Here is a 57671-nt window from a genome sequence, read left to right on the forward strand (position 1 = left end):
TGGTGAGCGTGAGAACTTCCATCGAACCGCGCGGGCCCCACCCGCTACTTGCGAACCCCCAAACCCGCCTACCGGACCAGCGATCCCGCAGGTCACACCCTCATTTCACGACCTTGCCGGATCCCTGGGTCAGTGCGCCTCCGGCTGGTAGGCGGCGGTGTCGTCCGGAGTGACGCGGACGTCGATGAGGAACGGCCCGTCGTGGCCGAGGCCCTCGGCCATCGCGGCGTCCAGCTCCGCGGCCGTCGTGACGGTCCGGCCGGGGCAGCCGAGCCCGCCGGCCACCTCCACGAAGTCGATCCCCGGAAGGTCGGTGCCCGGGACGGTCTCCAGGTCGATCCGGCGGCCGAGGGCCTTGACCGCGCCGTAGCCCTGGTTGTTGAGGACGATCACGGTCATCGGGACCCGGTGCTGCGCGGCGGTCCACAGCCCCTGCACCGAGTACATGATCGAGCCGTCGCCGATGACGCAGACGACGCGCTCGCCCGATCCGGTGAGCGCCCGCCCGACCGCGACCGGCAGCCCCCAGCCGAGCGCCCCGCTCCCGGTGGTCAGGAACCCCCCGGAGCGCGTGATCGGCAGCCGCGCGTGGAACATCTCCCGGTAGCTCGGGACCTCCTCCACGACGACGGCGTCCTCCGGCATCCGCTCCTTCAACGTCTCGACGACGAAGGCCGGGTCGATCGGGTCGGCGGCCTGCGGCTTGGCGAGCGGGACCCGCGGCTCGGGGAGCGGCCGGTCGGCCTTGTCCACGAGGTCGAGCAGCCCGGACACGGCGGCGTCGATCGTGGTGAGGACGCTGGTGCCGACCGGCGCCCACGCGGCCTGCGCGGGGTCGCAGTCCAGGTGGAACAGGCGCGAGCCGTCCGGGATGAAGCGGCCCTCGGAGTGCACGTGGTAGGTGAAGATCGGCGTGCCCAGCGCGAGGATGACGTCGTGGTCCTCAAGCCGCCGGGAGAGCTGGTCGCGGACGGGCGGCAGGAACCCGCGGAACAGCGGGTGGTCCTCGGGGAAGCCGGACCGCCCAGACAGCGGGCTGATCCACACCGGCGCGCCGATCCGCTCGGCCAGGCTCACCACGCCGGGCAACGCCCCTTCGTCGTCCACGCCCGCGCCCACGATGAGGACCGGGTTCGCCGCCTCGTTGAGCGCGCCCGCCACCTCCTGGAGCACGGCCGGGGGCGCGGTGAAGCCGGTCCGCAGCTCGCGGTGCGGGACGGGCCGGGCCGGCCGGTCCCAGTCGTCCTCGGGGACGGACAGGAAGACCGGCCCGCGCGGCGGCGTCATCGCCACCCGGTACGCCTCGGCGAGCGCGGCGGGCACGTCCTCGGCGCGCTCGGGCTGCCGGCTCCACTTGACGTAGGGGCGCGGGAACTGCGCCGGCTCGTCGGCGCCGAGGAACGGGCGGTGCGGCAGCATGGCCCGGGACTGCTGGCCCGCGATCACGACGACCGGCACCCGGTCGCGGTAGGCGTTGAAGACCGCGCCGAGGGAGTGCCCGACGCCCCCGGCGGAGTGCAGGCTGACCAGGGTCGCGTTGCCGGTGCCGAGCGAGTGGCCCGCGGCCGCCGCGACCGCGACCGTCTCCTGCAGCGCCAGGACGTACTCGAAGTCCGCGGGGAAGTCGCGGAACATCCGCAGCTCGGTGGAGCCCGGGTTGCCGAACAGGGTGGTCATCCCCACGCTCCGGCAGAAGTCGAAGAAGGCTTCCCGGACGGTGAGCTCGGAGGTCATGCATCCGCCTTTCGTGCACCGCGGTGGCGGGCGAGCACCCGGCGTTCCACGGCGAGGAGAATCGAGTTGAACAGGTAGCCGAGGATCCCGAGCAGCACGATGACCGCCCAGATGGTCGGCAGGTCGGACTGGCTCTGCGCGTTGGTCAGCTCGAAGCCGAGGCCGTCGGAGGTGCCGGGGAGCAGCTCCGAGAACACCATCAGGATGAGCGACAGGGACAGTGCCAGCCGCACCCCCGCGAAGATCTTCGGCAGCGCGGACGGGAAGATGACGAACCGCATCCGGTCGACCGCGGAGAACCGGAACGACTCCGCCGTCTCCATCTGCACGCGGTCGACGCTGCGCGCCCCGTCCGCCGTGTTCAGCAGGACGGGCCAGATGGCGCTGAAGATGATGGAGGCCACCTGCATCTGGGTGCCGAGCTCGAACAGGACGATGAACACCGGCACCAGGGTGGGCGGCGGGATCACCCGGGCGAACTGGAGCAGCGGCTGCAGGTAGGCCAGCACCTTCTGCGAACGGCCGAGCGCCATGCCGATGACGACGCCGACCACGATCGACAGCGCCAGCGCGAGGAACATCCGGCTGAGGCTGGGCACGATGGAGGTGCCCGCCTTCGCGCTGAAGTACAGGTGGTCGGCCGGGCCGGACAGCCACATGTCCCGCATACGCCCGACGATCTCCGAGGGCGGCGGGAAGAACGGGCTGTCGGAGACCTGCGTCGCCGCCTCCCAGCCGGCGACGAGGATCACCAGCGGGAGCAGGCGGTGCAGCGCGCCCCCGGCCAGCCGCCCCGCCAGGCCGGCGCGCCGCCGGGCGGAGCCCGCGGTGGTCAGGGTCGCCGCGGTCACGAGGCACCACTCCCTTGCGCCCGGTGCCAGCGGAACAGGCGGTTCTCACCCTGTCCGAGCACCGTGTCGATGATCAGGCCGAGGCACCCGGCCCACACCGTACCGGCGAGGACGTCGACGGTGCCGTCGGGGACGTTGCCGGCCTGCGCGATGAACATGCCGAGCCCGTCGCCGAAGCCGGACAGGATCTCGGTGCCGACGGCCAGGATCAGCGCGATCGAGGCGGCCAGCCGCACGCCGGTCGCGATGAACGGGGCGGCGCTCGGCAGCGAGACGCGCAGCAGTACCTGCAGCCGGCCGAAGCCGAAGCTGCGCAGGGTCTCCTTCGCCGTCGGGTCGACGTCGTCCAGCCCGTAGATGGTGTTGAACAGGATGGGCCAGCTGCAGGCGTAGACGATGAGCGGCACCTCCATCTTGAGCCCGGAGCCGAGCAGCAGGGCGGCGAGCGGGATGAGCGCGACCGAGGGGATCGGGCGCAGGAACTCCACGATCGCCCTGACCGCGGTGTTGACCGCGGGGACGCTGCCGAACAGCAGCCCGAGCGGGACCGCGATCGCGACGGCGATCAGGAGCCCGAGGGCCCAGGCGGTGATGGTGACGCGGACGTTGAACAGGAAGTCCGGGTCTCCGGCGAGTTCGAAGGCGCGGGCGGTGATGGTGGACGCGGGGGGCAGATAGGAACGGTCCACAATCCCGGCCCTGCCGAGGAGTTCGCTCGCCAGGAACAGGACCGCCACCCCTGCGGCCCCCCGCACCCAGATGCCCGGGCGCGAGAGGCCGCGGGGCGGCGTCGACTCGTGTGCCATGAGGTGATCAGTGTCCCGCCGTCACGACGTCGGCTGGAAGAGGACGGCGTTCAGGTCCGGCTTCTCCTTGAGCAGGCCGGACGTCGTCATCAGCTCCGCGACCCGCTGCATGCGGGTCTTGCTCAGCGAGGTGGGGAAGCCCGGCAGCGTGATGACCGAGGCGACCTGCGGGTCGATCTTGGCGTAGCCCGGCAGGACCTCCTCGACCTTCTTGCGGTCCTGGGCGGCCATCTTCTGCGCCTTGATGATCGCGCGCTGGAACGCGGCGGCCGTCTTCGGGTTCTTCTTGGACCAGTCCTGCGTGGTCACGAAACCGCTGATCGGCAGGTCGGTCACCGGCTCGCTGCCGCCGTCGACGGCGACGCGGGCGCCGAGCTTCTTCTCGGTGTCGGAGAGGAACGGCTCGACCGTGTGGATGGAGTCGACCTGTCCCTTCTGCAGGGCGGTGGCCATCTGCGGGAAGGGCACCTGGACGTACTGGACCTTCTTGGGGTCGACGTTGTTCGCCTTGAGGATCGCGTCCAGCGTGAGCGACTGGATGTTGTTCAGGATGTTGACCGCGACCTTCTTGCCCTCAAGGTCCTTCGCCGTCTTGATCTTGGAGTCCGGCATGACCAGGACGTTCATCATGTTGGAGGTGAGCGTCGCCGCCTCGGCCAGGATGCTGAGCTTCAGCGTCCCCTTCTCGTTCGCCTGCAGGAACGAGACGTAGTTGGCGCCGGCGATGACGTTCACGTCGCCCTTGGTGAGGGCGGGCAGCGCCAGGATGCTCTGCTGGACCGGCACGATCTTGACGTTCAGGCCCTCGGCCTCGAAGAGCTTCGCCTTCTGGGCGACGTAGAGGGCCGCGCCGTCGACCAGGGGAAGCGACGCCACCTTGATCGTGTCGGTTTCGAGACCCTTGCCTCCGCCGGAGGAATCGGAGTCTCCGCAGCCGGCGATGACCGAGGCGACCAGGGCGAACGCGCTGACCAGCGCGGATAGACGTAGGGATTGCCGCATCTCGGCACTCCTTAACTCGATGGGGGAAGCTGCTTCGGCAGGGCTTGGGGGGCCCAAGGCATCCGAGCCAGGGGGTACGACTGTAGCCACGACACCCGCCGCGCCTGAAGATCACGTGCGTCGGGAGCGTATCGCGGGCTGCCTGGCTTGCACGGTTTCCAACCGAATTGTGTGACTCTCTTGTGTCCTATGCGTCCCGTGTGTCCGGTGGCACGCATGGTGACGACGGGGCGTTCTCCCCGGTGACGGGCCCGCCCCGTGCCTCGGGAGGCCCTGCCGCATAAGCGATATCGCGCCGTACGGGACGTTCCGTCCAATGGGATTTCGCCGTTGTTGCAATGGTGTTAAGCCCATTGGTGACGGTCGATCGCCGGACCAATTCGCAGCGTGAGGGGCCGGGGGCGACGGGGTGCCGGCGCGGAGCGGGGCTGCCGCCGAGCGATGAGGGCAAGCTGGCTCTGTTACCTGACGTATCCAAGAGATGACGTTATGTATCGGCACGGAGCGTGACCGACCGTACTCGTTGAATCGGACATATGGGCATAAAGTTATGATCCCGGCATTGGCTGATATCGACTCGCCTATGGTCCTTTGCGGCCTATCCGTGGATGTGCTGCAATGTCGTGCGCCGGAGGTGGAGACGATGTTGCATTGACCCTTCGCGGCAGCGAGGTCACGGAGAGTGCGGCATCGTGAGGGAGAGGGTGTAAACGGCGGATGCAACCAAGCGACGAAGGTCGCGACCATCCTCGGCCTGGTGACGTCGAGGTGGGGTCGGACCATTCGACACGGTCGGGCGGCAGACTGAGCCTGCGGAACTGGCGTGTGCCTCAGCGGCTCATCGTGTTGATCCTGGTTCCGACGGTCGCCGCGGTCGTGCTCTCAGGACTGCGCATCTCCGGTTCCGTCAGCGAGGCGGAGTCGTACGGGCGCGTCGAGCGGATGGCGGAGCTCGGGCAGGGGATCACCGGATTCGTCCAGGAGTTCACCGCCGAACGGGACCGGGCGGTGGAGTTCATCGCGGCCGGCCGGCCCGACGCCCTGCGCCCCGAGCTCGAGGCGCAGCAGCGGCAGACCGACTCCGTGGTCAGGCGGGTGCGGGCGGCGGCCTCCCGCATCAACGGTTCCTACGGCACCGAGGCCGTCCGCGACGCGGCGACGGTCACGAGCCGCATCGGCGGGCTCAGGGCGCTGCGCTCCCTCGTCGTCGGCACCAAGGTCCCGGCCTTCATCGTCCTGGAGAAGTACACCGAGCCCGCCCAGGAGCTCGTCGCCGTCCTCGACGGAATCTCGCAGAACGTGGCCGACGACACCCTGGCGGAGTCGAGCCGTGCGCTCGGCGCGCTCGCCCGCGCCAAGGAGGCGGTCTCCAGGCAGCGGGCCGTGCTCCTCATCGGCGCGCGGCTGCGGCAGCTGACCCCGCAGGAGCTGAACGAGCTGAGCGCCGCCCGCGCCCAGGAGGACGGCGAGCTCGCGGCCTTCCGCGGCTCGGCGTCCCTGGACCAGGCGCAGCGGTTCGAGGACACCGTCGTCGGCACCAAGGTCGACCAGGGCAAGGACCTGCGGCAGCGGGTGCTCCAGGCGGCGAGCACGAGCGGCGGCCTGCTGCCCCGCTCGCTCGGCACCGCCCGGTCCGCCAACGGGATCCGCGCGGCGATGACCGACATGATCGACAAGATGCGCGCGGTCGAGAAGGAGCTGGCCGACGCGATCAAGGAGCAGAGCGACGACAACGTCGCCGCGGCGCGCACCGACGCGATGATCGACGGCGCCATCGTGACGGCGCTGCTGCTGATCGTCCTGATGATCACGATCGTGATGGCCCGCTCGCTGGTGCGGCCGCTGCGCCGGCTGCAGTCCGGCGCGCTGGACGTGGCGAGCACCCGGCTGCCGGGCCTGGTGGACCGGCTGCGCGATCCCGAGGCCGCCGCGGGCGGCATCGAGGTCAAGCCGATCGAGATCGACTCCACCGACGAAATCGGCCAGGTCGCGCGGGCCTTCGACGAGGTCCACCGCGAGGCGGTCCGGCTCGCGGCCGACGAGGCGGTGCTGCGCGGCAACATCAACGCGATGTTCGTCAACCTCTCCCGCCGCAGCCAGTCGCTGATCGAGCGCCAGCTCCGCCTCATCGAGGAGCTGGAGCAGAGCGAGCGCGACGAGGAGCAGCTCGGGAACCTCTTCCGGCTGGACCACCTCGCCACCCGCATGCGTCGCAACTGCGAGAACCTCCTCGTCCTCGGCGGCCAGGAGCAGGTGCGCCGGTGGAACCAGGCGGTCCCGCTGATCGACGTCGTCCGCGCCTCGCTGTCCGAGGTTGAGCAGTACGAGCGGGTGGCCCTGCGGGTTCAAGGCGAGATGACCGTCGCCGGCCCCGTCGTCAACGACCTCGTCCACCTGCTCGCCGAGCTGGTGGAGAACGCGACGGTGTTCTCGTCCGAGCACACCAAGGTGACGGTCTCGGGGCAGATGCTGAGCGGCGGCGGCGCGATGCTGCAGATCACCGACAACGGTGTGGGCATGTCCGCCGAGGATCTGGAGCAGGCCAACTGGCGGCTCGCGAACCCGCCCGTCATCGACTTCTCCGCGGCCCGCCGCATGGGCCTGTTCGTGGTCGGCCGCCTGGCGGTCCGGCACGGCATCCGCGTCGAGCTGCGGGCCGCCCAGGGCGGCGGGCTCACCGCGTTCGTGGTGCTGCCCGACGCGGTCATCACGCCCGGCGAGTCCGGCGGCATCGGCACCCGCCCCGGCCTCGCCCCGCGCGAGGCGGGGGCGCACGGCCAGCTCGCCGCGCTGACCACCGCCGCCGAGCCCCCCGCGGGCGGGTTCCGGCAGGACGAGTACGGCTCCGCCGCCCCCCTGCCGGGCGGCACCGGCGGCCACCCGATGGTCGGCGGCACCGGCCCGCTCCGCCCGGTCCGCGGCGGCACCGGCCCGCAGCCGGGCCTCGGCGAGACCGGCCCGATCCCGGCCGGCGCCCCGGGCGGGCAGGACCCCTACGGCACCGGCTCGCACCCGGTGGTGCCGCCGCCCATCGAGCGGCGCCCGCCCCGGGAACGGCGGCAGCCGGTGGACGACCCGTACGAGACGGGGGAGCGGCAGCAGCCGCGCCGGCCGGGCGAGCTGCCCGTCCGCGAGCCGGGCACGCACCTGCAGGGCCGCCCGTCCGACGGCGGCTCCTCCAACGGCCTCTTCCAGCCGCGCAACGAGCGCGGGCAGGACGCCGAGGCCGGCAACGGCTCCTACCGCCCCGGCGGGCGGACCGGGCCGCAGCCGGTCGTCCCGGAGGCGCAGCCGATGGTGCCCGAGCCCGGCGCCCGGCAGATCCCGTGGGAGACCGGGCCGCTGGAGCAGGTCGGCGACCCGTCGCCGCCGTCCGCCATGTCCGTTCCCCACCAGCCGGAGGGCTCCATTCAGGAACCACCACCCGTCCCCGAACCGGCCGTGCGGGCCGCGGCGCCGGCCGCGCGGGCGGAGCCGGCGGCGCCGCCGCGGCTGCCCGAGCGCTCGCCCATCTTCGACGCGATGCAGTCGGAGTGGTTCCAGCGCAGATCGGGAGGCTCCTCCGGGGAGGACCCGGTCAAGGGCTGGGAGTCGCCGGCGGACGCGGGCTTCCGCGCCGCCGAGGCCGCCCGCGAGCCGGTGGCGGCGACGCGCACCAGCGTCGGGCTGCCGAAGCGGGTGCCCGGCAAGAACCGCATCCCCGGCGCGGTCGGCCGGGCCGCGCAGGACGCGCCGCAGGCCCCGGCGGGACCGCCGCCGGGCCCGCCGGGCGGGGGCGCCCCCGGGCAGGCCGCGCCGCCGCGGCCGCCGCACGACCAGCAGGTGCAGGGCCAGCAGGGTCAGGGTTTCGGCCAGTCGGCCGACGTCGTACGCAACCGCTTCGCGAGCCTGCAGCGCGGTGTCCACCGTGGACGCAACGAGGCACGCGGCGCAGGCACGTCAGGTGAAGCGCCGTCACAGGGTGACGGCGAGACAGGAGGCACCCGGTGAGCGGGCAGGATCTCAACTGGTTGGTGACGAACTTCGCGGACCGTGTCGCGAAGGTCGCACACGCCGTCGTGGTCTCCTCGGACGGACTGCCGATGGCGTACTCGTCGGGTTTCCCGCCCGAGCGGGCGGACCAGCTCTCGGCGATCGCCTCGGGACTGATGAGCCTCACCCAGGGGGCGGCGAAGATCTTCGACGCCGGCGGGGTGAACCAGACCGTCGTGGAGATGGACCGCGGCCTGCTGTTCGTCATGTCGATCACGAACGGGTCGGTGTTCGCGGTGCTGGCGGCGCCCGACTGCGATCTCGGGCTGGTCGCCTACGAGATGACGCTGCTGGTGGAGCGGGTGGGACGGGTGCTGACCCCTGCGCTGCGCGCCCAGGAGCAGCAACAGCAGCCCCCGTACTCGGGGCCTCCCGTGACCGAGATGGGCGCCGGGCCCGCCCGCTATTGACCGTGACTGACTCTGACGGAGGTCGGCGACATGGATCGAGGCAGTCCCTTCGGAGGCGGTCCCGGAGGACCCGGCGTCCCGGGGGGACCCGGGCGCTGGCCGGGTGACCAGGGACGGGTCCCGCCGCCGGGACGCCCCGCGCGCGAGGAGAGCGACACCAGCTCGCTGGTGCGCCCCTACGCGGTGACCGGTGGGCGGACCAAGCCGCGCTACGACCTGGCCATCGAGGCCCTGGTCACCGCGGCGCCGTATCCGCCGCGGGACGTCGCCGTGCTGACGCCGGAGTACCGGGCGATCATGGACCTGTGCCGGTCCGCCCGCTCGGTGGCCGAGGTCTCCGCGCTGCTGCGCCTGCCGCTCGGCGTGGCGCGCGTGCTGGTCGCCGACATGGCCGTCGAGGGCCTGCTGCGGCTCCACCAGTCGCAGCCCGCAACCACCGCCGGCGGACAGCCGGACCTCCGCTTGCTAGAAAGGGTGCTCAGTGGCCTTCGGAAGCTCTGACCAGGTCCCGGGGCCGCACGGCGGGGAGGCCGAGCTGACCTCGGTCAAGATCGTCGTCGGCGGTGGCTTCGGTGTCGGCAAGACCACGTTCGTCGGCTCGGTCTCGGAGATCATGCCGCTCACCACCGAGGCGGTGATGACCGCGGCCAGCGCCGACGTGGACGACCTGTCGGCCGTCCCGGACAAGACGACCACCACGGTCGCGATGGACTTCGGGCGCGTGTCGCTCGACAGCGAGCTGATCCTCTACCTGTTCGGCACGCCCGGGCAGCACCGCTTCTGGTTCATGTGGGACGACCTGGTCCGCGGCGCGATCGGCGCCGTCGTGCTGGTCGACACCCGCCGGCTGGAGGACTGCTTCGCCGCGGTCGACTACTTCGAGGAACTCGGCCTGCCGTTCGTGGTGGGCGTCAACGGGTTCCACGGCGAGTTCCAGTACGCCGTCGAGGACATCCGCGACGCCCTGTCGATCAGCTCGCACGTGCCGATCGTGCAGTGCGACGCGCGCAGCCGCGAGTCGACCAAGCAGGTGCTGATCACGCTCGTCAAGCACGCGATGACGGTGCACTCGGGCGGGCAGCACGCCGCCGCGCCCGCGCAGCCGCCCGGTGCCCCCGGCGGCCAGATCGGCACCACGTCGCCGAGCTGGACGTAGCCGGGCCGGGGCCCCGCCCGCGGCCGCCGGGCTACGGTCGCGTAGCTTGTGTGCACGATGCATGATTGATTCGCGTGTTCGACCATGAATCGTGCAAGGGGTAGCGATGCGGGAAATGGAGCAGATCCGGACGTACGTGGCCATCGGCGACAGCTTCACCGAGGGCCTCAACGACCCCTACCCCGGTGAGGACGACGTCTTCCGCGGCTGGGCGGACCGGCTCGCCGAGCACATCGCCGAGGTCAACCCGGGCCTGAGCTACGCCAACCTCGCCGTCCGGGGCAAGCTCGTCCGGCAGATCGTGGCCGACCAGGTGCCGCATGCCCTCGAACTCGATCCCGACCTGGTGACGCTCTGCGCGGGCGGCAACGACATGATCCGTCCCGGCGCCGACCCCGACGCCGCCGCGGTGGTCTTCGATGACGCGGTCCGGCGGCTGCGCGGCACCGGCGCCCGCGTCGTGATCTTCACCGGGTTCGACCCGCGCGGGCTGCGCAGCGGTGGCCGGATCCGGGGGAAGGCCGCGACCTACAACATGCACCTGCGCGCGATCGCCGACCGGCGCGGCTGCACCGTCGTGGACCTGTGGCCGATGCGGATCTTCAACGACCCGCGCGCCTGGTTCGAGGACCGCCTGCACCTGTCGCCCGAGGGGCACCGGCGCATGGCCCTCTTCGTCGCCGAGGCCATCGGCCTCCCGGTCGAGGACGACTGGCGCGAGCCCTGGCCGCCGCTGGACCGCGCCGACTGGATCACCCTGCGGCGCGAGGATGTCCACTGGGCGCGGACGTACCTGCTCCCGTGGATCGGCCGCCGGGCCACCGGCCGCTCGTCGGGCGACGGCCGGGGCCCCAAGCGGCCCACCCCGCTGCCGCTCTAGGCGGGGTCCGGCTGGGCCAGGGCGTCCTCCAGGGTCTGGGTGACGGGGATGCGGCGGTGCAGGCCGGTGATCTCCAGGGCGCGGCGGACGATGGGCCGCGGTGCCGCGAGGACGAGGCTCCCGCCCGCCGCGGTCACCGCCTTGTAGCAGGCCACGATCACCGAGAGCCCGCCGGAGTCCATGAACTCCAGGGCGGCCAGGTCCAGGACGAGGTGGTCGCCGTGCTCGCGGCGGGCCTCGTTCAGGTGCCCGCGCAGGTCGTCCGCGCAGGCGATATCGAGTTTTCCGCGCACCCGGACGACGGCGCGCCCGCCGTCCGGCCGTGTGGTGACTTCCAAAGGCGACACGGGGGGTTCCCCTCTTGTGAGTGAAGGCATCGGCGGACGGCCGTCCGCCGGACACTTTCCGCCCGACAACTATCGCCGACGGCGGGCCACCTGCCAACCCGGGGCCTAACAGGGGTGTGCGTGATCGTGGCGGGTCGTAGGGTGCTTGTCGGATGTGATTGCCTCGATCCGCTGTGTAGGAGACGACCCCAGGTGAGTTCCCCCCGGCTGCCGGACCATCTCGAAGTGCTGCTCACCGAGGAGCCCGTGCTCGACGTGTACGCGTACGGCCCCTGGCGCGTGCCCGACGGCCTGTACGAGGAGATGCGCGAACGGGCGGTGGCCTACAACACCGACCAGCGCGCCGTCGTGCTGACGAGGCAGCTCAGCGACTTCTACGGGAGCGACACCAGCGCCGCCGGGGCGGAGCAGTGGTCGCTGCTCACCTTCCTGCTGGGCGCCTCCGCGGTCCGGGGCGGCTCGCGGGGCGACGTGGACTACGAGCTGCTGTCGGACTTCCTGGCGACGCCCGAGTCCGCGGTCCGGGACCCGGTGGCGTGGTTCACCCAGGGCGGCCGGTGGCGCCCGCCGGGCCTGTGGCTCCCCGAGCCCGCCGGAGACGACCGCGAGCGGCGCGCCGTGATGTTCGAGCTGGCGCGGGACGGCCTGGACGTCTTCGAGGGCCTGGAGCCGATCGAGCGCCGCCGCCGCGCGCTGATGGACCTGTTCGACCGGCGCGCCGCCGACCCGGAGCTGCGCGAGATCGACATGACCGTCCCCAACCGCCGGCTGGAGGACGCCTGGGTCTCCGGCCTGACCGACGAGGAGCTGGCCGTCCTGCCCGAGCTCTCCGGCCCGGTGGGCTACCTGGGCTGGGCGGTCGGCGGCCTGGACACCGCGCACGAGCGCCTGGCCGGGACGGTCGCCGACGGCGACGAGCCGGACACGGCGCTCGCCCGGCTGCTGCTCGCGGCCGAGGCGCCGGTCGTCCCGGCCGAGCTCGCGGTGGTGCTCGGCACGGCGCGCTACGAGACCGTGGAGGAGCGGTTCCGCGCGGCGCGCGAGGGCTTCTCGGCCGAGGCGTGGCAGTACGAGGTGCGGGCCTGGCTCGCCCGGGGCCTGGTCGCGGGCGAGGCGGACGCCGCCCGCGCCTGGCTCGACATGGCGGTGCGCGTCACCGGCGCGGTGCAGGGCCTGCCGGACGCGCCGGTCAGCCCGCGCTGCCGCGTGCCGGTGCGCCCGTTCCAGGCCGACCTGCGGCGCCTGTTCACCGTCCGCCGGGTCTTCAACACGCTGGCGTTCGGGTCCGGCGGGGCCGCCGGCGGTGGCGCGAAGGAACGTCCCACGCGGCCCGAGGCGGACGGGACGCCGCTGGTCGGGCAGCCGGAGCTGTCCCGCGTGCTGATGGACGCGGTGTCCGCCCGGCTGGACGGCGTCCGGCCCGTCCGGCTGCTGGTCGCCGGCCCGGAGGGCACCGGGAAGGGCACCGCCGCCGAGATCGCCGAGAGCCTGCTGGCCAAGGGCGGCGCCGTCCGCGAGTCGCTGTGGATCTCCGACCAGGTCTTCGCGTCGCTGGGCGTGAGCGACGCCGTGCTCTGGCTCCAGGCCCGCGTCCGCGACTGCCTGGAGGGGCGGATGCTCCTGGTCGTGGACGACCTGGAGAAGCTCGCCGCCCACGAGCGCTGCGGCGTCGCCGCCGCCGAGGAGCTGCGGCGGCTCATGGCGCGGTCGCCGTCCCTGAACGTCATCGCGCTGTGCCGCCCCGGCGGCGACCGGCGGCTGTTCGAGGCCAACCCGGCGCTCGTCCGGGCGTTCGACGTCGCCCGCACCCGCGACTTCGCCGAGGACGACCTCGCCGAGCTGTTCACGCTGGCCGTCGAGCGGCGCGGCGGGAAGGCCGCGCCCGAGGTCGCGGCGACCGCCGCGGGCATCCTGCGCCGCACCCCGCCGCTGCTCAACCTGCGCGGGGCCAGGCTGGTGGAGCACATGGCGGGCCAGGCCCTCGCCGCGGCCGAGCACCGGACGGCGGCCCCCGAGGCCGGCGAGGTCCTCGAAGCCGGCGAGGCTTCGGACGAGGCGCCCGAGCCGCACCCGCAGCGCGGCCCGGTGGAGGTCACCGCCGCCGACCTCCCGCAGCGGCTCATCGCGGGGCGGCCCGCCGAGGCCGACCCGCTCGCCGAGCTGGCCGCCTGCGTCGGCATCGAGCCCGTCAAGCGCGAGGTCGAGGCGCTGGTCGCCGAGGCCAAGGCGGTGCGGCTGCGCCGCGAGGCGGGCATGCCGGCCACCTGGCGGCCCCGCCACCTGGTGTTCGCCGGCAGTCCCGGGACGGGCAAGAGCACCGTCGCCGGCATCATCGGGCGGATCTACGCCGACCTCGGCGTGCTGGCGACCGGCCACCTGGTCGAGGTGGAGCGGGCGGACCTGCTCGGCGACTACGCCGGCGAGAGCGTCCAGCGGGTCCGCCGGACGGTGGAGCAGGCGCACGGCGGGGTCCTCGTCGTCCGGGACGCGCACACGCTGGTGTCGGCGGCGCCCGACCTGGTGCGCGGGCGCGAGGCGCTCGACGTGCTGCTCAGCACCGTCCAGGCGCACCCCGAGGACCTCGTGGTGGTGCTGACCGGCCCGGAGGCGGAGCTCAACGGGCTGCTGAAGTCGCATCCCGACCTGGCCGCGTACTTCCCGCGCACGGTCCGGTTCCCCGACCTCACGCCCGACGAGATGGCGGAGGTGTTCGCGGCCAAGGCCGAGGACGCCGGGTTCGCGCTCGCCCCCGGGGTGCTGGACAAGGTCCGCTCTCTCGCCCAGTCGGCGCCGCGCGAGCACGGCGCCGGCAACGCCCGCGCGATGATCGCCCTGCTCGACCGCGCGGTCGCGCTGCAGGGCCGCCGCGTCCTGGCCGACGGGATCGTCGACGAGACCGAGTCGCTGGACGAGATCCTGCTGGCGGACGTCCCGGACACGCTCACCCGCGGCGCCGGCGACGTGCCGGGCGACCCGCTCGCCGAGATCGAGCGGCTGGTCGGCCTCACGGAGATCAAGCAGGAGGTGGCGCGGCTGGCCGCCGAGGCCCGCGCCGACCGGCTGCGCCGCGACGCCGACATCGCGCCCGCCGCCCCGGCGCGGCACATGGTGTTCATGGGCAACCCCGGCACGGCCAAGACGACGATCGCCCGGCTGATCGCCGCCGTGTACGCGCGGCTGGGGCTGCTGTCGTCCGGGCACCTGGTCGAGGTCACCCGCGCCGACCTCGTGGCCGAGTTCGTCGGCCAGACCGCGCCCCGGGTCCGGGCCGTCGTGGAGCGGGCGCTCGGCGGCGTGCTGTTCCTGGACGAGGCGTACGCGCTGACCTCCGCGGGCGGGGACCGGCGCGATTTCGGCCACGAGGCCATCTCCGAGCTCCTGCGGCTGATGGAGGAGCACCGCGGCGACCTGGTCGTCATCGTCGCCGGCTACGACGCCGAGATGGAGGACTTCCTCAAGGCGAACCCGGGCCTGCGCGGCCGCTTCCCGAAGGTGCTGCGCTTCCCCGACTACTCCGACGACGAGCTCGTCACCATCTTCGAGGTGATGGCCGCGGACGCCGGGTTCACGCTGGCCGAGGGCGTCGTGGAGGCGCTGCGCGGGCTGGTGGCCTCGCACCGGCGGGACGCCTCGTTCGGCAACGCCCGGCTCGTCCGCAACCTGCTGGAGGCGGCGATCTCCCGGCAGGCGCTGCGGATCACCTCCGGCGGCGACGTCGACGCCGCCGAGGTGCGGATCCTGCGCCCCGCCGACATGCCGGACGCCCCGCCCCGCGAGCCCTCGATCGGCTTCGGCGCCTACATCTAGCCTGCGTCTAGCCGGAGGCGCCGGCCCCGTACGCCGCCGCCTGGAGCGAGTACAGGTCGGCGTAGAGGCCGCCGCGGGCCATCAGCGAGACGTGGTCGCCCTCCTCGGTCACCTCGCCGCGCTCCAGCACGTAGATGCGGTCGGCGTGGCGGACGCTGGCGAGCCGGTGCGTGATCAGCAGGACGGTCCGGCCGTCGGCGTGCGTGCGGATCCGCTCGAACAGCTGGTGCTCGGCGCGGGCGTCGAGCGCCGCCGTGGGCTCGTCGCAGATGAGCAGCGGCGCGTCCCGGTAGAAGCCGCGGGCGACGGCGAGCCGCTGCCACTGCCCGCCCGACAGCTCGGCGCCGCCCTTGAAGCGGCGGTCCAGCAGCGTGCCGTACCTGTCGGCGAGCTCCCCGACGACCTCGTCGGCCCCGGCGGCGCGGGCGGCGGCGAGCATCGCGGGGTCCTCGGCGTCGCCCGGGAGGTGCTCGCGCCCGCGGCCCATGGTGATGTTCTGCCGCGCGGTCATCGGCCAGTGCGTGTACTCCTGCGCGATGACCGCGATGTTCTCCCACACCTCCTGCGGCGGCACCGCCGACAGCGGGACCCCGTCCCACCGGACCTCGCCCCCGTCGGGGTCGTAGAGGCCCGCCATGATCTTGGCGAGGGTCGTCTTGCCGGACCCGTTCTCGCCGACGAGCGCGACCACCTCACCCTTGCGCAGGTCCAGGGAGACGCCTCTGAGGGACGGTGTGTCCGAGCCCGGGTAGGTGAAGCTCACGTCCCGGACGCGGATGCACGCGAAGTCGTCCGGGAGCCGCTCGCGCTTCTCCAGGGGCGCGGGCGGCAGGGCACGGCGCGGGACCCGCTTCTCGGCCGCGGCGCAGAACTCGATGTAGTCGTTGAAGTAGAGGCCCTCCTCGTAGCACCGGTTGACGGCGAAGACGAGGTTGACGAGGGAGGTCTGCCCCGACCGGATCGCCAGCACCGCCGTGCCCGCTACCGCCAGCGGCACGGCGCCCTTCCACAGCATGACCCCGAGCGCGATGTAGACGAGCGCGGTCGCGACGCCCTTCATCGCGTCCCCGGTGATCTTCACGAGGGTCTGCCGGCGGGCCACGTCCAGCTCCACCCTCCGCTGGTAGGAGGCGGACCGGTCGTACTGGTCCAGCAGGAACCGCCGCATGGTGAACGAGCGCACCTCGGCGGCGTGCCGCCGCTCGACCATCAGGTCGGAGAGGATCCACTTGCGCCGGGTCACCCCGACCAGCGACAGCACCATGCGGTACCGCATCCGCGCGGCGCGGACGGACGCCCACCCTTCGGGCAGGGCGGTGAGCAGGAGCAGCGGCAGCAGGATCGGGTGCAGCACGCCGAGGGTCCCGGCGGCGGCGATCATGCCGATGGCCCCGGTGAGGACGTCCACGGCGTGCTGGACGACCATGGGCGCCGCCATCATGCCGCGTCCCTGGGCGCGCTTCAGGTCGTCCAGGAAGTCGGAGTCGTCGAGCGCGGTCAGGTCCACCGCGGTCGTCGTCTCGTAGAGTTTCAGCTCGACCAGCCGCTCGACCTGCGGGTCCAGCCGCGCCTGAGCCCAGCCCGCCGCGGCCTGCAGCCCGGCGCGCAGGGTGACCGCCGCCGCGACGAGCGCCAGCGACGGCAGCGCCTCGCGGACCCGGGAGGGCGTCGGCGCGGAGCCGAACAGCGCGGTCAGCACGCCGGTCGTCGCCAGCAGCCAGAACGCGGTGAAGAACCCGGCGGCGAGGTTGAGGGAGATGGTCGCGGCCGTGTCGGCCCGGCTCGCCCGCCAGGCCAGCCCCGCCGCCTGCGCGATCGTGGCCGGCAGCCGCCGCGCCATGGTGGCCATGCCCGTCTCGGTGAGCTCCTCGTTCCTGGCGTGCCAGGTGAGAATCACCTCGGGCAACCCCGGGTCGGGCGGTGCCTGCTCCCTGCCGCGGTGGCGGCGATCCGTCCTGCGTTGTGCGTGTCGCCTGGCGAAACGCCGTCCTGCTCCCATGCGCCGCCCTCCGCGCGTCCTGTCCGGCCAGGGGCAGTGTGCGCCTTAAGAGGGAGAGTGTCCGCTTCATGTGTCACATAGCGCGGTGATTTGTGACTGTGGACAATCATGCGCCGGGCGGACGCGGCGGACCCCGTGACTTGTCTAAGGTCTACGCATGACCGACGGCCGGCCGGAGGGCTGGACACGCAAGGAGGGCGAACGCGTGGGGCGCAGCAGGGACCACTCCGTACGGGCGGAGCACCACCAGGCCGCCTACGGGCGGGACACGCACGGGGATCCCTATGACCCCTACGACGACCCGTACGCGGGTGACCAGCTGGCCGGGGGAGGGATGGACCGGGGCGGCCCCGGCGAGCGGGCCCCCTACCGGAGGCGCCGCCGGCGGCGCTGGCCTCGGGTGCTCGCCGTCCTCGTGGTCGTGCTCCTGATCGTCCCCATCGCGGGCTACTTCTACCTCGACTCGCGGCTGAAGCGGGAGTCGGTCCTGGTGGACTACCCCGGCCGGGTCGCCGACACCCCGGGGACGAACTGGCTGATCGTCGGGTCCGACAGCCGCGAGGGCCTGTCCAAGGCCGACCAGAAGCGGCTCGCCACCGGGTTCGCCGGGGGCCGCCGGACCGACTCGATGATGCTGCTGCACTACGGCTCGGGCGGGACGTCCCTCATCAGCCTGCCGCGCGACTCCTACGTCCCGATCCCGGGGCGCGGGTCGAACAAGCTGAACGCTGCGTTCGCCTTCGGCGGGCCCAAGCTGCTCGTCCAGACCGTGGAGAAGGCCACCGGCCTGCGCATCGACCACTACGCCGAGATCGGGTTCGGCGGGTTCGTGGGCGTGGTGGACGCGGTCGGCGGCGTCGACATCTGCGTCAAGGACGACATCAAGGACCCCAAGGCGGGCCTCGACCTGAAGGCGGGCTGCCAGACGCTCAGCGGCGGCCAGGCGCTCGGCTACGTCCGGACCCGCAAGTACGCCCGCGCCGACCTCGAACGCGTCGAGCACCAGCGGCAGTTCTTCGGCGCGCTGATGAAGAAGGCGACGAGCCCGGGGACGATGTTCAACCCGTTCCGCAGCGTCCCGCTGGCGATGAACGCGACCAGCAACTTCCTCGTGGACGACAACGACCACCTGTACGACCTCATCCGCATGATGTGGGCGATGAAGGGCGTGAGCGGCGGCAGCGGCGTCACGACCACCGTCCCGATCGGCGGCAGCGGGAGCTCGGCGGCAGCGGGCGCGTACATCACGTGGGACAAGTCGAAGTCGTCCAAGCTCTTCGGCGCGCTGAAGGCCGACCAGCCGATCCCGAAGGACGTCGTCACGAAGTGACCATGGACCGCGTCACGAAGTGACCACGGGCTTCGTGACGGAGTGACGGGCCGGGGGCTCGAATACAGTCGGACCATGTCCGATGTGACGCCCGAGGGCGCGGAGCTGGACCAGCTGTCGTCCAAGGAGCTGCACGACCGTGCGATGAGCCTCGCCAGGGAGCGGCGCGACGTCGGCTTCCTGTGGGACCTGCTGCGCGCGATCCCGGCCGCCGCCGCTGCCAGGGGGGAGGTCGACCGCGCCCAGTTCGACCTCCTCCACGGCCTGTCGCTGCTGGAGGAGTTCACGCACGCGGGGGAGGGCGACCTCGCCGACGCTCTGCGGCCCTTCTACATCGAGTACCTCTCCGAGCACGCCAAGGGGACCTGACCCGCTCTTTCCCTCCCCTTGCTCTCCCTTCCACCGTCCAGGGGAACTACACTGCGTAGGCAACCGACTTCAGAGGGTGGTGGAAGTGAACAAGAAGCATATGAAGATCGCAGGCATCGCCTTCGTGGCGTGGTACGTCATCAGCAGGCCCCAGGGGGCGGCGACCCTCGTCAACAACGCGCTGAGCGGGCTCGGCAACGCCGCCGAGTCGTTGTCGCAGTTCATGAGCGCGATCCCGAACTGACGGCCGGCTCCCTGGCCCCGTACCCCCGACGGTACGGGGCTTCATGGTGCCCGAGAGTGATCGGGGCCACCAAGCGGTTGCCGCCGCGTCACAGTAAAATCGCGCTTTGCGGACAGACGCGGCTGGGCACAATTGGATCGGGTCAATTGTGTCGCGGCTACAACCGAGGGACGGGCGCAGGATGAACAAGAAGAACCTCCGCTACGTGGCGATCGCCTTCGTCATCTTCTACTTGCTGAGCTCTCCGACGGCCGCGGCGGGCGTGGTCAACAACGCCATCACCGAGCTGGGCAACGCGGGCAACCAGCTCGCCGCCTTCGTGAACGCCCTGGGCACGTGAACCGCCGCCGGCGGCGGTGCCTCCCGTCCGGCGCCGGCCGAGCAGGAACGAGGGCAGAGGCGGGGCCCGGCCGGTCTTCGGGGGTGATCTCCTAGGATCGGCCTCATGTCTGTCTTCGACGTAGAGATCGACGGTCTGCGGGGCGGATCCGCGGACCTCGGGCAGTACCAGGGCAAGGCCGTACTCGTCGTCAACGTCGCCTCCAAGTGCGGCCTCACCCCCCAGTACGCCGGCCTGGAGCGGCTGCAGGAGAGGTTCGGCGGACGCGGCTTCACCGTGCTCGGCGTCCCCTGCAACCAGTTCATGGGCCAGGAGCCCGGCACCGCGGACGAGATCGCCGAGTTCTGCTCGGCGACGTACGGCGTCACGTTCCCGATGACCGAGAAGGTCGAGGTCAACGGGGACGGCCGGCACCCGCTGTACCGGGGGCTCGCCGGCACCCCGGACGCCGAGGGCCACACCGGCGACATCCGGTGGAACTTCGAGAAGTTCCTGGTCGCGCCGGACGGCGCGGTCGCGGCCCGGTTCGCGCCCCAGACCGAGCCGGAGGCGGCCGAGGTCGTCGCCGCCATCGAGAAGCACCTCCCCGCCTGAGCGCAGCGGCGCGCCCCCTCCGCCGAGGCGGGCGCGCCCGCGACATGCCCGCCGGGCGCGCTCCCGCTGTGAATCGCGCCACATCGCGAATCCGTTGCCGCTATTCGAGGACGCGTCTAACTTGTGAAACTCGCGATATGACGTGGAGGTGCCCCATGGGCGGATGGACGGCCGGCGACATCCCCGATCTGCGCGGCCGGCGGGCGATCGTCACCGGGGCCAACAGCGGCATCGGCTACCACACGGCCCTCCAGCTCGCGAAGCACGGCGCGTCCGTCGTGCTGGCGTGCCGGAGCGCCGAACGCGGCCAGGCCGCCTTCGACCGGATGAAGGTCGCCGCCCCGGGCGCCGACATCGCGCTCGGCTCCCTGGACCTCGCCGACCTGGCGTCGGTCCGGACGTTCGCGGCCCGGCACGGCGACGCGCCCCTCGACATCCTGGTCAACAACGCGGGCGTGATGGCCATCCCGCGCCGCTCCACCGCCGACGGGTTCGAGATGCAGTTCGGCACCAACCACCTCGGCCACTTCGCGCTCACCGGCCTGCTGCTCTCCTCGCTGCGCGCCGCGCCGTCCGCGCGGGTCGTCACGGTGACCTCGGCCTTCGCGTGGTCGGGGCGGATCCGCTTCGACGACCTGCAGTACGAGCGCGGCTACCGCAAGTGGTCCGCCTACGGCCAGGCCAAGCTCGCCAACCTCGTCTTCGCCAGGGAGCTGGACCGCCGGGCGCCGGAGGTGACCAGCGTCGCGGCCCACCCCGGCTACGCCGCGACCAACCTCCAGCAGACCGGCCCGAGGATGCAGGGCAACTCCTTCATGGAGAAGGTCACCGGCGTGGGCAACGCGCTGATGGCGCAGTCCGCGGCCGCCGGTGCCCTCCCGTCGCTGTATGCCGCGACGGCGCCGGAGGTCAAGGGCGGCGGCTGCTACGGCCCGCGCCTGCTCCAGTACCGCGGCTCCCCGACCGAGGTGGTCACGCCCCCGCAGGCGGACCGGCCGGGCCTGGGAGACCGCCTCTGGGAGATCTCCGAGACCCTCACCGGCGTCTCGTACGCGCAGGCGCCCGCCTAGCCCAGCCCCCTGGTCGCCTGGGCGAGCGTTACGGCGACGACGCTCTCGACGGCGGCCGGGTCTCGCTGCGCGACGCGGGCGGCGGCGTCGACCAGCCCCTGGATCAGCTCGGCGCGCAGGGCGGGCTCGGGCACGCCGCCCGCCGCCAAGGCGGTGGCGAGCGGGCTCAGCAACTGCGCGTGCCCGACCCGGATGCGTTCGAGCGCCGGCTCGGCGAGGGCGTGCTCGACGAGCGCGACCGCGGCGGCGTGCCGTCCGTCGGTCATGACCTCCAGCTGTGCCCTGATGTAGGCCTCGACCTTGCCCTCCAGGCTCTCCGCCCCGGCCAGCGCCCGCTCGACGTGCGCCGCCCAGCGCGGCAGCTCCTGCTCCAGGACGGCCGCGACCAGGTCGTCCTTCGAGCGGAAGTACTCGTACAGGCTCGGCCGCGACAGCCCCACCCGGCGGGCCAGCGCCGCGAGCGAGAGCGCCTCGATGCCCTCCTCGGCGACCAGCGCCCGCGCGGCGTCCAGCAGGGTGCGCAGCTGCCGCGCCCGGTGCTCGGCGACGGTCGCCTCACTGATCTTCGGCACCCGCCCATTCTAGGTTTTCCGACTTCCCGTCGGTAAACGTCACGGTGCGCGGGTGATGTCCCAGTCGAGGGTGGCGGGGAGGGCGCCCTCCAGGGTGAGGAGCCAGCGCTTGACCTCGACGCCGGAGCCGCCGCTGTAGCCGCCGAGGCCGTTCGAGGCGACGACCCGGTGGCAGGGGACGATCAGCGGGATCGGGTTGCTCCCCATCACCTGGCCGATGACCTGCGCGTGCACGCCGGTGCCGCTGCGGTCGCCCAGCGCTCCGTAGGTGATGACCTTCCCGTAGGGGACGGACGCGTAGAGCGTCGAGAGCACCTGCCGCTGGACGTCCGAGGTGAGCCTCCAATCGATCGGGGTCTCGAAGTGCTTCAGATCGCCCGCGAAGTAGTCGCGCAGCGCGGACAGGACGGGTTCCGTCCGGCCGGGAGCCTCCACCACCGGCAGCCCGGAGGCCTTGGCGACGCGGGCGCGATGGGCAGGGGTGTCGCGGAAGTTCAGCGAGACCACCCCCGTCTCCGTCTCGCCGACGAGCAGGCGGCCGAGCACGGTGTCGACCGTGCCGAACGCGAGTGTCTCGGTCATCGTCCAGCGCTCCCTTCCCGGCGTTCCCAGCGTCCCATACGGGGCGGACACTTCTGGAAACCCCGGGACGCCCGCTCAGGTTGCGAGGGCACGGTCGAGCCGCCCGGCCTCCTTCACGAGCCGGCTGGACCCGCCGCGGCCCGCCACCGCCCGGACCTCGGGAATCGGGCCCCTTGCCCCGGTGCTCTCGGCCATGCGGGTGCCGAGGGCGATGAGGTCGGGCATCCCGGTGGCGGCGCGTGCACCCGGGGCGGGGAGCGCGTCCGGGAGGGCGGCCTTGATGATCGTCCAGACATCGGTGTGGGCGCCCGCGTCGGCGGCGGCCGTGAGCGCCTTCACGGCGCGCGAAGGGGTGATGCGGTCCAGCGCGGTCAGCCGCCCGAGGGCCGCGCCCGTCTCGGCCGCCGGGAGGGCGCCCTGCGCGCTGAAGGCGAGGAGCGCCTCGACGACGCTCGTCCGCTCGTCCGGGCTCGGGCCGGCGAGCGCGAAGGCCAGCAGCGTCGCGGTGGCCGCACCGGTGGGCCCGTGCGCCTCGGCCAGGTCGAGCAGGAGGGCGCCCTGGCCCCACGACCCGTCGCTTGCGTGGGGGGCGAGATGCGCGGCCGCCACCTCGCGGTGGGACGGCAGGACGGACGGCCAGAAGGCCGTGGACAGGCCGAAGGTGCTCGTCCCGAAGTCCGTCCAGCCCTCCTCGGGGAAGGAGCACAGGTGGGCGATGTCGGAGTCGCCGGGCATCTCCACCGTGGACAGGATCCGGGACGGCAGGCGCCGCTTCCGGCCCTTGATGGTCGCGATCGGCGCGTCGAGCACTTCGCACGTGACGGCGGGGTCGGCGAGGCCGCCCTCGGCGAGCCAGGCCGCGACGGCCTGCCCGGCCTTGGACGCCAGCCCCTTCGCGCGTGCCACGGCGGCCGGGTCGATCTCGCGGGGGACGCGGAGCATCGCCTGCGCGAGATCGGCCCGGCCGGGCTCGGCGCCCGCCTCCTCCAGCCGTTCCAGGCGTCCGACCAGGACGCCGGGGTCGACGTGGCCGCTGCCCTCCGTCGGCGTCGCGAGCAGGACGGGCACCGTCCCGACCGCCGACGCGATCTCGCACCTCCGCAGGGTGAGGAAACGTTGCAGCTGCGGGGCGAAGATCGTCTCCGCCGACCGGGACCGGCCCTTGATGAGGGCGGCGAGGGCGCGGTAGACGCGGGGCGGCGTCGCCGGGCGGAGCAGTGTCTGCACGGGGTACTGGGCCCAGCTCTCCCGGGTGGTCTCGTGCATGTACGTGTAGGTGTCGGGCTGGGTGATCCATGGTGCGTTCTCGTCGGCCGGCGCCCTGAGCGCCTCGCGCGTCGCCTCCGGGTCGCTGCGGGCGAAGCCGATGAGGGCGGCCAGGAACCGCTCGGCCGCGCGCCAGTCCTCCTCCATGCCGCGCAGAAGGCCGACGAACTCCTCCGCCAGTTCCGTGAGCGACCCGATGGGCGCGGGTGCCTCGCGCGGGACGAACGGCGGCGGCGCCATGGGCGGCTCTGGCTCGTCCGCCGCGTCGACCTCGCCGAACGCCCGTGCGATCTGCTCGCGCGGGACGGGCGGGAGGCAGGCCGCGGCGCCGCGGATCTCCTCCCGGACGGCCTCGCCCGCGTGGTCGGCGTGCCGGACCGCGATCGTGACGGCGCGCTCCCGGAGGTCGAGCACGTCGGAGGTGAAGACGGCGGCGACGGCCCGGAGCGTCGCCTCGACCCGGCCGCGCTCGCGCGCCGACCTGTCGAGCCAGGTCAGCGCGTTCCGGACGAGCTTCTTCTCCGGGCGGAACAGCACCGCGTCCGCCGCCTCCTCGACCAGGGCGCCGTCGAGGCGTCCGAGCTCGTCGGCCCGCCGTACCTGGCGCAGGGCGAGGTCGGCGACGGTCGAGGGCGCGGCCGGCAGCAGCCGGACGTAGTCGCGCACGCGCTCGACCACCTCGTCCCCGGTGGGCTCCAGGGCGTCGTGCAGCCGGACGAACCAGCGCAGGTTATGGAGAGTGCCGCCGCGCAGGAAGCGCCCCATGCAGCCGTCGAGGAGGAGTGCGCGGTCGAGCCGCCCGGTGTGCGCGAGAGCGGCGATGGTCGCGGCCCAGGTGCTCATGAGGGTCTTGTCCCACTGGAGCCTGGCCTCGTCGTCGGCGAGAGCGGCTCCCACGCCCTCCGCCTCGAACAGCCTCGGGACGAGCGCGTCCAGGAACGGGTCGTCGGCGAGCCGCCGCGGGACGGTGTCGGTCACCCACCCGACGACGAAGCCGTCCGACGCCGGGGGAGCGGCATCCGCCGACCGGGTGAACGCCGCCGCGATGTGCCACAGCGCCCACTCGCCGTCCGAGACGCGGATGCGGTCGGCGACGCGCCGGGCGACCTCCGCGCGCCACTCGGCGGGACGGTGCGACGTGACGGCGTCGAGGGCCGCGCAGAGCGGCGCGTAGCGGTCCGCGCTCCACCACAGCCGCAGGTCCCTGCGGCACAGCCACGTGGCCACTCCCGCCGGGCCGCCGATCGTTCCCGCGCCCGCGACCATCAGCGGCTCCAGAACCCCGCGGTCGAGGGACCCGAACTCCGACGCCGCGCGCATCGCCTTCAGCCGCCCGGGCAGCTCCCTGGCGATCTCGCGGCGCCCTGCCTCGTCGAGCCCGGCCACCAGGCGGGCGGTCCGGTCGACGTCGTGGTCGTCGATGGCCTTCTGGACGTCGTCCCAGGTGCTCATCGCGCCGCCTCCACGGCGACCTCGCGGCGGACCATCCGGGCGGCGAGGACGTGCTTGCACGGCCCGCGTCGGCCCCGATGGTCGAACCACCACGGGCACGTGCACGTGACACGGTCGCCCTCGAAACGGACCTGGCGCTCCGTGCCGTTGCTCAGCACGACGGCGGCGTCCTCGCCCGTGAACCGGACCGCGCCGTCCTCGACGAGCGTGCGCGCGGACCGCAGCCGCGGGTTGAGGTCGGCCACCCGCGCCGGATCGTAGGGCAGCTCCCGGTGGAAGAACGCGGCCTCGGCCGCGTCGAACCCGACGCGTCCGGACGTCCCTAGCTGGACCAGCGCCGCCTTCGTCCGCTCCAGCGAGAGCCCGGACCGCTCCGCCAGAAGGTCCGGCTCCACCCGCGGCTCGAAGGACAGCAGGGCGCCCACCAGATCGGCGTCTCCCGCGGCCTCGTCGGTCGAGAGGGCGTCCAGCACCGCCCCCTCACCGGAGAAGCCGCGCGAATGCTGGGGGGACAGCGTCAGCACGTACCGCATGCCGGGCAGCTCCAGCTCCCACACGCTCGACACGGGACCGCCGCCATCGCCGGCGGACGGCCCGTAGACGCGCATGGCCCGCGCGAAGCGGAGCAGCGGCAGCATCGTCCGCAGCCGGTCCGGCCCGGCCAGGCACACCGCCCCGGCGGCCGGACGGGACGTGGCCCGGAGCGTCCGCCCGGCGGGCACCGCCCACAGCGGCCCGCGCGAGCCGCGCGGCAGGGACCGCAGGAAGCGCACCGCGTCGGGCCCCTTCAGCTCGCCCCGCAGATCGAACCCCGCCGTGATGACCTGGACCTCGGCGAACCCCCGGAGCCACCGGTCGGGCAGCGGCACCTTCTTCTCCACCACGGCGCCGTCCACCGTGGTCACCGCCAGTTCTTCGGCGCCGACCGCCAGATGCAGCGGGTCCGAGCCGCCCACGCGGGCGAGCGCCTCCCGCAACGGCCCGTTGACGTCCACGTTCGTCGTGCCGCGCTCGTGCACCTCGCCGTCCAGAGCGGGCTCCAGGACGTCCAGCCGCGCGTAGACGCCGCCGCACGCCGAGAACGACTCCATCCGGATCCGGTCGCCGTTGCACGTGACGACCGGATCCCGGAACGACGTCGGCCGCGGCTGGAAGTACCGCGTCTGGGCTACGTCGGCCAGGGCGAGCAGGGCCGCCGCGGCCGGCGCCGCCTGCGTCAGCACGCCGCTGAAGAAGTACGGGTGCGCCTGCGGCCCGCTGCCCGTCGTCCCACCGGACGTGGAGAGGCCCAGGAGGCCCTCGTCCAGCCCGGACGGCCGTGTGTACGTGTACGCCTGTGCGGCCGTCGCCGCCACGCTGCTCGCCATGCCTGGCAACGTAAGGGCAACCCGTGACAGTTTCTGGTGATCTCGTAGTTGCCGTGGTCCTTCAGCGCGCCGTCCGCATGGATGCCGGACTCGTGTGCGAACGCGTTCCGTCCGACGCCGGCCTGGCTGTAGGGGAGGGGCTGGCCGAACGCGTAGCTCGCCCACAGCGCTGTACGCGTACGTGAGCCGGGGCCTCCTGCGGCGCCGCCGGGCCCCGGACGGCCGCCGCATCCTCTTCGACGCCGCGCAGGTGGAGGAGCCGGCCACCGCGGCGGGCGGGGTCGCGGTCGCGGTCCGGGGGACCGCGGGTAGGCTCGGGGACGTGCGACGGTTCCTCACCCCAGGCTGGCTCGGGCTGCACGCTCTGGCGATCGTGCTGTGCGGCGCGTTCCTCGGTTTCGGCTGGTGGCAGTTCGACCGCGCCCAGTCCGGCAACGACCGCAGCTGGGCCTACACGTTCGAGTGGCCGATCTTCGCGATCTTCGTCGTGGTGATGTGGGTCAAGATGATCCGCGACGAGCGGGCCGGCGTGCAGCCGGCCCCGAAGGAGATCGAGGAGCCCGCGGAGGCCGAGGTCAAGCGGGAGATCATCCGGCAGCAGGAGGAAGAGGACCCCGCACTCGCGGCCTACAACCGCTACCTCGCGCGGCTCAACGCGCAGAGCCGCGGGCGCGGCTGACCCCGCCCTCGCCGCTTCGCCCGGACGAAAGGTGTGACTTCTGTGGAAGGCGCGGTGACCAGGTACCGCATCCTGGCGCTCGTGGTCGGCACGCTGCTGGTGCTGCTGACGATCGGCATGATCCTCAAGTACGGCCCCACCGACATGCCGGCGCTCGCGGGCATCGTCGCGCCCGTCCACGGGTTCCTTTACATGGTCTACCTGGTGGCCGCCTACGACCTGTGGCGGCGGACGGGCTGGCCGCTCGGCCGGATGGTGATGATCGTGCTCGGCGGCATCGTCCCGCTGATGACGTTCTTCGTCGAGCGCAGGATCGTGCACGACGCGCGGGCGCTGTCCCCCGCCAAGGCGGAGGCCAAGGTCTGAACCTTCCCGGGACTGGTGTCCTGCCGCGCCGATCCCCTAATGTTTGACTGAGTCAAACATTAGGGGGCGGTCATGACGGTGACCCCGGAGGACGTCGGCACGGTCCGCGCGTTCAACCGCTTCTACACCGGCGTCATCGGCGTGCTCGGCGAGGGCCTCGTCCGGTCGCCGTACTCGCTCACCGAGGCGCGGGTGATCTTCGAGCTGGCGCAGCGGGAGGACACCGAGGTCCTCGCCCTGCGCCGCGCCCTCGACCTCGACGCGGGCTACCTCAGCCGGATGCTGGCCCGCTTCGAGGCCGACGGCCTGGTCGTCCGCGAGCGCGCGGCGGGTGACGCGCGCCGCCAGATCGTCCGGCTGACCCCGCAGGGCCGCGAGGTCTTCGCGATGCTGGACGGGCGCTCCGTCGCCGAGATCCGCGGTCTGCTGGACGGGCTGGACCCCGCCGACCGCCGGCGGCTCGTCTCGGCGATGCGCACCATCCAGGGCATCCTCGGGGACCGCCCGCGCGGCGGCGGGTTCACGCTGCGCGCGCTGCGTCCCGGCGACCTCGGCTGGGTGGTGGAGCGCAACGGCGCCCTCTACGACGAGGAGTGCGGCTGGGACCGCACGTACGAGGCGCTCGTCGCCTCCGTCGTCGCCGACTACGTGCGCGGCCACGACCCGGAGCGGGAGAACGCGTGGATCGCCGAGTCGGACGGCGTCCGGCTGGGCGCGGTGTTCTGCGTGCGGCGCGAGGACGACGTGGCGCAGCTCCGGCTGCTGCACGTGGAGCCCGACGCCCGCGGGACGGGGGTCGGGGCCGTGCTGGTCGCCGAGTGCGTCCGGTTCGCGGCCGAGGCGGGCTACGCCGAGATCATGCTGTGGACCACGGCGCTCCAGCATGCCGCGCACCGCCTCTACGAGCGGGCCGGGTTCGTCCTCACCGAGGAGGAGCCGCCGGTGCAGCGGTTCGGGGACGTCGTGCACGGGCAGGTCTGGCGGCTGAAGCTGTGAACCGCGGCCCGTGGAGGGTGTCGCTCCTCCACGGGCCGGTTCCGCAGCGATCCCTTACTGCGTGGGCGGCCGGGACGGGGGTCGGACGAAAGTTCCGGCCGCCTGTGTTCACCGGCGCGGCGCCGGATCGTCTCGGGGCTGACTCCCACCTCCCTCCCGTCGCGTGCCGGGCGCGGGCGATCGCCCGGCGATCGGGGGAGGGCGCCACGACGGCGCCCGGATGCCCGGGGCCGGACCGGCGGCGCGGTCCGGTGCCGCCGGCCGCCGGTCCGGCCGTGGGGACGCCGGTGCCGCGGGGGCGGGCGGCACCGGGCCCTGGGGAGGACGTCGGCGCGGGGCCGGTCCGGTACGGCCGAGGGCCCGAGGTGTGTCGCCGGGCGCCGGGCCCGCGGCACCCGCTGGGGGGCGGTGCCGGCCGCGGTGCGGCGCGCGGCGAACGCCCTCGGCCGCACGGACCGGCCCGCGCGGGGGAGAGGACGGGGAGGCGGACCGGATCTCACGCTCCGTGCGGATCATCCGCTGCCTCCCGTCTCGCGACCTGGGGCTTTGCCGCCCCCAGGTTCCTACGTTCACTGTGTGTCACGTTCTCGTTGCGTTACGTACCCGCGCGTCATGCGCACGTAAACCGGCCCCCGCGCAAAGAATCAAGATCGCGAAGCGTCCTTTACCTGGGCATTGCCGGAGCGGCGGGCCGGGGCCGGCCCGGGCCGCCCGGGCAGCGCGGCGGTGCCGGCCAGGATCACCGCGGCGGCGGTGGCGCCGAACCAGGCCACGCCGTGGTATCCGGCGGCGGGCGGGCCGCCGGCGGCGTGCTGGACGATCAGCGCGACGACCGCGATGCCGGCCGAGGCGCCGAGCTGGTTCAGCATGTAGAGCACCGAGCTGCCCTGCGGGACGAGCTCGGGGGGCAGTGTCCGGTACAGCGCGCCCATCGTCGGCGCCCCGACGCAGCCGAGCCCGAGGCCGACGGCGAGCGCGGCGAGGGACGTCCAGACCTCGCCGGTGCCGGCGGTCACCCGTGTGAAGGCCAGCATGCCGAGCAGTGCCAGCGCCGCGCCGCCCTGGGCGAGCGCCCGGGACCCGGCGCGGTCGGACAGCCGTCCCGCCACCGGCATGGCGAGGGCGCCGCCGATCCCGACGGGCGTGACCAGCAGGCCGGCCGCGAGCGCGCCGTGCCCGTGGGCCTGCTGGTAGTACAGCGGCAGCATGAACAGGGCGGCGAAGGTGCCGAGCCCGGTCAGCGTCATGACGGTGACGCTGGCGGTGAAGGACCCGCGGGCGAACAGCCGGACGTCGATGAGCGGCGGTGTCCGGCGGGCCCGCAGCGCGTGCACGGCGTAGGCGGCGAGCAGGACGACGGCGGCCACCAGGGGGACGAGCGGCTGCCAGGCGGGCTGCCCCACGGCCCGGGAGAGGGCGAGAATCCCGGCGGCGAACCCCGGTCCCAGCAGCGCGAGCCCGGTGATGTCGAGGCGGGTGCGCGGCGCGTCCGGACCAGGGGCCTCGGCCGCCAGGACGCGCCGTGCCAGGAGCAGGGCCACCGCGCCGACCGGCAGGTTGATGAGGAACATCCACCGCCAGCCGAGCGCGTCGAGCACGACCCCGCCCACGACGGGGCCGGCGACGGGACCGAGGGACAGGATGAGGCCCATCAGCCCCATGACGCGACCCGCGCGGGCGGGTCCGGCGGCGCGGGCCAGCAGGACCAGCACCAGCGGATCGATGATCCCGGCGCCGAGCCCCTGCACGACGCGGAAGGCGATCAGGCTTCCCACGTCCCACGCCAGCGCCGAGGCGAGCGAGCCGGCGAGGAAGACCGCCAGCCCGCCGAGCCACAGCCGCCGCGCGCCGACCCGGTCCACCGCCCAGGACGTCACCGGGATCGCGGTGGTCAGTGCCAGCAGGTAGGCGGTGGAGACCCAGCCGACCGCGCCCAGCGAGGTGCCGAACCCGGCGACGAGGGTGTCCGCCGCGACGGCGACCATCGTCCCGTCCAGGATCCCCATGATCCCGCCGAGCAGGACCGCCCCGATCAGCCACCGCAGCGCGGGGTCGAACCGGCCGGTATCGGTTCCGTCCATGCGTCATCTCCAAGATTGGACTCGTCAGTCTAGAAAAGAAGACTAGACATACTTGTCTGAACCAGTCCACTTGACCAGACTCGCGAGTCCAATCCGGGGCTAGACTCGTGACCATGAGCGCAGCGGATCTCACCGGGTCGCGGGGGCGCATCGACAAGAGGCAGGCCATCCTCGACGCGGCGTTCGCCGTCTTCGCCCGGGAGGGGTACGCCCAGGCCGGGGTGGACGCGATCGCCGCCGAGGCGGGCGTCGCCAAGGCCACCGTGTACAACCACTTCGGCGACAAGGAGACCGTGCTCCGCCAGACGGTCGCGCTCCTGGCCGAGCAGGCGCTCGCGCAGAACCTGGCCGCCGTCGAGCGCCTGACCGACACCGGCGGCGACCTGCGCGCGCTCCTGGAGGACGTCGGCCTCAGCCTCGCCCACTGCTACTGCGACGAACGCTCCTGGACGCTGCGCCGCCTGCTGCTCGCCGAGTTCAGCCGCTTCCCCGACCTGATCGGCGTCGTCTGGGGGCAGGTGAACGACCGGGTGATCGAGGCCCTGGCCGACCGCCTGGCGCGGCTGGCCCTCGCCGGCCGCCTGCGCGTCACCGACCCGGTCGCCGCCGCCGAGCAGTTCACGGCCCTGCTGGGGGCGCCCCTCGACAAGCGCACCCAGCTGGGCACCAGGGACGTCCCCGACGAGGAGATCCGCGCCGTGACCCTGGGGGCCGTCGACACGTTCCTCAAGGCCTTCGCGGCGTCCTGAGCAGCCGGTCGCCGGCCTGCCCGCCGGTCCGTACCGCCGCCGTGGTGCGGCGGTGGAGGAGGTGGCGGGCCAGGGCCAGGACGGCCAGGACGGCGACCAGCGCGCAGAGGGCCGTCCAGCCGGACCGGGCGTAGGCGGTGGCGCCGAGCCATGAACCGGTGCTGCCGCCCAGGAACGCGCAGGTCATGTAGGCGGTGTTGACGCGGCTGCGGGCCTCCGGCCGCAGCGCGAAGATCCGCGCCTGGTTGGCGATCATGCCGGACTGCATCGCCACGTCCAGCAGCAGCGTCCCGGCGCCGAGCGCGGCGAGCCCGGCCGCGCCGCCCAGCCCGCCGAGCGCGAGCACCGCGGCGGCGGCGATGGTCCCGAGGATCGCGGCGAGGTTCACCGGGTCGGACCCCGCGCGGTCGACCAGCCGGCCCGCGACGGGCGTCGCGACCATGGTGCCCGCGCTGACCAGCGCGAGGACGCCGACCGCCGGCGCGCCGAGGCCGTACACCGGGCCGGTGAGGAACAGCGCGACGCCCGTCCACACCGCCTGGAAGGCGCCGAAGATCGTCGCCTGGTAGAAGCACGAGCGGCGCAGCTCGGGCTCCCGGCGCAGCAGCCGGAGCGGCGCGGCCAGCAGCGCGGGGTACGGCTGCCGCGACGGCGGGACGGTCACGGGCAGGGCGAACGCCAGACCCGCGGCGAGCGCCAGCGCGACGGCGGCGGCGATCAGGTACGGCGCCCGCCAGCCGAGCCACTCGCCGGCCATGCCGCCGAACGTCCGGGCGAGCAGGATGCCGCCGATCGACCCGGCCAGCAGGGTCCCCATCACCGCGCCGCGCCGGTCGTCCGGCACCAGCCCGGCCGCCATCGGCGCGATCACCTGCGCGACGACGGTCGTGACCCCGACGAGGGCGCTCGCCCCGACGAGCCCCGGCAGCGCGGGCGCGCCTGCGGCCCCGAGCAGTCCCACGCCGGTCACGCCGAGCATGACGACGATCAGCGTGCGGTGGGGGAACCGGTCCCCGAGCGGCACGATCAGGAAGTTCCCGGCCGCGTACCCGAACTGCGCGGCGGTCACCACCAGCGCGGCCGAGCCCGGCGAGACGCCGAGGCCGTCCGCCACCAGCGGGCTGACCGCCTGCGGAAAGTAGATGTTCCCCACGGCGACGCCGCAGGTCAGAGCCAGAACGAAGATCACCCAGCGGCCGAGGGGGGCCGCCGGCCGTTCAGAAGACGACACGATGCTCCATGGGTTCGACACCGGCGCATTGCTTCGCGCGGGCAGGTCTGGCGGGACGATCCCCGCGTGGGACTCGCCTCGGCGTCGTGGAGCGTGGGTGGCGGCTAGGCCGCCGTGCGCTCCACCGCCGGGCAACCGGTCGTTGTGGCGGTGCTGGTGTACACGGGCAGCCTCCTGAACCGCATCCGGAACATCGCGCCGACCCTTGCACAGCCCCCCACCCCGCGCAAGGAGTTTTCCGGGCGGCCGGGGTGGCCGTGTCCGTTCCGGCTAGAAGTTGCAGACCTGCGGCGTGGTGAGCAGGGGGTTGCAAGGTAGGTCCGAACGGAGCTTGTTGGAGTTGTTCGGACTAACGTTGCAGTTTCGGTTGATCTTGGTGTGCTCTCAGTAGAGGAAGGGCGGGGTGGGCAGGATCTTGCCGTTGTCGAGGGTGAGGTCGGTGCCCGCTGAGCGTCCCATGAGCCAGGCGAGCAGGGATGCCTGGCGACCTCGGATCAGGGGTGTGTCGTTGCCGGCGGATATGTCATACCGAACGTCGGTGTTGGTGGCGTGGAGCCGCATGGGAGGCGACTCTTCCCGGCGGTTGAGCGCTGTGGTGACGACGTCGAGTTCGTAGGTGACGAAGTCCGTGGGCCAGTCGTCGGGTGTGAAGCCGACCTGTAGATCGACGTGGTGGACGAGTACTTCGCAGAGTCGTGCGTCGGCGATCCGGGCCGCGGGATGCCGTTGCCCGGCAGTCCACTGGACCGTGTGTCTCCAGGCCTCGGCGGGCATCAGCGAGTACTCGGTCGCGAATTGGTCGGCGCTGGCGCGAACGTCGGCGATCAGTTCGGTGGTGCTTCGGTCGGCGCCCGCTTCGATCTGGGCTGCCCGCGCCGTCAGGCTCGGGTATTCCTGTGCGGGCTCTCCTGTCCGTGCCCAGTTCAGCAGCCGGGTGCCGCCCTCGGCGTTGCGGGCCAGATGGGTCAGTACGTGTCCTCGTGACCAGCCCGGCAGTAGGGACGGGGAACGCATGTCATCGTCGCTGAGGCCGTCAGTGGTGGTGATCAGGCGCTCGGTCGCGGTGGTGATCCGGTCAAGGAGCGCAGCAGGTTCAAAGCCCGATTCCAGATCTGGAGCCATGCACTCATTGTCGTCTTCGCGCTGTGTCCGCGGGGCCGGAGAGCCGCTGAGTTCAGCGTGGTGGAGCGCTGCGTGGGCCGGTTCGGGGGGTGTCGTCTGAACTGTGCCTGGCCGCCGCTTCGGCGGCCAGGCGCATGCGTTGGCGGGCGTAGGGGCCAGGACGGGGATAGTAGGTCTCGATGACCGGGGTGCCGGGGTGCTGGTGGTAGATCAGGGTGTTGGCGGCGTAGCGTTTGCCAGCGAAGTAGCGGGCCGCTTGGTGGTGTTTGCGTAGTGCGCGGACCGGTGGGCCCGGAGAGGCGCCGTCGATGCTGCCCACTCGATGTTCGAGAAACGTTGTGGGCACCATCAAGGGCTGGGGCGCGTGGTGGTCGGCCCAGAGGATGACGGGGTGCCTGGGGTCTTCAGGGTAGTAGTCGTCCAGGCCGAGCCGTCGGCCGAACTGTTCGGTGAAGTCCCAGCGGTGGTCGGTGTCGGGGTCGCCCAGGGGACAGGTGGCCTTGACTCGCCAGACGGGGTGGGCCAGCAGAGCGGCGATGGTGACGGCTTCGGGATAGATCGCCGCGTAGCAGCGTGAGTGGCTGAACGACTCTCGGGTTCCGGTCTTGGGGATGAGTTGGTCGAGGCGATGCTCCCAGTGCCACCAGCGGCTGTGGCCGTGGGTTTCTTCTGGGCCGTTCTTCCAGAGAACTGCGCAGATCTTGAAGGCGTGGACGAGTGCGTCGAATACCGGTAGCGGGCCCCAGAGGCGCGCCAGCCGGCGGTGCTTGCGCTGGGCGGCCAGCAACTCGGGGAGATCGTCCAAGCGGCGATAGGACTCCTCGCCGACGTCGGGCGGACCGAGCCAGTAGCGGTGTCGTCGGCAGACGTAGGCGTTCAGCGGGAATAGCCGCCTGACCGCCCCGCCGGGGTGCCGGGCGGTGCAGCGCGGGCAGGCCGGTTGTGGGATGTCGCGCAGCTGCAGCCATTCGGTTCCGGGGTCGAGTTCGGGCAGGGCCTTGGCCAAGCGGTCCAGCGGATAGCCGGTGGCCTCGGCCAGCCGTGACCCGACGATGATCCGCCGCTTGGCGTCGCCGTTGATCGGGGCGCTGACCCAGTGCCAGAGTTCGCCGTAGATCACATCGTGAAGGGTCGCCAGGCGCATCAGGTAGGACTTGACGGTCTCGCCCGTCGCGGGCGGGACCGGGAGCGGGAGACGGCGCGGCATCACACGGCCTTGGCCGAGCGGCGTGCTGCGGTGTTGGACGCCTGCGCGGCGTAGTCGAGCGGGACGAGCTCCAGATGCTCGCGGGTGATGTGTTCGGTGCCGTCCTCGATCGCCAGCAGGGCTGCGCCGCGGACGAGTTGGGACAGGCTGCCGATCATCCCGCCCGTGCGCCGGTAGAGGTCTTCGGCCATGGCGGTGAGGGTTCCGGCCTTGTGGTGGCGGAGCCGCAGTGTGCTCTCCAGGCTCGCGACCAAGGCGCGCCAGGCGTCGCGTTGGTCGGTGGTGCCGTAGGCGAACGCGGCGGCCGGGACGACGGTGAACCGCCCGGCGATCTGCCGTCCGCGTGGCCCGGCGAACAGGCCCTGGGCTTCGACCTCGACCCCGGCATAGACGAACGTGGCCGGGAGCCGTTCGGCGAAGTACTTCAGCTGATCGGAGACTTCGGCGCCGGTGCGGGTGGCCAGGGAGATGTTGTGGATCTCATCGACCAGTACCAGGCCGACGTGGGTGTGCGCGGCGACCGAGCAGACTGCGTTGGTGACGTCGGTGAGGTTGTAGCGGCTGGTGAACTCCAGGCCGAGGAAGCGGGCGAACTCGACCGCCAGCATGCGGGAGGTGGCAGCGGGCGGAACGGTGACGTAGAGGACCGGGATCCGGGTCTTGTCATCGGGGTGGCGTTTGCGGACGGCGAGTTCATGCGCGCGGCCGAACTGGGTGAGCGCGGTGGTCTTGCCGGTCCCGGACGCGCCGCTGATGACGATGCCTCGGCGGGCGGAAATCTGCCGCCGGTTGAGCTGGATCAGCAGCCGCCCGGTGGAGATGACCTTCTGGATGATCGGGGTGTTCACCAGCGGCAGATCGGCGTGATAGTCGCGCCGCAACTGCTCGTATGCCGCCTGCTGTCGGAGAGGAAATGCTTCGAGTTGCGGCGGGCTCAGCACCTCGGGCGGCTCGGGGGTGTGCCGGACGAAAGAGGCCCAGCCTTCCTTGGTGGTCAGCGGACTGTCGGGCGGAACGTCACCGTCGATCTCAGGAAGGCTGGTCATATCCACTTCTCGGCTTCGGCGTGGGCGTCGAAGATCCCGAACGGGACCACGGTCGCCGACGGCTCCCCGGCGTCGTCTGCGGGTTCGGGATCGTCAGCCTGTTCGGCGGGTTCCCGGGACGGCGGTTGGTGGGTGGCGGCCGCGACCTTGGTGCGCGCGACGATCCGGTTGCTGCGGCGTTCGGCAGGTGTGCGTGCCGGGCCCTGGCCGGCGCGGGTCAGCAGCTCGTCCAGGACTCTGGCGACCTCGGTCTCGTTCTTGTCATCCAGTCCCCGGGTCGCGCTTTCCTGGCGAGCCAGGTTCCAGGTGAAATCGGCGAACGGCCCGGTCACCATCGCCCGGTGCGTCCAGGGGACGGTGATCCAGCCGTCCGGGGTGCGCACGAACACCTGCGACAGCTCGTAGGGGTCGTAGTGAACCTCCCAGAGCCCCTTCATCCGCGTGTTCCCCGAGTGCTGGCGCCGGTGCGGCCATAGTTCCCGGCAGTCGTAGGTGCGGTAGTCGATCCGGATGCCGTAGGCGTTGATCGCGCGGCGCTTCACCGGCAGCAGCTCCAGATAGTCCTCGCTGCCCAGCACGAGCGGGAGGTAGCCGCAGGCAGCGACCAACGCCGAGTACTTCTCGTTCGGCGACATCGTCCGGCGCGGGAAGAACGGGTCCCGTAGCGCGTCGTGCGGGCGGTGCTGCCATCCGGCGATCAGCCACTCGTCCAGCAGGGCCTGCAACTCCGGGACGGTCCAGGCCGCCTGCTCTTCCACTCGGTGGCCGCGCCGGTCGGTATTGGACCCGGTGTGGGCCGCCAGATACTGGGTGAACTGGCTGTTGATCGACGGGAACGTCGCCTCCACCACGGCCTTGTCGGTCGGGGTGTTCGGCCGGGCCCGCTGCACCGAGATCCCGAGCCGGTCGCAGGCCCGCATGAAGGTGTCGGAGACGAACACCTTGCCGCCGTCGATGACCACCCCGTCCGGGACGATCACCGGTTTGGCGGCCGCCGCCTCCATCCGCGCGTCGATTCCCAACAACGACGCGTGCGGCAACAACGACCTCGACATCGCCAACGACTGCGACCAGCCCGGCCGCATCGGCTCAGGCACCAGCATCTTGGCCAGCAACAGCGAAGCATCGACCGCCTTGGTGCCCTCCGGCCGCAGCACCGCCGCGCAGATCGTCCGCGTCGCGACATCGACCGCGATCGTCAAATCCGCCCGGACCGCCACCCCGGAATCCAGCAGCACCATCACATCCAGCGGCGTGGAATCGACCTGCACCTGCTCGCCCGGCCGGTCGGCCAGCGTCGGCGTGAACGGCCCCTCCGGCCGGTTCGTCAGCTGCCGCCGAGTGGACGCCGAACCGAACGTGTGACGGCCCGTCGAGAGCACCTCGATCAGCCGATAGAACGTCGTCTTTCCCGGCAGCGGCACCGCCCCCGGCCCGTACTCGGTGTCAAGCGCTTTGGTGACCTTCCAGATCAACCGCGACCGCGTGCCCGTGGATACGTTCGTCTCGGCATCCAGGGCGTTCTGGACGGCCTGGACGACTCTCGTGTCGACCCGCCCGGTCGCCTGCCACTCCCGCACTGCCCGCTGATCGACCAGTCCCCACAGGCCCTGCTCTATGTAGCGAGTCCGGCGCCTGAAGACGGTCCGAGACCCGACTCCCAACTCCTCGGCCTTAGCCTGGGCGCGTTCTTCCACGGTCCGGCTCGCCGGATCATACTGAGGCTTTGGAACCGCACCCGGTTCAGCGTTCGGCGGCAGCCCAGTCATCACCTCCACGACATGGCGCTCCCACTCCTTGGCGTCCTCCATGACTTCAGCGGGCAGACCATCCAGCAACCCGAAGGGTTCCAACTCGGGAAACGGTTCGCCGTCGACCACCGAGAACCCCGGCGAGCCCAGCAAATACGGCAGCAGAACCGCTGACTCCCGTCCACCCGCTGATCTCAGCCGAACCGCTGTCCCATCGAGCGCTACCACCTGATGCTCGCCGTCGTCGTAGTGCACCCAGTCGCCCAGCCGAAGCACCGGCCGGGACGTCCGTCCGCCACTCACACGACCTCCGGAAGGGACACCGTCGCCGACATATGGAGTGGCCTCGTCAGGTCCGTCACCAACTCTTGCCTCCAGAGCAAATGGAACAGCCGCGGTAGCACCGCGATCGGATCCCCGACCCGCTGAGCCCCATCCCGCAACGGGACGTCCTCGGTGAAGACAGCACGCAGGCGAGCTGACACCTCTGCGTCGTAGTGCCGGGGATGCCGGTATCCCGACAGCCACCGCACATTTCGCACCAGCACACTGCGTGGGGCGCCCACGAGCCGGTACTCCCACCCGACCGCCTCGCAGGCCCGCAGAGTCGCCTCGAACGCATCCAGGTCACGTGGCCGCCGCCGATCCGCCGGACGGCAGTCCACCACCAGGGCCGAGCCGTCCCGTCGACGGGCGAAGTAATCCGGTGCGTGAGCCCGGACCTGGCCATCCGCCGCAGACCAGAACAGCCAGAACGGCTGAGAGGCGATCCCGGAGACAGCCGGATCGAAGTCCAAGAGCATCAAGTGGTCGCGTTCCAGCCACGACTCGAACCCGACCAGGTGGCCATCGGTCGCCGACCACCACTCGCCCGGAAGATGCCGCTGGCCCTTGTACGGCCGGAACCGTCGTACCGGGCGACCGCTTTCCAGCGGCGCCGCCCACAGTTCTGAGAGGGCTCGACGGACATCTGTCCCGTCCGCCGAAACCCACGCCAACTCGAAGTGGTCGTCTCGACCGACCACCCCGCCAGGCGCCACCGACATCCCGGTCACACCCGGCACCCTGCCGAACTCCGCCCCGGCGCACTGCCAACTTAATCCGAACGTTGTCAGCGCCCCTGCCACCTAAGTCCGGAACCTGCCAGGTTCGCGCGGACGGGACATGGCCGGAGGTGATCGCTGAGAGCAAACGTTGCTGCGGAAACAAAATCCTGCTCCGTTTTCTTGAGTGTGTATGACTCAACTTGAGGTTGGGTGCACCTACGGACTTGGAGCTGAGCATGAGCGAGACCGTGACGCTGCCGGTGCTGCCCCTGGAGGACGGGGTCGTTCTGCCCGGCATGGTGGTGCCGCTGGACCTGTCCGAGAGCGGCGAGGTCCGGGCCGCCATCGAGGCCGCGCGGGCGGTGGCGCAGTCCAAGGGGCCGGGCATCCGGTCGGCGGCCAAGCCGCGGGTGCTGCTGGTGCCCCGGCTGAACGGACAGTACGCCGCCGTCGGCACGCTCGGCGTGATCGAGCAGGAGGGGCGGCTGCCCGGCGGTGAGCCGGGCGCGGTCGTCCGCGGCGTGCAGCGGGTGCGGATCGGCACCGGGACGACCGGGCCGGGCGCGGCGCTGTGGGTCGAGGGGACCCTGATCGAGACGCCGCCGGCGTCCGGGCGCGCCCAGGAGCTGGCGAAGGAGTACAAGGGCCTGGTCAGCGCGATCCTGCAGAAGCGGGGCGCCTGGCAGGTCGTGGACGTGGTCCAGCAGATCGACGACCCGTCGACCCTGGCCGACAACGCCGGGTACGCGCCGTACCTGAGCGACGAGCAGAAGATCGAGGTTCTGGAGACCGTCGATCTGGTGGAGCGGCTGAACCTGGTCATCGGGTGGACCCGCGATCACCTCGCCGAGCTGGACGTGGCGGAGACGATCCGCAAGGACGTCCAGGAGGGCATGGAGAAGACGCAGCGGGAGTTCCTGCTCCGGCAGCAGCAGGAGGCCATCCGCAAGGAGCTGGCCGAGCTGAACGGCGACCCCGCCGACGAGGAGGACGACTACCGGGCCCGGATCGAGGCCGCGAACCTCCCCGAGAAGGTGCGCGAGGCGGCGCTGAAGGAGGTCGACAAGCTGGAGCGGTCGTCCGACGCCTCGCCGGAGGGCGGCTGGATCCGCACCTGGCTGGACACCGTCCTCGACATCCCGTGGAACGAGCGGACCGAGGACGCCTACGACATCGCGGGCGCCCGCGAGATCCTGGACGCCGACCACGCCGGCCTCGACGACGTCAAGGAGCGCATCGTCGAGTACCTGGCCGTGCGCAAGCGGCGCGAGGAGCGCGGCCTCGGCGTCGTGGGCGGACGCAGGAGCGGCGCGGTCCTGGCGCTGACCGGTCCTCCCGGCGTGGGCAAGACCTCGCTCGGCGAGTCGGTCGCGCGGGCCATGGGGCGCGAGTTCGTGCGCGTCGCCCTGGGCGGCGTCCGGGACGAGGCCGAGATCCGCGGTCACCGCCGGACGTACGTGGGCGCCCTCCCCGGACGCATCGTCCGGGCGATCCGCGAGGCCGGGTCGATGAACCCGGTCGTCCTGCTGGACGAGGTCGACAAGGTCGGCGCCGACTACCGGGGCGACCCGACGGCGGCGCTGCTGGAGGTCCTCGACCCCGAGCAGAACCACACCTTCCGGGACCACTACCTGGAGGTGGAGCTCGACCTGAGCGACGTGCTGTTCCTCGCCACCGCGAACGTGGTCGAGGCCATCCCCGGGCCGCTGCTCGACCGGATGGAGCTGGTGGAGCTGGACGGCTACACCGAGCACGAGAAGGTCACGATCGCCCGCGACCACCTGCTGCCGCGCCAGCTCGACAAGGCGGGGCTGGAGGCACCGGAGGTGGAGTTCGGCGACGACGCGCTGCGGCTGCTCGCCGCCGAGTACACCCGCGAGGCCGGGGTCCGCTCCCTGGACCGCTCGATCGCTCGGGTGCTGCGGAAGGTCGCCGCCAACGTCGCGCTGGAGAAGGCGGCGCTGCCGATCCGGATCGGCGCGGACGACCTGAAGGCCTACCTGGGCCGGCCGAGGTTCACCCCCGAGGTGGAGCTGAGCAGGAACGAGCGCCGCACCGGCGTGCCGGGCGTGGCGACGGGCCTGGCGGTGACCGGCGCGGGCGGCGACGTGCTGTACATCGAGGCGTCGCTGGCCGACCGGGAGACCGGCGACACCGGGGTGACGCTCACGGGGCAGCTCGGCGACGTCATGAAGGAGTCCGCCCGGATCGCGCTGAGCTACCTGCGCTCGCGCGGCGCGGAGCTGGAGCTGCCGGTCGGCGACCTGAAGGACCGCGGCGTGCACGTCCACGTGCCCGCCGGCGCGATCCCGAAGGACGGCCCGAGCGCGGGCATCACGATGACGACGGCGCTGGCGTCCCTGCTGTCGGGACGGCCGGTCCGCGCGGACGTGGCGATGACCGGCGAGGTGTCGCTGACCGGGCGGGTGCTGCCGATCGGCGGCCTGAAGCAGAAGCTGCTGGCGGCCTCCCGGCTCGGCATCACCACCGCGATCGTGCCGAAGCGCAACGAGCCGGACCTCGAGGACGTCCCGGCCGAGGTGCTGGAGAACATGACGGTGTTCACCGTCAGCGACGTCCGCGAGGTGCTGGACCTGGCGCTGGAGCCGGCCACCACCGTGGTCGCCGCCTGACCCCGCGGGAAACGCCCGCGCCGGATTCGTCCCGGTGCGGGTGTTTTGCCGTCAACCGAGGTTTCGGTCGTTCCGAATCGCGCCCTCCCGCATGGGGCGAGCAGGGCGGGGGACACCGCGCCGGGTGTTGGTGGCAATGTGGCAGCCCGCGGCATCGGGCGAACGAGTTCCTTGGTACATCATCCTTCTGCGCGCCGTCGTCGTGGTCGTCGCGCTGGGCTTTCTCGGCGTCTTCTTCTACTTCGCCTTCAGGCTCACGCTGACGCCTGTCCACGACAACGGGCAGGCGGGCGGGAACACCGACCCTGGCCGCTCGCTCCGCTTCTACATGGACCGCCCCACCAAGGAGGCGCTCCTCCAGGTCGGCGGCAACCTGGCGCTGCTCGCCCCGCTGGGCGTCCTGCTGCCGCTCGTCTGGACGTCCCTCCGCGGTCCCGTGAGGCTGGCCCTGGTGGCCGGCCTGCTCTCCCTGGCCATCGAGACGGTCCAGGGAACCGTCGTGGTGGGCCGGGCCTTCGACATCGACGACGTCATCCTCAACGTCGCCGGCGTGGTCGTCGCCTACCTGCTCCTCGGCCGCCGCCTGTCGAGAACCCTGCGCGGGACTAGCGGGGCGTGAGGCGGAAGACCCGCAGCTGGCGGTCCGTCCGCTCCACGTACCGGTCGTAGACGGGCCAGACGGCGGTGAGGCGGGGCCAGATCTCCTTGCCTTCCGCGTCGTCCAAGAGGTGGGCGGTGACGGGAACGGACAGTCCCTGGAAAGCGACGACGGCTTTGGGGTTCTTGAGGAGGTTGCCCGTCCAGGCGGGATGCTTCTCGCGTCCGAAATTGGATCCGACCACGTACCAGCCGCCGTCGGACGCCGGCAGGCAGGCGAGCGGGGTCTTCCGAGGAAGGCCGCTGACCGCGCCGGTGGTCGTCAGGACGAGGCTCGGGACGAGGAGTTGCCCGAGCATGAGCCGGCCTCCGCTGAGCCGGTGCAGCGTCCGGTCGACGGGTGGGACGACCTTCGGCCCCACCTTGGAGAACCACTCCGAGCCGGAGACCCTGTGGAACACCGGACCGAGCGTGCGCTGCACGAGGGTCGGCGCCTCACCGGCGGCGGGCCTCTCCGGCGCGAGCCGCCCGGCCCGCCGCGGGTTGAGATGGCCGGTCTCGGCCAGCCAGCGCAGGCTGTCGGCGATCGTCTCCTCGACCGGGCGCAGGGTGAGGTCCAGCGCCTCCAGGATGGGGCGGTCGTCGGTCGGCACGAGCGTGACCATGAACTCGGCGGCGTCGCGGGTGAGCGGGTAGTCGAAGGAATGGACCCGCTTGGCCGCGTCCAGCAGGGAGCCCAGCCCGAGCATGAGGCGGCTGGGGACGCGGACGCGGCGGCACTTCACGCCGGTCAGGCGGTCGCAGAGGTCGGCGCACTCCGGCCAGGTCAGGTAGTGGCCGCCGAGCACCCAGCGGCTCGGCCCCTGCCGCGCCTCGACCGACCGCGCCAGCGCCTCGCCCAGGTCGCGGACGTCGATGACCGAGACGCCGCCGCCCGGGAGCGGCCATACCTTGCCCAGCCCGGCGGACAGCCCTTCCAGCAGGGCGTCCAGGGACGGCTGGTGCGGGCCGCACACCCCGCCAGGGTAGACGATCGAGACCGGCGCGCCGTCTCCCTGCAGGCTCCGCACGTAGCGCTCGGCGGCCAGCTTGGACCTGCCGTAGTCGGTGCGGGGGTTCGCGAGAGCGTCCCCGGCGGTGATGACCCGGCCGGCGGGCGGGACGAACACGCCGATCGTCGACACGTGCACCACCGGGGCGAGGCCCTGCTCGACCGCGCCGCCGACCACGTTGCGCGTGCCCCGCACGTTGACCTCGACCAGGTCGCCGGCGGCGCCGGTCACCCCGATCGCGGCGGCGGCGTGGATCGCGGCGTCGCAGCCGTCGAGCGCGTCGGACACCGCGCCGGAGTCGAGCATGTCGCCGCGGACGAACTCCACGTCCTCGGGGTCGACGCCGATCGTGCGCAGGACCTTCGCCGCCTTGTCCGCATCGCGCACGAGCGCCCGCGGCCGGTGCCCGGCGGCGAGGAGCGCGCGGACGGTGGAGGACCCGACGAACCCCGAGGCCCCGGTGACGAAGATCCGCATGTGACAAAACTAGCGCTTGGTAACACTCCGGGTGGCGGCCGCGGTCCAGAGTAACCGGCGCGTTTTCGGACACCTCCATTACGGGATAGGCGGACAGCCTGTCGTTGACGCTACTGGAACGCTCCATCACACTCGTGAGTCACCTGACCGCCGACCGGGAGGGGATCGATGAGGATCGGACTGGCCGGCGCGGGGCGCATCGGTGCGCGCCACGCCGCCGCCCTGTGTGAACTGCCCGACGTGGACGCGCTGGTCATCGCCGACGCGGACCCCGACCGCGCGCGCGACCTCGCCGGGCGGCTGCCGCCGGGACGCGGCGTCACCGCCCTGGACGGCGTCGAGGCGCTCTTCTCCGCCGGACTGGACGGGCTGGTCGTCGCCGCCGCCACGGACGCGCACGCGGACCTGGTGCAGCGGGCCCTGGCCGCCGGGAATCCCGTCTTCTGCGAGAAGCCGCTGGCGTCGGATCTTGATGGAACGTTCCAAATCGTCCGGGCCGCGGCCGCCGCCGGCGTGCCGGTGCAGGTCGGCTTCCAGCGCCGGTTCGACGCCGGGAACGCGGCGGCGCGCGAGGCGCTCGCGTCCGGGCGGCTCGGCTGGCTGCACACCGTCCGGTCGTGCAGCTTCGACCCGGCGCCGCCGCCCCCGGGGTACGTCCCGTCGTCCGGCGGGCTGTTCCGGGACTGCGTCATCCACGACCTGGACCTCATCCGGTTCGTGACGGGACGCGAGGTCGTCCGCGTGATGGCGGCGGGCGCCAACCGGGGCGACGACTTCTTCCGCGAGTACGGCGACGTCGACACCGGTTCCGCCCTGCTCGTCCTGGACGACGGGACGCTCGGCCAGGTCTCGGCCACCCGCTACAACGCCGCCGGGTACGACGCCCGGCTCGAACTGTTCGGGTCCAAGGACAGCATCGTCACCGGCTTGGACGGCCGCACGCCCGTGACCGCCCTGCCCGAGCGGGGAGGGGCGCCCGAGCCCGCCTACGGCGGCTTCATGGACCGGTTCTCCGACGCCTACGACGCCGAACTCCGGGCCTTCGTGGACGTCGTGGCGGGCCGCCGCGCCAACCCGTGCCCGGCGGAGGAGGCGCTGGAGGCGTTCTACCTGGCCGAGGCGTGCGAACTGTCCATGCGCCAGGGGCGGATCGTCGGCACCGAGGAGGTGCGGCGATGAAGGTCGCGGGCGCGCCGATCTCGTGGGGCGTGTGCGAGGTGCCGGGCTGGGGCCACCAGATGGAGCCCGCGCGGGTGCTCGCCGAGATGCGCGACGCCGGCCTCGCCGCGACGGAACTGGGCCCGGAGGGGTTCCTCCCAGGCGACGGGCGGGAGCGGGACGTGCTGCTGGCGTCCCACGGGCTGGGTCTCGTCGGGGCGTTCGTGCCGGTCGTCCTGCACGACCCTTCGTACGACCCGCTGCCGGCGATGGACCGGGCCCTGGCCGGCATCGACGGCGTCCTCGTGCTGGCCGCCGCCACCGGGCTGGACGGGTACGACGAGCGCCCCGTCCTGGACACCAGGGCGTGGTCGACGCTGCTGGCCAATCTGGACGCGATCACCGAGCGGGCCGCCGCCCGCGGCCGGCTCGTCACGCTCCATCCGCACGTCGGGACGGTCGTGGAGCGGCGCGCGGAGGTGGAGCGCGTGCTCGGCGGGTGCAGCGTCCCGCTGTGCCTCGACACGGGACATCTGCTGGTCGGCGGCACCGATCCGGTGTGGCTGGCGCGGTTCGCTGCGGCGCGCATCGCGCACGTCCACCTGAAGGACGTGGACGTGGCGCTCGCCCAGCGGGTGCTCGACGGCGACGTCACGTACACGAACGCGGTCCGGGACGGTCTGTACCGGCCACTCGGGGACGGCGACATTGACATTCGCGCCATCATCCGCACTCTGGAGGGCGCCGGTTACGAAGGCTGGTGGGTGATGGAACAGGACACCGTCCTGGTCGAGGAGCCCGCGGAGGGCGGCGGCCCGTACGACGACGTCCGCCGGAGCCTGGACTTCCTCGCCGGGGTGGCCCGATGACGTTCGACCTCATCACGATGGGACGGGTCAGCGTCGACGTCTACCCGGATCAGGTGGGTGTGCCGCTGGAGGACGTCGAATCGTTCGGGAAGTACCTCGGCGGCAGCCCGACCAACGTCGCCGTGGCCGCGGCCAGGTACGGGCGTCGTGCCGCGGTCATCACCCGTACTGGAGACGACCCGTTCGGACGGTTCATCCACAAGGCGCTCCAGGGTTACGGCGTGGACGACCGGTTCGTCACGGCCGTGCCGGGCCTTCCGACGCCACTGGCGTTCTGCGAGATCTTCCCGCCGGACGACTTCCCGCTGTACTTCTACCGCTACCCCAAGGCGCCCGATCTGGAGATCCGTCGGGACGAGCTCGACCTGGACGCGATCCGTGCGGCACGCATCGTCTGGGCGACGGTCACGGGCCTCTCCCAGGAGCCCAGCCGCGAGGCGACCCTTACCGCGATGGCCGGGCATCCGGGCCGGACCGTCATCGATCTGGACTACAGACCGATGCTCTGGCAGGACCCCACCGAGGCGCCGTACTGGGCCGGTCTCGCACTGGAACGGGCCTCCGTGGCGGTGGGCAATCTGGACGAGTGCGAGGTCGCGGTGGGGGAGCGGGAACCGCGTGCCGCCGCCCGCGCGATCCTCGCGCGCGGCCCGGAACTCGCCATCGTCAAGATGGGGCCGGAGGGGGTCCTCGCCGCGACGGCCGACGAGGTGGTCGAGGTGCCACCGGTCAAGGTCGACGTCGTCAACGGGCTCGGCGCCGGCGACGCGTTCGGCGGCGCGCTGTGCCACGGCCTCCTCGCCGGATGGGGGCTGCGGCGGCTCGTCGGCTTCGCGGGCGCCGCCGGGGCGATCGTCGCGTCCCGCATCGCCTGCTCCGACGCGATGCCCGGCGAGGACGAGGTCGACCGGCTTCTGGAGGAGGGCCGATGAAGTACCACCTGCCCGCCGGAACGGCCGCCGAGGAGCCGTACGGACTGGTCGTCACACCGGAGTCGGCCGGATGGACGTACTCGTCGCTGCGCGTCCTCGACCTCCCGGACGGGGGTTCGCACGAGTTCGACACGGGCGGCTTCGAGACGATCGTCCTGCCGCTGGCCGGGTCGTGCGCGGTCGACTGCGAGGGCGAGCGGTTCGAGCTGCGGGGGCGCGACGACGTCTTCAGCCGGGTCACCGACTTCGCGTACGTGCCGCGCGACGCGCGGGTGACGCTCCAGGGCCGCGGACGGTTCGCGCTGGCGGGCGCCCGCTGCGAGAGCCGGCGCAGGCCCCGCTACGGGCCCGCCGAGGACGTCCCGGTGGAGCTGCGGGGCGCGGGCCCGGCGAGCCGCCAGGTCAACAACTTCGGGACGCCGGAGGGGTTCCCGTTCGCCGAGAAGCTGATCGCGTGCGAGGTGCTGACACCGGGCGGCTGCTGGTCGTCCTATCCTCCGCACAAGCACGACGAGGAGTCGCCGGACGAGGCCGTCCTGGAGGAGATCTACTACTTCGAGGTCGCCCGGGACGGCATGGCCTACCAGCGGGTCTACGGTTCTCCCGGACGCCCGATCGACGTGCTGGCGGAGGTCCGCGGCGGCGACGCCGTCCTGATCCCGCACGGCTGGCACGGCCCGTCGATGGCGCCGCCGGGGCATGACCTGTACTACCTGAACGTGATGGCCGGGCCGTCGGCGGAGCGGGCCTGGCGGATCTGCGACGACCCGGCGCACGCGTGGGTCCGGGACACCTGGGCGGACCAGCCGGTCGATCCCCGGCTCCCGCTGGCATCGGCGGAGGGACGGTCATGAGGCTCACCGTGGGACAGGCGGTCGTCCGCTTCCTGGCGGCGCAGTACAGCGAGCGGGACGGGGAGCGGCGGCGCTTCTTCGCGGGCTGTTTCGGCATCTTCGGCCATGGCAACGTCGCCGGTCTCGGGCAGGCCCTCCTGGAGCAGACCCTGGTGGAGGGCGCCGACGACCTCCCCTACTACATGGCGCGCAACGAACAGGCGATGGTGCACACGGCGTCCGGCTACGCCCGGATGAACGACCGGCTGTCCACGTTCGCCTGCACGACGTCCATCGGGCCTGGCGCGACGAACATGGTGACCGGGGCGGCGCTGGCGACCGTCAACCGGCTGCCCGTCCTGCTGCTGCCCGGCGACATCTTCGCCTCCCGCACGGCCAACCCGGTTCTGCAGGAGCTCGAAGACGCCCGCTCCTACGACGTCTCCGTCAACGACTGCTTCAAGCCGGTGTCGAAGTACTGGGACCGCATCAACCGTCCGGAGCAGCTTCCCAGCGCGCTGCTGGCGGCGATGCGGGTGCTCACCGATCCGGCGGAGACGGGCGCGGTCACGCTGGCGCTCCCGCAGGACGTCCAGGCCGAGGCGTACGACTGGCCGGACGAGCTGTTCGACCGCCGGGTGTGGCGCATCGGCCGTCCGGTGCCGGAGCCGTCCGCGCTCGACGAGGCGTCCGCCCTCCTGAACGCCGCGGAGCGCCCGCTCATCGTGGCGGGCGGCGGCGCCATCTACTCGGGCGCGACCGGCGACCTGCGCGCGTTCGCCGAACGCACCGGCATCCCCGTGGCGGAGACGCAGGCGGGCAAGGGCACGCTGCCTTGGGATCACGAATGCTCGGTCGGCGCCATCGGCGCGACCGGCACCACCGCCGCGAACGCCCTTGCGCGCCGGGCGGACGTGGTGCTCGGCATCGGCACCCGTTACAGCGACTTCACCACCGCGTCCCACAGCCTGTTCGCCAACCCGGACGTCCGCTTCGTCAACGTGAACGTGGCGCGGTCCGACGCGGTCAAGCTCGCCGGCACGGCCGTCGTGGCGGACGCCAGGCAGGCCATCCGGGGACTCGACGCCGCCCTCGCGGGCTACCGCGTCCCCGACGCCTACCGTGACGAGGCCAGGACGCTGACAGCCGAATGGAACGCCACGGTCGACCGCGCGATCGCCCCGCAGAACGGCGGGCTGCTCACCCAGGCGGAGGTCATCGGCGCGGTCAACGACGCTGGGGAGCCGCAGGACGTCGTCGTCTGCGCGGCCGGTTCGATGCCAGGCGACCTGCACAAGCTCTGGCGGACGCGCGACTCGAAGGGCTACCACGTCGAGTACGGCTACTCCTGCATGGGCTACGAGATCGCGGGCGGCCTCGGCGTTAAGATGGCCGCCCCTGACCGGGAGGTGTTCGTCCTCGTCGGGGACGGCTCGTACCTGATGATGGCCCAGGAGCTGACGACGGCCGTCGCCGAGGGCGTCAAGCTCGTCGTCGTCCTCGTCCAGAACCACGGGTTCGCCTCGATCGGCGGCCTGTCGGAGTCGGTCGGCGCGCAGCGGTTCGGCACCGGCCACCGCGCCCGCACCCCGACCGGCCTGGACGGCGACACGCTTCCCATCGACCTCGCCGCCAACGCCGCCAGCCTCGGCGCGGACGTGATCCGCGCGTCCGCCCTCGGCGATCTCCGGGACGCGCTCGCCGCCGCCCGCAAGTCCGCCCGGACCACGCTCGTCCACGTCGAGACGGACCCCGTGGCGGCCTCCCCGGGCAGTGAGGCCTGGTGGGACGTCCCGGTCGCGGAGGTGTCGGCGCTGGACTCCACCCGGCAGGCCCGTGCCCGCTATGAGCAGGATCGGCGCATACGCCGCTACCATCTGTGATCCACTTCTCTGGTCGGCCACTCGGGGAGAAACGGAGAGCATCCGATGAGAGGCGTTTTCGCGCGGGGATCGTCCAAGGGTCTCGCGGTGCTGGCCGCGGCGGGCCTGCTGGCGCTGAGCGCCTGCAGCAGCGAGGGCGGCAAGAAGTCCGAGGAGGCGCCGGAGGGCGCCGGGCCGCGGCTGAAGATCGCCATGGTCACGCACTCCGGTGCCGGCGACACCTTCTGGGACATCGTGCAGAAGGGCGCCAAGGCCGCCGCCGCCAAGGACAACGTCGAGTTCCTGTACTCGGCCGACCCGGACGGCGGCAAGCAGGCCCAGCTCGTCCAGGCCGCCATCGACCAGAAGGTCGACGGCATCATCGTCACGCTCGCCAAGCCGGAGGCGATGAAGGACGTGCTCGCCCGCGCCACCGCCGCGAAGATCCCGGTCGTGTCGATCAACTCCGGCGCCGGCGAGTCGGCGAAGCTCGGCGCGATCGCGCACTTCGGGCAGGACGAGTCGATCGCCGGTGAGGCGGCCGGCACCGAGCTGGCGGAGATCGGCGCGAAGAAGGCGCTCTGCGTCATCCACGAGCAGGGCAACGTCGGCCTGGAGGACCGCTGCGCCGGCGCGAAGAAGACGTTCGGCGGCGACCTGCAGAACCTCTTCGTGCAGGGCACCAACATGCCGGAGGTGAAGTCGTCCATCACCGCCAAGCTGCAGGCCGACAAGAGCATCGACGGGATCCTGACGCTCGGCGCGCCGTTCGCCGCGACCGCCGTCGACTCGGTGAAGGAGACCGGCAGCAAGGCCAAGATCGGCACGTTCGACCTGAACAAGGACCTGATCGCCTCGATCACCGCCGGCGCCATCCAGTTCGCCGTCGACCAGCAGCCCTACCTGCAGGGCTACGAGGCCGTCGACGAGCTGTGGCTGCTGAAGAACAACGGCAACGTGCTCGGCGGCGGGCGCCCGGTGCTGACCGGCCCCGCGATCGTCACCAAGGAGAACGCCGCGCAGCTGGAGGCGTTCGCCAACCGGGGGACGCGATGACCGAGGCCGTGGCCGGCGAGGTCGCCGGCCCGGACGAGCGCCTGGCCCGGCAGTCGCTGCTGCGGCGGCTGCTGGGCCGCCCGGAGCTCGGCGCACTGCTCGGTGCGGTCGCGCTCTTCGTGTTCTTCTCGATCGTCGCGGACGCGTTCCTGCAGACCAGCTCGTTCTCCACCGTCCTGTACGCCAGCTCGACGTTCGGGATCATGGCGGTCGGGGTGTCGCTGCTGATGATCGGCGGCGAGTTCGACCTGTCCGCCGGGGTGATGGTGACGTCCTCGGCGCTGATCGCGGCGCTGACCGCCTACCAGCTGACGCTCAACGTGTGGGCGGGCGTGGTGATCTCGCTCGTCCTCACGCTGGCGCTCGGCATGGTGAACGGGGTGCTGTACGTCAAGACGAAGCTGCCGAGCTTCATCATCACGCTCGCCACGTTCTTCATGCTGGCGGGCCTGAACCTCGGCGTGACGAAGGCGCTCACCGGCAACGTCGCCAGCGACTCCGTCCGCGACATGGACGGGTTCGACAGCGCCCGCGCCATCTTCGCGTCCGACATCGACGTCCTCGGCGTCAACGTGAAGATCACGGTGTTCTGGTGGCTGCTGTTCGTCGCCGTCGCGACCTGGATCCTGCTGCGCACCCGCACCGGCAACTGGATCTTCGCGGCGGGCGGCGCGGCCGACAGCGCCCGCGCGGTCGGCGTCCCGGTCGCCCGCGTGAAGATCGGCCTGTTCATGGCCGTCGCGTTCTGCGCCTGGTTCTCCGGGATGCACCTGGTGTTCGCGTTCGCGGCCGTCCAGTCGGGGGAGGGCGTCGGCAACGAGTTCCTGTACATCATCTGCGCGGTCATCGGCGGCTGCCTGCTGACCGGCGGCTACGGGTCGGCGATCGGCGCGGCGATCGGCGCGTTCATCTTCGGCATGACGAACAAGGGCATCGTGTACGCCGAGTGGAACCCCGACTGGTTCCGGTTCTTCCTCGGCGCGATGCTCCTGATCGCGACCGTGGTCAACCTGATCGTGCGGCGCAGAGTGGAGCGGTCGTCATGACGGACGCGAAGAAGCCCGAGACCCCCGAGAGGGAGCCCGCGCCGGGGACGCCGCTGATCAGGCTGACCCGCGTCGGCAAGAGCTACGGCAACGTCATCGCGCTGCGGGACGTCACCCTGGAGGCGGCCGCCGGCGAGGTCACCTGCGTGCTCGGCGACAACGGGGCGGGCAAGTCCACGCTCATCAAGGTCGTCGCCGGCCTGCACCGGCACGACGCCGGCACCTACGAGGTCGAGGGCAGGCCGGTGGCGTTCGCCTCGCCCCGGGACGCCCTGGACCTCGGCATCGCGACCGTCTACCAGGACCTCGCGGTCGTCCCGCTGATGCCGGTCTGGCGCAACTTCTTCCTCGGCTCGGAGAAGCGCAAGGGCCTCGGGCGCCTGGACGTGGAGTTCATGCGGTCCACGACCCACGCCGAGATGGCCGCGATGGGCATCGACCTGCGCGACGTCAACCAGCCCATCGGCACCCTGTCGGGCGGCGAGCGGCAGTGCGTGGCGATCGCCCGTGCCGTCTACTTCGGCGCCAGGGCGCTCGTCCTGGACGAGCCCACCGCCGCCCTCGGCGTCAAGCAGGCCGGGGTGGTGCTGCGCTACATCGTCCAGGCGCGGGAGCGGGGCCTCGCGGTCGTCTTCATCACCCACAACCCGCACCACGCCTACCCGGTCGGCGACCGCTTCCTGATCCTCAACCGGGGCCGGAGCATCGGCTACCACACCAAGGACGAGATCACCCGCGAGGAGCTGACCGGCCTGATGGCGGGCGGCAGCGAGCTGGAGGAACTGGCCCACGAACTGGACGTGGCGGGTTCCCGGACCGCCGCCGGCCGCCTCGCCGAGGAGGCCGAGCACCTGAGACTGACCGACGACTGACCGCCCTTCCGCGGTGGTCCGCGGGCCGGGGCTGTGTCCTCGCACCAGAAAGCGATCTAGGGTTGGATCCTCGCAACCAGGGAGTAACGCCCATGAGCATCGCGGGCCGCCGATGAGCACGACGGAGTCGGCGCGGGCGGGCCAGGAGGCGGCCCGCCCGCGGACCGGAGACCTCACCGGGTACGCCGCCGGGTCGCTCGGGATGGGCGTCTGGGTCACCGTCCCGGGGCTCCTGCTCCTCTACTTCATGACGCACACGCTCGGCGTCGCCCCGGCGCTCGCCGGCCTCACCCTGCTGCTGCCGAAGATCCTCGACGCCGTCGTCCACCCGCTCTTCGGGACGCTGTCCGACCGGCGGGCGCGCCGTACCGGGCACCGCCGCGGCATGCTGCGCTGGGGGCTGCTCCTCCCGCTCGCCTGGATCGGGATGTTCACCGTGCCGTCCGGCGTGTCGGGCTGGTCGGCGGCGCTGTGGATCGGCGCCTTCTACATCGCGGGGAACATGCTGTACGCGTGCTTCCAGGTGCCGTACCTGACGACGCCGTCCGACCTGCGGATCGGCTACCACGAGCGCACCCGGGTGTTCATGTACCGGATGCTGCTGCTGACGGTCGGCCTGCTCGGCGCGGGTGTCGCGGCGCCCGCGCTCGTGTCCGAGGGCGGGCGCGACGACTACGCCAGGATGGCCGTCCTGCTGGCCGGCGTGCTGCTCGTCACCGGCCTGGTCGCCCTGGTGTACGTCCGGCGGCTGACCGAGCGATGCGGGTTCCGGATCCCGGACGGGCACGCCCACACCGTCCTCGACGACCTCCGGATCGCCTGGCGGGACGGCGACTTCCGGACGCTCGTCCTGTCGTACCTGTTCACGAGCATCACCGCGCACCTGTTCCTCGCGGCGGTTCCCTTCTACACCGAGCACGTCATGGACGACGAGGGGCTGACGGCGGTGTTCATGGGCGCCTTCCTGGTGCCCGCGGCGATCGCCAGTCCGGTGTGGGCGAAGGTGTCGCGGCGGACCGGCAAGCAGCGCGCCCTCCTGCTGTGCCAGCTCACGTTCGTGGTGGGGCCGCTCGCCCTGTGGCCCGGCCAGGCTATGGGGGTGCTCCCGACCGTCGCGGTGATCGCCGTGCTGGGCACCGCCTTCGGCGGCCTCCAGCTCTTCGCCTTCTCGCTGATCCCCGACGTGGTCGCCGCCGCCGAGGAGCGCGGGACGGCCCGCGCGGGCGCCTACACCGGCGTGTGGACCGCGACGGACGCGACCGGCACGGCCATCGGCCCGTACATCTACTCCGCGGCCCTCGCCGCCGGGGGCTTCGTGTCCACCACGGAGGGCCGCCACATCGCCCAGTCGGACACCGCGCTGCTGGCGCTGCTCATCGGCGTCACGCTCATCCCCGCCGTCCTGATGGCCGTCGCCATCGCGTTCCAGAGCCGGTTCACCCTCGACCGGCGGGCCCTCGACCAGCAGACGCCGGCCTGACGGTCACTCGTCCGCGGTGAGTATTCCGCGGGCCGTGAACACGACGTCCTGGTCTGCGTGGCCCCGGAGGGCACGCAGCAGGGCACGCCATTCCTCGGGCCAGCCCGCGCGCGGGGCGTGCGCGGCGGTGAGGGCGCAGGCGAACAGGCCGCCGGCGAGGTCGCCGCGCGCCGCGAGCCGGGCGGCGTGCGGGCGCACGTTCGCCGGGTCGGGGGCGGTCCACGGGGCGAACGGGGACGGTCCGGCGGCGAGCGCCTCCGCGACGAGCCGCGCCCTCAGGACGCCGCCGTCCCGGAACCGGTCGGCCAGGGCGTCCACGGCGTCCGCGGCTCCGGGATCGTCCCAGCGGAGGGTGGCGGCCGCGAGCTCGCTCGCGAGCGGCTCGGGCAGCCGGTCCTCCACCGCCCGGACGGCGCGTTCGCCGTACGTCCGGTGGCGGACGGTGAACTCCCGGACGGTCCTGGCCAGGACGGTCAGCCGCTGGGACGCGGGAAGGTCGCGTTCCGGGCCGGCGTCGGGTCCGTCCGGCCCGGCGGCCAGGGCGGTGACGGCCGCGCCGAGCTCGGCGGCGCCGATCCCCATGGTGACGCAGCGGATCAGGGCGTCCAGCGCCGGCCGCCACGCGCTCGTCTCGTCGAGATCGCGGACCAGGCGCGCCAGGGCCGCGGGCGCGTCCGGCGCCCACCGCGCCCAGAGAGGAACGATGGACAGCGCCGCGGCGCGGGCCTCCGGATCGGGGGAGCGCACCACCCGCATCACCAGCGCGGCGTAGTCGCCCCGGAACCGCTCCTCCACGAACGCGGGCGGCGCGCCGAGCACCTGCCGGGCGAGGTCGCGCGGACCCTCCGCCGCCTCGGCCAGGATGCGGTGGGCGACCGGATCGTCCAGCCGGTCGCGGACGGCCGAGGCGATCGCGGCGCGCACGTCGCGGTGCTGGCCCGGGTGGTCCCAGGCCGCCGCGATGATGTCCAGGGCGTCCGGGGCCCTGTTCTCCAGCAGGATCCGCACGGCCTCCTTCCGGGCGGTGATCTTGCCGTCGCGCAGGACGGGGCCGAGCGCCGCGGCCAGCGCCGACGGCGGGACGAACCGCGCCGCGCGGGCCGCCGCGTAGACCGCGACGTGCGCGTCGTCGGAGCCCGCGTGGGCGAGCAGGTCCGGCAGGACGTCCCGCGGGGACGCGGTCCACGGGAGCGCGGTGAGCGCCGTCCTCCGCAGGTAGGGATCGCCGGAGGCGAGATGGGGGCGGAGCCGGGCCGCGTCGACGCCGGGGACCTCCGCCATGGCGGACACGGCACCGCCCCGCTGGGTGCTCGGCGCCTCCTCGTCCGCCGCCGCCCGTTCCAGCAGGTCCAGGTAGGCGTCGCGCTGCCGGGCCGTCCAGCGGCGCGTCCAGGACCGGTGCATCCGCGGCAGGTACACGACGTCGGCGCGGTGGAACCGCCCGGGCGGGGTGTCGCGGGTCAGGACGAGGTGGAGCAGGTCGGTGCGCTCGCGGGCGACGGCGGCGAGGACCGCGGGGACGGCGACCGCCGACGGGTCCCGGGCCACGACCCGGCCGACCCGCTCGGCGCGGGTGCCGGGCGGGGCGAGCCAGAGCCCGATCGCCTCCCGGAGCACGGCGTCGTCGGGGGCGTCCAGGGCCGCCTCCAGCGCGTCCTGCAGGATCGGGACGCGGTGGGCGCGGCGGCCGAGGCCCCGGGCGAGCAGCAGCGCGAGCCGGTGGTCGTCGCGGCGCGCCGCCGCCGCGAGACGGGGCGCGAGCAGCCCGGCCAGCCGGTGCTCCTCCCCGCGCCGCAGCATGAGGTCGAGCCGGCCGAGGTGGAGGGTCCCGGCGACGCCGGCCAGCCGCTCGATCAGCTCCAGCCCGGACTCCAGCAGGGCGGCGTCGTCGCGGACGGCGCCCTGGCGGCAGAGGGCGGAGGCGAGCCGGGCCAGCCCGATGCCGGTCAGGGGGGAGCGGTCGCGGGCGCCGAGCGCGTCCTCGGCGAGCCGTGCGATCACCGCGGCGTGCCCGGCGCCCAGCAGGCCCTCCGGGACCGACGCCAGCGCGTCCAGCGCGCTCCGGCGGACGGGGTCCTGCTCGTTGCGGAGCCGCCCGAGCGACTCCAGCGCCGCGGCCAGCGTGGCGGGCCTGCGCTCGCGCCCCGCGCACCGGATCAGGAGCGCGTACCCGGTGGCGCGCTCGTCGGAGTCCGGCCGGCGCGTCAGCTCTTCCAGGACGGGCCGCGCCTCCTCGTAGGGCAGGAACGCCGTCACGCTCCGCACGCGTCCGGGGGAGGCGGCGACCTTGCGCAGCCCGAGCATCCGGCGGGCCTCGCGCGTCCGCACCTCCCGCGGCAGGACGTCCAGCAGCGGCTCCGCGAGTTCGGCGGTGCCGAGGTCGACGCCGCGCATCGCCGCGTCGAACACCGCCGCGCGGCGGCTCGGCGGGAACGCCTTCATCAGCAGGCACAGCGCGTGGTCGTCCTCGCGGACGGCGCGCGCCACGGCGGCCAGGTCGCCGTCGCCGTACCCGGCCAGCCGGTCGCGGAAGGACCTGCGGTTCAGCAGGGCGCGCAGGTCGGCCCGGTGCGCCTCGGTGAGCAGGAGGCGGAGCATGCGATCGGGCGCGGCGTCCAACAGAGCCCCCGCCGCGGAGTACAGGCCGTGCGGGAGGGCACGGGCCGCGCAGTGGCGCTCCAGCAACCCGACGACCCGGCCGGGATCGTGGCGCACCGCCGCCGCGATCCCGGATTCGTGCCGGAACCACCAGGTGCTCTCCATGCCGTCGGGCAGCGCGGCCAGGGCGCGCTCCGCGTGGTCGAGAACGGCCCGCGGGTGGGCGTGCCCGAGCGCCCCCCAGTTCCCGACGGCGCGGGCGAGCGCGTCGATCCTCGCGGCGGCGGTCTCCGGGGCGCAGGCGGGCAGCAGCGCCGCCGCCTCCAGGTCGCCCCACCGCTCCGCGACCCTGCCGATGAGCGCGTCGGCCAGGCCGGCGGGCCGCCACTTGCGGACGGCGTCGTACAGCGCCGCGCGGACCGCCGCCGGGGCGTCGTCCAGCCCGTCGAGGAACGGCCGCGGCGCCGCGCCGTACCGGACGGCGAGCGTGATCGCCCGGCAGGCCAGCTCGGTGTCGGGGTCGCCGATGGCGCCCGCGAGGTGCGCCACCGACGCCTCGTCGCGGACGGCCGAGGCGACGAACAGCGCCACCGACCGCTCGTAGTGGCCGCGCCCGCCCAGCTCGTCCAGCAGGGTGGCCAGGGACGGGTCGCCTGCGTGGCGCCGCAGGTCCGCCAGCCGGCGGCAGCGGTCCCTGAACGCCAGCGGCTCGATCTCGGTCAGCAGATCATCGGCGCGCATGGCGGGCATCCTGCCGGAATCAGGATCCGCTTTCACCTGAATTGCCGGGGGCGGGCTCCGGACGCGCGGCCGTGACCTGCTCGGCGAGCTTGCGGACGCGGGCCTCGTGCTCGTCGTAGCCGACGACGACCGGCGGCTCGTTGTACGGCATCGTGTCCGACGAGCGGCGCAGCTTCACGTACTGGCCGCACGCGTCGATCGCGTACGGCTCCATGTCGTCCTGCAGGGCGCCGATGACGGTGATGCCGTGCGTCTCCCCGATCTTGCGGAACAGCGCGACGGCCTCCTTGCGGTGCTCCTTGCCGAGGTTGCGGCCCAGCTCGTCCAGGACGAGGCAGAGCCGTCCCCCGCCGGAGCTGGCGAGCGCCGCCGCGCACACCAGCTTGACCGCCTTCTCGTCCATGAGGGCCGTGTTCGCCCGCCGGTTGTACGGGACGTACCGCTGCCCCTCCGAGCGCCGCCACTTCGGCGTGACGCGCCAGCGCCACTCCTGCTCCGGGTCGCCCGGCTGCTCCGGCGTGGGGAACTCCAGCGTCGCGCCGTAGCCGCCGTACGTCACGTCCAGCTTCTCGAACTCCTCCGACACGCGCTGCAGCCGGCTGCGGATCGCGGCCGTCAGCGCCGTCCGGTGCGCCTCCGCGGCGCCCGCCGCCTCCGTCGCGCCCTTCTGCGCCTTCTCCAGGTCCGCGCGGCGGGCCGACAGCTGCACCTCGATCTGCCGCCGCTGGTGCTTCTCGTAGTCCTCCTGCTGCCGCAGGTAGCCCTCCATCGCCTTGGCCAGCCGGGGGAACGTCGCCTGCTCCCGGTCGGTGCGGCGGCCCTCGCCCTCGGCGCGCTGCTTCAGCAGGAAGCGCATCTCCTCGGGCATGTCCTCATCGGCGGTGCCGTCCGGGAAGACGCGGCGCAGCGCCTCCGACAGGTGCTTCTCGGCGGTGTGCCACCACTCGGCGGGCGTCCACGTGGCCTCGTCGTCGTCCAGGC

At 72.7% G+C, this 57671-nt stretch carries 47 protein-coding genes (1 of these 47 running past the window's edge); 27 read left to right on the forward strand and 20 right to left on the reverse strand.

The features are described 5' to 3' along the window. Positions 1–129: 129 nt before the first annotated feature. The 4 genes from mdlC to ABGB11_RS14795 are packed head-to-tail and all read right to left on the reverse strand — an operon-like array spanning position 130 to position 4393. On the reverse strand, positions 130–1734 hold the full coding sequence (gene mdlC, locus ABGB11_RS14780) for a benzoylformate decarboxylase (protein WP_347632911.1): 1605 nt from the start codon (positions 1732–1734) through the stop codon (positions 130–132). Continuing rightward, entirely contained in the window at positions 1731–2585 is an 855-nt protein-coding gene (locus tag ABGB11_RS14785) for an ABC transporter permease (protein WP_347632913.1), read from the reverse strand. Before ABGB11_RS14785 ends, mdlC begins: the two co-directional genes overlap by 4 nt. Further along, positions 2582–3391: an ABC transporter permease subunit gene (locus ABGB11_RS14790; RefSeq protein ID WP_347632915.1), complete on the reverse strand. Its 810-nt coding sequence runs from the start codon at positions 3389–3391 to the stop codon at positions 2582–2584. The genes ABGB11_RS14785 and ABGB11_RS14790 overlap by 4 nt, the downstream gene beginning before the upstream one ends. A 21-nt stretch (positions 3392–3412) precedes the next feature. Continuing rightward, on the reverse strand, positions 3413–4393 hold the full coding sequence (locus ABGB11_RS14795; RefSeq protein ID WP_347632917.1) for an ABC transporter substrate-binding protein: 981 nt from the start codon (positions 4391–4393) through the stop codon (positions 3413–3415). 843 nt (positions 4394–5236) lie between these two features. On the opposite strand from ABGB11_RS14795, the gene ABGB11_RS14800 reads away from it, so the two are divergent. The 5 genes from ABGB11_RS14800 (at position 5237) to ABGB11_RS14820 (ending at position 10871) form a co-directional block, all read left to right on the forward strand. Further along, positions 5237–8383, forward strand: a complete 3147-nt coding sequence (locus ABGB11_RS14800) for a nitrate- and nitrite sensing domain-containing protein (RefSeq protein ID WP_347632919.1) — start codon at positions 5237–5239, stop codon at positions 8381–8383. After that, the gene (locus ABGB11_RS14805) at positions 8380–8835 is read left to right on the forward strand and encodes a roadblock/LC7 domain-containing protein (RefSeq protein ID WP_347632921.1); all 456 of its coding nucleotides are present in this window, start codon (positions 8380–8382) and stop codon (positions 8833–8835) included. Before ABGB11_RS14800 ends, ABGB11_RS14805 begins: the two co-directional genes overlap by 4 nt. Before the next feature lie 30 nt (positions 8836–8865). Beyond that, a complete protein-coding gene (locus ABGB11_RS14810; RefSeq protein WP_033333087.1) occupies positions 8866–9336 on the forward strand; it encodes a DUF742 domain-containing protein in 471 nt (156 codons plus the stop codon). A 34-nt stretch (positions 9337–9370) separates the two neighbouring features. Beyond that, on the forward strand, positions 9371–9991 hold the full coding sequence (locus ABGB11_RS14815; RefSeq protein ID WP_347633290.1) for an ATP/GTP-binding protein: 621 nt from the start codon (positions 9371–9373) through the stop codon (positions 9989–9991). A gap of 115 nt (positions 9992–10106) precedes the next feature. Then, entirely contained in the window at positions 10107–10871 is a 765-nt protein-coding gene (locus ABGB11_RS14820; RefSeq protein WP_347633292.1) for an SGNH/GDSL hydrolase family protein, read from the forward strand. Here ABGB11_RS14820 and ABGB11_RS14825 read toward each other — a convergent pair. Then, entirely contained in the window at positions 10868–11218 is a 351-nt protein-coding gene (locus ABGB11_RS14825; protein ID WP_347632924.1) for an STAS domain-containing protein, read from the reverse strand. The two genes, ABGB11_RS14820 and ABGB11_RS14825, sit on opposite strands and share 4 nt — an antisense overlap. Before the next feature lie 192 nt (positions 11219–11410). Between ABGB11_RS14825 and ABGB11_RS14830 the strand changes: the two genes are divergently transcribed. Next, the gene (locus ABGB11_RS14830) at positions 11411–15025 is read left to right on the forward strand and encodes an AAA family ATPase (RefSeq protein ID WP_347632926.1); all 3615 of its coding nucleotides are present in this window, start codon (positions 11411–11413) and stop codon (positions 15023–15025) included. A gap of 7 nt (positions 15026–15032) precedes the next feature. Here the strand turns inward: ABGB11_RS14830 and ABGB11_RS14835 are convergent, their stop codons facing one another. Next, a complete protein-coding gene (locus tag ABGB11_RS14835) occupies positions 15033–16922 on the reverse strand; it encodes an ATP-binding cassette domain-containing protein (RefSeq protein WP_347632928.1) in 1890 nt (629 codons plus the stop codon). A 259-nt stretch (positions 16923–17181) separates the two neighbouring features. Here ABGB11_RS14835 and ABGB11_RS14840 point away from each other — a divergent pair, with 259 nt between their 5' ends. The 6 genes from ABGB11_RS14840 to ABGB11_RS14865 all read left to right on the forward strand — a co-directional run bounded on the left by ABGB11_RS14840 (position 17182) and on the right by ABGB11_RS14865 (position 20971). Then, positions 17182–18354: an LCP family protein gene (locus tag ABGB11_RS14840; protein ID WP_347632930.1), complete on the forward strand. Its 1173-nt coding sequence runs from the start codon at positions 17182–17184 to the stop codon at positions 18352–18354. Between the two features lie 75 nt (positions 18355–18429). Further along, the gene (locus ABGB11_RS14845) at positions 18430–18723 is read left to right on the forward strand and encodes a hypothetical protein (RefSeq protein WP_347632932.1); all 294 of its coding nucleotides are present in this window, start codon (positions 18430–18432) and stop codon (positions 18721–18723) included. Between the two features lie 85 nt (positions 18724–18808). Beyond that, complete coding sequence (locus tag ABGB11_RS14850; protein WP_177287643.1) at positions 18809–18967, forward strand: hypothetical protein; 159 nt, start codon at positions 18809–18811, stop codon at positions 18965–18967. A gap of 181 nt (positions 18968–19148) precedes the next feature. Further along, the gene (locus tag ABGB11_RS14855) at positions 19149–19307 is read left to right on the forward strand and encodes a hypothetical protein (RefSeq protein ID WP_347632934.1); all 159 of its coding nucleotides are present in this window, start codon (positions 19149–19151) and stop codon (positions 19305–19307) included. 105 nt (positions 19308–19412) lie between these two features. Beyond that, a complete protein-coding gene (locus tag ABGB11_RS14860; RefSeq protein ID WP_347632936.1) occupies positions 19413–19901 on the forward strand; it encodes a glutathione peroxidase in 489 nt (162 codons plus the stop codon). A gap of 155 nt (positions 19902–20056) precedes the next feature. Further along, complete coding sequence (locus tag ABGB11_RS14865; protein WP_347632938.1) at positions 20057–20971, forward strand: oxidoreductase; 915 nt, start codon at positions 20057–20059, stop codon at positions 20969–20971. Here the strand turns inward: ABGB11_RS14865 and ABGB11_RS14870 are convergent. From ABGB11_RS14870 to ABGB11_RS14885, 4 genes are all read right to left on the reverse strand, one after another. Then, complete coding sequence (locus ABGB11_RS14870; protein ID WP_347632940.1) at positions 20968–21543, reverse strand: helix-turn-helix domain-containing protein; 576 nt, start codon at positions 21541–21543, stop codon at positions 20968–20970. The genes ABGB11_RS14865 and ABGB11_RS14870 overlap by 4 nt on opposite strands. A gap of 39 nt (positions 21544–21582) precedes the next feature. Beyond that, the gene (locus ABGB11_RS14875; protein ID WP_347632942.1) at positions 21583–22125 is read right to left on the reverse strand and encodes a methylated-DNA--[protein]-cysteine S-methyltransferase; all 543 of its coding nucleotides are present in this window, start codon (positions 22123–22125) and stop codon (positions 21583–21585) included. A 75-nt stretch (positions 22126–22200) separates the two neighbouring features. Next, the gene (locus tag ABGB11_RS14880) at positions 22201–24843 is read right to left on the reverse strand and encodes a DUF6493 family protein (protein ID WP_347632944.1); all 2643 of its coding nucleotides are present in this window, start codon (positions 24841–24843) and stop codon (positions 22201–22203) included. Continuing rightward, the gene (locus tag ABGB11_RS14885) at positions 24840–26210 is read right to left on the reverse strand and encodes an SWIM zinc finger family protein (RefSeq protein WP_347632946.1); all 1371 of its coding nucleotides are present in this window, start codon (positions 26208–26210) and stop codon (positions 24840–24842) included. The genes ABGB11_RS14880 and ABGB11_RS14885 overlap by 4 nt, the downstream gene beginning before the upstream one ends. A gap of 181 nt (positions 26211–26391) precedes the next feature. Between ABGB11_RS14885 and ABGB11_RS14890 the strand changes: the two genes are divergently transcribed. From ABGB11_RS14890 to ABGB11_RS14900, 3 genes are all read left to right on the forward strand, one after another. Beyond that, a complete protein-coding gene (locus tag ABGB11_RS14890) occupies positions 26392–26889 on the forward strand; it encodes a hypothetical protein (RefSeq protein WP_347632948.1) in 498 nt (165 codons plus the stop codon). A gap of 54 nt (positions 26890–26943) precedes the next feature. Beyond that, positions 26944–27255: a DUF3817 domain-containing protein gene (locus ABGB11_RS14895; protein WP_347632950.1), complete on the forward strand. Its 312-nt coding sequence runs from the start codon at positions 26944–26946 to the stop codon at positions 27253–27255. A gap of 72 nt (positions 27256–27327) precedes the next feature. Then, positions 27328–28251: a helix-turn-helix domain-containing GNAT family N-acetyltransferase gene (locus ABGB11_RS14900; protein ID WP_347632952.1), complete on the forward strand. Its 924-nt coding sequence runs from the start codon at positions 27328–27330 to the stop codon at positions 28249–28251. A gap of 644 nt (positions 28252–28895) precedes the next feature. Here the strand turns inward: ABGB11_RS14900 and ABGB11_RS14905 are convergent. Next, on the reverse strand, positions 28896–30332 hold the full coding sequence (locus ABGB11_RS14905) for a DHA2 family efflux MFS transporter permease subunit (RefSeq protein WP_347632954.1): 1437 nt from the start codon (positions 30330–30332) through the stop codon (positions 28896–28898). 113 nt (positions 30333–30445) lie between these two features. Here ABGB11_RS14905 and ABGB11_RS14910 point away from each other — a divergent pair, with 113 nt between their 5' ends. Continuing rightward, a complete protein-coding gene (locus tag ABGB11_RS14910; RefSeq protein WP_347632956.1) occupies positions 30446–31081 on the forward strand; it encodes a TetR/AcrR family transcriptional regulator in 636 nt (211 codons plus the stop codon). Here the strand turns inward: ABGB11_RS14910 and ABGB11_RS14915 are convergent. From ABGB11_RS14915 to ABGB11_RS14940, 6 genes are all read right to left on the reverse strand, one after another. Beyond that, on the reverse strand, positions 31059–32312 hold the full coding sequence (locus tag ABGB11_RS14915; RefSeq protein WP_347632958.1) for an MFS transporter: 1254 nt from the start codon (positions 32310–32312) through the stop codon (positions 31059–31061). The two genes, ABGB11_RS14910 and ABGB11_RS14915, sit on opposite strands and share 23 nt — an antisense overlap. A gap of 384 nt (positions 32313–32696) precedes the next feature. Continuing rightward, on the reverse strand, positions 32697–33434 hold the full coding sequence (locus ABGB11_RS14920) for a maleylpyruvate isomerase family mycothiol-dependent enzyme (RefSeq protein ID WP_347632960.1): 738 nt from the start codon (positions 33432–33434) through the stop codon (positions 32697–32699). 52 nt (positions 33435–33486) lie between these two features. Continuing rightward, positions 33487–34641 (reverse strand): TniQ family protein, encoded by a 1155-nt coding sequence (locus tag ABGB11_RS14925; protein WP_347632962.1) that lies wholly within the window; start codon positions 34639–34641, stop codon positions 33487–33489. Further along, positions 34641–35687 (reverse strand): ATP-binding protein, encoded by a 1047-nt coding sequence (locus tag ABGB11_RS14930; protein ID WP_347632964.1) that lies wholly within the window; start codon positions 35685–35687, stop codon positions 34641–34643. Before ABGB11_RS14930 ends, ABGB11_RS14925 begins: the two co-directional genes overlap by 1 nt. Next, positions 35684–37693: a Mu transposase C-terminal domain-containing protein gene (locus ABGB11_RS14935; RefSeq protein ID WP_347632966.1), complete on the reverse strand. Its 2010-nt coding sequence runs from the start codon at positions 37691–37693 to the stop codon at positions 35684–35686. The genes ABGB11_RS14930 and ABGB11_RS14935 overlap by 4 nt, the downstream gene beginning before the upstream one ends. Positions 37694–37737: 44 nt before the next feature. Then, on the reverse strand, positions 37738–38484 hold the full coding sequence (locus ABGB11_RS14940) for a TnsA-like heteromeric transposase endonuclease subunit (RefSeq protein WP_347633294.1): 747 nt from the start codon (positions 38482–38484) through the stop codon (positions 37738–37740). Between the two features lie 236 nt (positions 38485–38720). Here ABGB11_RS14940 and lon point away from each other — a divergent pair, with 236 nt between their 5' ends. Together lon and ABGB11_RS14950 are read left to right on the forward strand one after the other, a co-directional pair. Then, positions 38721–41117, forward strand: coding sequence for an endopeptidase La (lon, locus tag ABGB11_RS14945; RefSeq protein WP_347632968.1), 2397 nt, complete (start codon positions 38721–38723; stop codon positions 41115–41117). A gap of 124 nt (positions 41118–41241) precedes the next feature. Further along, entirely contained in the window at positions 41242–41736 is a 495-nt protein-coding gene (locus ABGB11_RS14950; protein ID WP_347632970.1) for a VanZ family protein, read from the forward strand. Here ABGB11_RS14950 and ABGB11_RS14955 read toward each other — a convergent pair. After that, on the reverse strand, positions 41723–43243 hold the full coding sequence (locus ABGB11_RS14955; protein WP_347632972.1) for a nitroreductase/quinone reductase family protein: 1521 nt from the start codon (positions 43241–43243) through the stop codon (positions 41723–41725). The two genes, ABGB11_RS14950 and ABGB11_RS14955, sit on opposite strands and share 14 nt — an antisense overlap. Positions 43244–43411: 168 nt before the next feature. Here ABGB11_RS14955 and ABGB11_RS14960 point away from each other — a divergent pair, with 168 nt between their 5' ends. The 9 genes from ABGB11_RS14960 (at position 43412) to ABGB11_RS15000 (ending at position 53351) form a co-directional block, all read left to right on the forward strand. Beyond that, positions 43412–44422, forward strand: a complete 1011-nt coding sequence (locus ABGB11_RS14960; protein WP_347632974.1) for a Gfo/Idh/MocA family oxidoreductase — start codon at positions 43412–43414, stop codon at positions 44420–44422. Continuing rightward, on the forward strand, positions 44419–45270 hold the full coding sequence (locus ABGB11_RS14965; protein WP_347632976.1) for a TIM barrel protein: 852 nt from the start codon (positions 44419–44421) through the stop codon (positions 45268–45270). The genes ABGB11_RS14960 and ABGB11_RS14965 overlap by 4 nt, the downstream gene beginning before the upstream one ends. After that, entirely contained in the window at positions 45267–46202 is a 936-nt protein-coding gene (gene iolC, locus ABGB11_RS14970; protein ID WP_347632978.1) for a 5-dehydro-2-deoxygluconokinase, read from the forward strand. The genes ABGB11_RS14965 and iolC overlap by 4 nt, the downstream gene beginning before the upstream one ends. After that, a complete protein-coding gene (iolB, locus tag ABGB11_RS14975) occupies positions 46199–47056 on the forward strand; it encodes a 5-deoxy-glucuronate isomerase (RefSeq protein WP_347632980.1) in 858 nt (285 codons plus the stop codon). Before iolC ends, iolB begins: the two co-directional genes overlap by 4 nt. Continuing rightward, positions 47053–48918 (forward strand): 3D-(3,5/4)-trihydroxycyclohexane-1,2-dione acylhydrolase (decyclizing), encoded by a 1866-nt coding sequence (iolD, locus tag ABGB11_RS14980; protein ID WP_347632982.1) that lies wholly within the window; start codon positions 47053–47055, stop codon positions 48916–48918. Before iolB ends, iolD begins: the two co-directional genes overlap by 4 nt. 45 nt (positions 48919–48963) lie before the next feature. Beyond that, positions 48964–49953, forward strand: a complete 990-nt coding sequence (locus ABGB11_RS14985; protein ID WP_347632984.1) for a sugar ABC transporter substrate-binding protein — start codon at positions 48964–48966, stop codon at positions 49951–49953. Beyond that, positions 49950–50999, forward strand: a complete 1050-nt coding sequence (locus ABGB11_RS14990) for an ABC transporter permease (RefSeq protein WP_347632986.1) — start codon at positions 49950–49952, stop codon at positions 50997–50999. The genes ABGB11_RS14985 and ABGB11_RS14990 overlap by 4 nt, the downstream gene beginning before the upstream one ends. Then, positions 50996–51871 (forward strand): ATP-binding cassette domain-containing protein, encoded by an 876-nt coding sequence (locus ABGB11_RS14995; protein WP_347632988.1) that lies wholly within the window; start codon positions 50996–50998, stop codon positions 51869–51871. Before ABGB11_RS14990 ends, ABGB11_RS14995 begins: the two co-directional genes overlap by 4 nt. A 112-nt stretch (positions 51872–51983) precedes the next feature. Continuing rightward, positions 51984–53351, forward strand: coding sequence for an MFS transporter (locus ABGB11_RS15000; protein WP_347632990.1), 1368 nt, complete (start codon positions 51984–51986; stop codon positions 53349–53351). Positions 53352–53354: 3 nt separating this feature from the next. On the opposite strand, the gene ABGB11_RS15005 is transcribed toward ABGB11_RS15000, so the two are convergent. Next, positions 53355–56690, reverse strand: coding sequence for a hypothetical protein (locus ABGB11_RS15005; RefSeq protein ID WP_347632992.1), 3336 nt, complete (start codon positions 56688–56690; stop codon positions 53355–53357). A gap of 19 nt (positions 56691–56709) precedes the next feature. Further along, on the reverse strand, positions 56710–57671 hold the final stretch of the coding sequence (locus tag ABGB11_RS15010) for a chromosome partitioning protein ParA (RefSeq protein WP_347632994.1). 2116 nt of this gene lie beyond the right edge of the window; only the last 962 of its 3078 coding nucleotides appear in the window; its start codon lies off the right edge, out of view — the gene reads right to left on this strand; it ends in the stop codon at positions 56710–56712.

Source organism: Actinomadura sp. B10D3 (assembly GCF_039871695.1).
Lineage (GTDB): Bacteria > Actinomycetota > Actinomycetes > Streptosporangiales > Streptosporangiaceae > Spirillospora > Spirillospora madurae.

What these genes read in the sequence shown, in the direction of transcription:
- ABGB11_RS14840 (WP_347632930.1), top strand. Translation starts at nt 17,182, where the DNA reads ATGACCGACGGCCGGCCGGAGGGCTGGACACGCAAGGAGGGCGAACGC.
- ABGB11_RS14885 (WP_347632946.1), bottom strand. Translation starts at nt 26,210, where the DNA reads ATGGCGAGCAGCGTGGCGGCGACGGCCGCACAGGCGTACACGTACACA.
- mdlC (WP_347632911.1), bottom strand. Translation starts at nt 1,734, where the DNA reads ATGACCTCCGAGCTCACCGTCCGGGAAGCCTTCTTCGACTTCTGCCGG.
- iolC (WP_347632978.1), top strand. Translation starts at nt 45,267, where the DNA reads ATGACGTTCGACCTCATCACGATGGGACGGGTCAGCGTCGACGTCTAC.
- ABGB11_RS14855 (WP_347632934.1), top strand. Translation starts at nt 19,149, where the DNA reads ATGAACAAGAAGAACCTCCGCTACGTGGCGATCGCCTTCGTCATCTTC.
- ABGB11_RS14790 (WP_347632915.1), bottom strand. Translation starts at nt 3,391, where the DNA reads ATGGCACACGAGTCGACGCCGCCCCGCGGCCTCTCGCGCCCGGGCATC.
- ABGB11_RS15005 (WP_347632992.1), bottom strand. Translation starts at nt 56,690, where the DNA reads ATGCGCGCCGATGATCTGCTGACCGAGATCGAGCCGCTGGCGTTCAGG.
- ABGB11_RS14860 (WP_347632936.1), top strand. Translation starts at nt 19,413, where the DNA reads ATGTCTGTCTTCGACGTAGAGATCGACGGTCTGCGGGGCGGATCCGCG.
- ABGB11_RS14985 (WP_347632984.1), top strand. Translation starts at nt 48,964, where the DNA reads ATGAGAGGCGTTTTCGCGCGGGGATCGTCCAAGGGTCTCGCGGTGCTG.
- ABGB11_RS14875 (WP_347632942.1), bottom strand. Translation starts at nt 22,125, where the DNA reads ATGACCGAGACACTCGCGTTCGGCACGGTCGACACCGTGCTCGGCCGC.
- ABGB11_RS14820 (WP_347633292.1), top strand. Translation starts at nt 10,107, where the DNA reads ATGGAGCAGATCCGGACGTACGTGGCCATCGGCGACAGCTTCACCGAG.
- ABGB11_RS14955 (WP_347632972.1), bottom strand. Translation starts at nt 43,243, where the DNA reads ATGCGGATCTTCGTCACCGGGGCCTCGGGGTTCGTCGGGTCCTCCACC.
- lon (WP_347632968.1), top strand. Translation starts at nt 38,721, where the DNA reads ATGAGCGAGACCGTGACGCTGCCGGTGCTGCCCCTGGAGGACGGGGTC.
- ABGB11_RS15000 (WP_347632990.1), top strand. Translation starts at nt 51,984, where the DNA reads ATGAGCACGACGGAGTCGGCGCGGGCGGGCCAGGAGGCGGCCCGCCCG.
- ABGB11_RS14900 (WP_347632952.1), top strand. Translation starts at nt 27,328, where the DNA reads ATGACGGTGACCCCGGAGGACGTCGGCACGGTCCGCGCGTTCAACCGC.
- ABGB11_RS14995 (WP_347632988.1), top strand. Translation starts at nt 50,996, where the DNA reads ATGACGGACGCGAAGAAGCCCGAGACCCCCGAGAGGGAGCCCGCGCCG.
- ABGB11_RS14940 (WP_347633294.1), bottom strand. Translation starts at nt 38,484, where the DNA reads ATGTCGGTGGCGCCTGGCGGGGTGGTCGGTCGAGACGACCACTTCGAG.
- ABGB11_RS14930 (WP_347632964.1), bottom strand. Translation starts at nt 35,687, where the DNA reads ATGACCAGCCTTCCTGAGATCGACGGTGACGTTCCGCCCGACAGTCCG.
- iolD (WP_347632982.1), top strand. Translation starts at nt 47,053, where the DNA reads ATGAGGCTCACCGTGGGACAGGCGGTCGTCCGCTTCCTGGCGGCGCAG.
- ABGB11_RS14960 (WP_347632974.1), top strand. Translation starts at nt 43,412, where the DNA reads ATGAGGATCGGACTGGCCGGCGCGGGGCGCATCGGTGCGCGCCACGCC.
- ABGB11_RS14920 (WP_347632960.1), bottom strand. Translation starts at nt 33,434, where the DNA reads ATGGCTCCAGATCTGGAATCGGGCTTTGAACCTGCTGCGCTCCTTGAC.
- ABGB11_RS14795 (WP_347632917.1), bottom strand. Translation starts at nt 4,393, where the DNA reads ATGCGGCAATCCCTACGTCTATCCGCGCTGGTCAGCGCGTTCGCCCTG.
- ABGB11_RS14845 (WP_347632932.1), top strand. Translation starts at nt 18,430, where the DNA reads ATGTCCGATGTGACGCCCGAGGGCGCGGAGCTGGACCAGCTGTCGTCC.
- ABGB11_RS14810 (WP_033333087.1), top strand. Translation starts at nt 8,866, where the DNA reads ATGGATCGAGGCAGTCCCTTCGGAGGCGGTCCCGGAGGACCCGGCGTC.
- ABGB11_RS14880 (WP_347632944.1), bottom strand. Translation starts at nt 24,843, where the DNA reads ATGAGCACCTGGGACGACGTCCAGAAGGCCATCGACGACCACGACGTC.
- ABGB11_RS14965 (WP_347632976.1), top strand. Translation starts at nt 44,419, where the DNA reads ATGAAGGTCGCGGGCGCGCCGATCTCGTGGGGCGTGTGCGAGGTGCCG.
- ABGB11_RS14865 (WP_347632938.1), top strand. Translation starts at nt 20,057, where the DNA reads ATGGGCGGATGGACGGCCGGCGACATCCCCGATCTGCGCGGCCGGCGG.
- ABGB11_RS14905 (WP_347632954.1), bottom strand. Translation starts at nt 30,332, where the DNA reads ATGGACGGAACCGATACCGGCCGGTTCGACCCCGCGCTGCGGTGGCTG.
- iolB (WP_347632980.1), top strand. Translation starts at nt 46,199, where the DNA reads ATGAAGTACCACCTGCCCGCCGGAACGGCCGCCGAGGAGCCGTACGGA.
- ABGB11_RS14910 (WP_347632956.1), top strand. Translation starts at nt 30,446, where the DNA reads ATGAGCGCAGCGGATCTCACCGGGTCGCGGGGGCGCATCGACAAGAGG.
- ABGB11_RS14925 (WP_347632962.1), bottom strand. Translation starts at nt 34,641, where the DNA reads ATGCCGCGCCGTCTCCCGCTCCCGGTCCCGCCCGCGACGGGCGAGACC.
- ABGB11_RS14990 (WP_347632986.1), top strand. Translation starts at nt 49,950, where the DNA reads ATGACCGAGGCCGTGGCCGGCGAGGTCGCCGGCCCGGACGAGCGCCTG.